This window comes from Pseudarthrobacter kochi, assembly GCF_055412805.1.
This window is the reverse complement of record NZ_JBVAYV010000016.1, coordinates 1-55,904: the sequence shown is the minus strand read 5'-3', so window position 1 is coordinate 55,904 and position 55,904 is coordinate 1. Positions and strand designations below refer to the sequence as shown.

Here is a 55,904-nt window from a genome sequence, read left to right as displayed (position 1 = left end):
CGCCACCGGGCTGCCGTTCTGGGCAAGCTCACTGATCGGCGTCGGCGTCGGGATCGTGTTCGGCGCCGCCGTGGGTGTGATCGTCACCAGGAAGCGCGGCAACCGCTCCCCCGTCGTGGACGGCCCCGACGAGGAACTGGACTTCTGAGGCCGGCGCCCGGCACTTACACGGGCGCCCAGCGGCCGCGGTTGCGGCGGAGCACCAACAGGTTCCCGGTTACCGCAACGCGTTCGACGGCGTCGCGCATCATCGCAGCCGACTCCAGCGCCTGGCGGTTCTCGCCACTATAGGAGGTGGGCTCAACGAGGAAGCGCAGGTTCAGCTGCGGGACCCCGCCGGCCAGGTCCAGCTGGTTCGCTTCGACGTGGTGCCGCGTCTCCAGCGCTTCGACGGCCGCGGCCATCACGGCCTCCGGCGGGTTGCCCGGCTTGAGCCCGGTGATCTTCAGTCTGGTCTGGAACGACGGCATGCCATCACCCTAGCGGGACAGGCCGCCGGACCCCTTCTGGGCCTAGCCGGTGTTGCGCAGGCCCGCCGCGACTCCGTTGACGGTGATGAGCATGGCGCGCTGGAGGCGTTGATCGATCCCGCCGTTGGGCATGCCCTCCCCTGTGGCCTCGGAACGCACCCGGCGCAACAGTTCCACCTGGAGGTAGCTGATCGGGTCGAGGTACTGGTCGCGGATCTCCAGTGAGCGCTTCAGGGTGGGCTGCGCGTCGAGCAGGAGGTCCTCGCCGGTCAGGTTCTGGATCTCGGTGACGGTCAGCTCGTATTCGGCCCGGATGGCATGGAAGAGGTGGTGGAGCTCCTCCGGCACCAGGGTGGAGACGTAGTAGCCGGCGATGTCCATGTCCGTCTTCGCCAGCGTCATTTCGACGTTGGAGAGCACCGAGCGGAAGAAATGCCAGCCGTCCATCATCTCCACCAGCTGGGCGGAGTTGCCGGCCTCGCGGGCGGCCTTGAGCCCGGAGCCGACACCGAACCAGCCGGGGACGATCTGCCGCGACTGGGTCCAGCCGAACACCCACGGGATGGCCCGCAGGCCTTCGAGTCCGGCGCCGGAATCGGGCCGCTTGGACGGGCGGGAGCCGATATTGAGGGACCCCAGCTGTTCCACCGGGGTGGAGGCCATGAAGTAGGCGGGCAGGTCCGGGTCGTCGATCAAGGTCCGGTACCGGGCGAAAGCGGCGTCGGAAATGGTCTCCATAACGTGGCCGTAGCGTTCGCGCTGGTCCTCCGAGGTGCGTGGGGTGCGGTGCAGCGCGGACCCCTGCATGACCGCCGCGAGGGAGAGCTCCAGGTTCTCGCGGGCGAGTTCGGGCAGCGAGTATTTGTCCGAGATGACCTCGCCCTGTTCGGTGAACTTGATCTCGCCTTCGAGCACCCCGTTCGGCTGGGCCATGATGGCGTCGTAGGTCGGCCCGCCGCCGCGGCCCACGGAGCCGCCCCGGCCGTGGAAGAGGCGTACCCGGACGCCGTGTTTCGCTGCGATGTCCCGGAGTTTGCGCTGGGTCTTGTGGATCTCCCACTGGCTGGTCATGACGCCGGATTCCTTGTTGGAGTCCGAGTAGCCGAGCATGATTTCCTGGACGTCGCCGCGCAGCCGGACCAGCTCGCGGTAGGAGGAATCGGAGAGCAGCTGGTCCACGATTTCGGCCGAGGCCCGCAGTTCCTCCACGGTTTCCAGCAGCGGCGCGAAGCCGATCTTGGCATACGGGGCCGCGCCGAAGAGGCTTACCAGCCCGGCTTCGCGGGCCAGCACCGCAGCGGCCAGGACGTCGTCCGCGCCGCGGGTCATCGAGATGATGTACGTCTCGATGACGTCCGGGCCGTAGGTGCGCAGCGCCCGCCGGATTTCGCGGAAGACGTCGTAGGTGCCGTCGGCGACGCCGTCGAGCTTGATCGGGTGGCCTGAGAGCGGGCGCCGGGAGGCGAGTTCGGAGCCCAGGACCTCGAGCCGCTCCGGGCGGCTGAGTTCCGCGTACCGGACGCCGGGGCCGCCGAGACGGTCCATCAGCTGGCCGACGGCGTCGTGGTGGTGGTCGGCGTGCTCGCGGATGTCGAGGGTGGCCAGATGCAGGCCAAAAGAGGCGATGGCGCGGCGGGCCCGGGCAAGGGCGCCGTCGGCGGCGAGAGCGGCGTGGTGGTTGCGGAGCGAGCGCTCCAGCAGGCCCAGCTCGGCGAGGAGCTCCGCGGTAGCGGTGTAGTCACGGCCGTGCTCGTGCGCCGACGCGGCCGAGACGCGCCGGGCGGTGTTGAGCAGTTTGGCCTTGATGCAGGTGAGTTTGAGCCGGTAGGGCTCCTGCGCGTTCAGTTCGAGGACCCGGCGGTCAAGGCCCGGCAGGTTCTGGAGGTCGACGTCGATCGAGTCCAGCAGCTCCTGGTCAGCCCCGGCGAGCGCCGTGGAGTTGGACAGGATGGAGATTAGCCCGTCGATGAGGCCGATGCTGATCCGGACGGCGTGCTGGTTCTGGATCTGCAGGATTTCGCGGGTGACAGCTGCGGTGACGTTGGGGTTGCCGTCCCGGTCGCCACCGATCCAGGAGCCGAAGCGGATGGGAGCCCTCTCCGCGGGGAGCGTGACGCCGTGTTCGCCGAGCAGATCGGAGAGGTCCGAGAGCATCTCCGGCAGGGCATCGCCCAGGATGCCGGTGAGGTAGTAGATCGCGTTCCGGGCCTCGTCCACCGGGGTGGGCCGGACCTGGCGGAGTTCGTCCGTCTGCCACATCTGGTCGATCACTTCGGCGAGGTGGCGGTCCTGGCGGCGGCGGGCGGAGGTGCCCTCCGCTGTGCTCTCGGCGAGGATGTCCGAGAGCCGGCGGACCTTGTCCAGCACGGAGCGGCGGGACGCTTCGGTGGGGTGGGCAGTGAAGATGGGCCGGACGTCGAGTTCATTCACGACTTCCTGCAGGACCGACGGGCCGGCCTGGCCGGCGATGTCGGTGACGGCCTTGGCCAGCCAGCCGTCCTTTTCCTGCCGCGTGCGCAGCCCGCGGACCCGGTGCACCTGCTCGGCGGCGTTCGCCAAGTGGAAGTAGAACGCGAACGCGCGGACCAGGTCGGTCGCCTGGTCCAAGGGCAGGGAGCCGAGCAGCTCGCGGACCTGGGCGACGACGTCGTACGAACTCCACGGACCGGTGGCGTCCGCGCCGCCGCGGGCGGCTTCCTTGGACTCCTTGGTCAGCAGGCGCACCTGCTCGACGAGGTCCAGGAGCTCGGGACCGTGCTGGCGGACCAGGGATTCGCCGAGGAGGGTGGAGACCCGGCGGACGTCGGCGCGCAGTTCGGAGGCGAGGTCGGTGCCGGAATTCGTTGCAGTGTCAGCCATGGAGACAATCTTTCGGGAGGACTTGGTTCGTACACTGCGCTGGATACTGTGAGCCGGGTTACGTTCTTCCTACAGGATGCTACCCGCCGCCGCGGCCGGCGGGGAATCCCTCTCAGATAGTGTCGGCGCCTCCGCCCCCGGCTTGAAGGTCCTGGCGGGCGATCTTGAAATTGAAGTCCGCTGTTCCGAGCGCACCCCAGAGCCGCAGCCAGATCGGCAGGAGCATCTCGGCGCCGCGGGCCGTGGTGATGTCGCCCAGGTCGATGATGTCCCGGTGGCCCAGGCTCGCCAGGAGCGCGGCCACATCCCGCTTGGCGTCGGAATCGTTGCCGGAGACGAAGACCGAGTGGTCCCCGCCGGCCACGCGCGCGGGTTCCACCATGAGGGCAGCGTTCATGGTGTTGAGGGTCTTGACCACGCGGACGTCCGGGAAGGTGCGCTGGATTTTCTCGCCGAGGCTGTCGGTGTTCACCGGGTTCAGCACCGGCGGCATGCCGTGCGAGAAGTCCAGCGGGTTGGCGACGTCCACCAGCACCTTGCCGGCGAGGTTCGCCGCGCCGGCCGCCGTGAGCGCCGCGAGGGAGCCGACGCCGTTGGTCGCGTTGACCACGAGGTCGGCCCGGGCAGCGGCGTCGGCAAAGCGTGCGACGTCGACCTGCCCGTGGGACTGATGCCACTGGGCGAACGACGCGGCTCCCATTACGTCGGGCTCGGTCCGCGCCAGGGTTGCCTGCGGGTCGCGGGTGCCGATGACGACGTCGTGGCCCAGGCCCGCGAGCGCAGCGGCGATCGCGCGGCCTACGGTGCCGGTTCCCAGGACAGCGACCTTCATGGCATCCTCACTCAAAAAAGCGGTGGAGTAGACAGGTTCGTCTACCGGTGCGCACGACGCTATCAGACAGACCTGTCTACTGCAAGGAGGCCACCGTTCACTCGGAGTGGATGCCCGGCTACGGCTTGGGGATCCATCGCTCAAGGGAGCGGTCGCCCACCACCGATATGACCAGGAGCAGCACCGCCGCTACCGCGAGACCAAGCGGCGTCTTGGCGAAGTCCCACTGAACCAGCAGGGGAAAGTGGAACACGTACAGGCCGTAGGAAATCGAGGCGGTAAATGCGGCCGGGACCGCCAAGGGCGCGGCAACCCGGACGAAATATCTCGCCAGCACGGTGGTCGAAGCGGCAACGCAGGCCAGGGCGAACACAAAAAGATTCAGTGAGAGCCTCAGGATCTCCACCATCTCCGGGTGCCGGTTCAGCAGAACCCCGGCACCGGCAACGGCGCACAGCGCCACCAGCCAGCAGCCAACGGGCACGACGGCCCGGAGGCTGAGCCGGTCCGAACCGTAGAGCTCGGCAATCACGGCTCCGGCCCACCACGTGAGCATGTAGGCGAAGACCAGGGAGAAATGGTTGGGTGCCACGACGTAGGTGCCGAAGCCGATCACGGACAAGCTTCCTACGATCCCCAAAGACAGGCCGCCGGAGCGGCGGTGGGCACTCATGATCAGAGGAAAGGCCAGGTAGAAAAGCACTTCATATGACAGGGACCAGAGAGGGCCGTTTCCCAGGAACGGGTAGGCAATAACGCCCGGCTTGAAATCCCCAAGATCCTGGAGGGAAAGCAAGTTCAGCCCCAGCGTCAGGGGTGAGAAATCGCGGACCAGCGTGCCGTCCAGCCAGGCAACCAGTGCTGATACAGCAAACGCGACCAGCAACGGCGGGTAGATGCGGCGCAATCGGCGCAAATAATAGGACGTGACACTCTTCTGCACCCGGGTGCTTTCGTTGGCGAAGATGACGAATCCGCTGAGCAGGAAGAAGACAATAACAGCCTGGGGTCCGTACTTGAAGACCACCTGCGGCAGGCCGGTCATGGTCGAGTTGACCACGACGTGATGGATCACGACGTAGACGGCGGACAGTGCACGGATAACGTCAAGAGCCACCCGGAGGCGCGGACTTGGACGCCGGACGGAAACTGACGGCGTGGCGACGGCAGAAGTCATGCGCCAAACGTATTGGCCAATGGAATTGCCGCCAACAGTACTGACTACTTGGATTTCGCAGAGAACGGGTCCTCCGGAGGAGGCCGTAGACAGACTTGTCTGTGTAGCATGAAACCATGACTCCGACCGCCAACAGGACACCGCAGGCCGTTCGGACGCCCGCCGGGCAGGCGCGGGAAAAGATCCTTGCCACGGCGTTCCGGCTCTTCTACGCCCAGGGGCTCCGCGCCGCCGGCATCGATACGATCATCGCCGAGTCCGGCGTCGCGAAGGCCACATTCTACAAGTACTTTCCGGCCAAGGACGACCTGATCCTGGCCTACCTGGAGAAGGTGGACGGGGTCTGGACCGGGCAGCTCCAGGCCGCGGCGGAAGCCGCCGGGCCTGACGCCGCGGCCCGGCTCGTGGGGTTGTTCGACGCCCTCGCCAGCGCCTGCCGCCGCGACGGCTACCGCGGTTGCGCCTTCATCAACGCCGCGGCCGAGTCCGCCTCCGGAACCCGCGTCCACGAACGGACGGTGGCCCACAAGGAGCACATCAGGGCCTGGATCCGTGACCTCGCCGTCCAGGCCGGCGCCCCGGATCCGGACAAGCTCGCCCGCAGCCTGACCCTGGTGCTCGACGGCGGACTCGCCAGCGGCGTGCTCGACGCCGATCCGGCGGCGGCCACCGCCGCCCGCGACACCGCATCGCAACTTGTCGCCGCCAGCCTCGGGAGGAACCCTTGAACACGACGCATCCCGCCCCTGACGCCCAGCTCGCCCGCTGGCAACGCTTCCGCAACAGCCGCAACGCGGCCCTCGCCAGCGAGTACGGCTGGCTGACACTGACCTCCTTCCAGTGGCTGGAGGACCGGTCTGCCGCCGTCGACCTCGCCCCCGGGCTCTGGTCCACCGACGGCACGACGGCGTTCCTCACCGCCGCCGCGGCCGAGGGCCTCACCGTCGTGGACACCGGCGAACCCGTGGCGGGCACCGTCAGCGCGGCGCTGTCCAATGAGGAGTCCCTGATGTGGGTCCGGTACGGCGGCGCGGACGGCCGGCAGGTGGTGGTCGAACTGGCAATGCGCGCCAACAGGTACGCCGTGCGCACCCGGGATTCCAAGTCCCCGGTGTTGACGGAATTCGACGGCGTGCCGACCTTCGATTTCCGCCCGGACCTCGTGGTCGAGGCCCGGTTTGTCCCGTATCCGGAGCCCGTCGACGTCCCCATCGGCACAGCCAACCCGCTGGTGGACGGGGTCCACCGTTCCGTGGGCGAGCTCGTGTTCCGGCTCCCCGGCAAGGACCACGAGTTCCACCTGCAGGCCGAGGAGGAAAAGCTCGGCGCCCTGACGGTCACGTTCCACGATGAGACCAACGGGGAAAGTACGGATGAGTGGCGCAAGGTGTCCACGGCCCGCCCGCGCGTCGACGCCCTCGGAAACCGCACGGTCAGCCTGGATTTCAACCGGGCCATCAACTACCCCAGCGCCTTCACACCGTACGGCACGTGCCCCATGCCGGTGAAGAACAACAGCTTGGACTACCGGATCGAGGCCGGGGAGAAAGAGCCGGCCCTGCTCTAGACACCAGTTCTAGACGATCGCGGACACTCCGGTCACGGCACGTCCCACGATCAGCGTGTTGATCTCGAACGAGCCCTCGTAGGTGTAGATCGCCTCGGCGTCGGCGAAGATCTTGGCCATCCGGTAGTCGGTCACGATCCCGTTGCCGCCCAGCAGGGACCGGCCCATCGCCACGGTTTCGCGCATCCGGGCGCTCACATAGGATTTCGCCAGCGCCACCTGCGGCATGTCCGCGGCGCCCGCATCCTGCAGCTGGGCAATCCGGACCATCATCCCCATGCTCGCCACGGCGTTGCCAAGCATGGTGACCAGCTGCTGCTGGACCAGCTGGAACTTCGCCAGCGGCCGCCCGAACTGCCGGCGTTCGACGGCGTACTGCCGGGCGACGTCGAATGCGGCCAGCTGCTGGCCAACGCCCTGCCAGGCGACCATGATCCGCGAACCGCGCAGCAGTTCGTTGGTGTCCTCGAAGCTGTTGATCCCGGCGAAGCGGTCCGCCTCGGCCACCTGCACGTCCGTGAAGACGATGTCGGCGTTCTGCACCGTGCGCAGCGCGATCTTGTTCTCGATCCGGCTCCGGCTGACGCCGGGCAGGGTCGCGTCCACGATGAAGCCGCGGATGCCGCTGCCGGCCTCGTCGCGGGCCCACACGAGCATGTAGTCGCAGAACGTGCCGTTGCCGATCCAGCGCTTGGCACCGTTGAGAACCCAGGAGTCGCCGCCGTCAGGCGCCCCGCCGGGAACCCGCCGTGCCCTGGTTTCCATGCCGCCGGCCACATCCGAGCCGTGCTCCGGCTCGGTCAGCGCGAACGCCCCGGTGGTCCGGAGGTTCGCGGCGTCATCGAGCAGCCGCGCCTTCTGCTCCTCGGAGCCGAAGCCGTACAGCGACTCCACGAAGAGGTCATGGTGGACCAGGAAGAAGGTCGCCAGCGAGGTGTCAACCCGCGTCATTTCGGCGATGACCAGCCCGGCAAACAGGTTGCTATAGCCGCGCTGGGCCGGTGCGCTGAGCTCGAGGGCGGCCAGCTTCGGCAGGATCTGCGCGGGGAACTCGGCCTTGTTCCACCATTCACCGGCGAAGGGCGCCACCTCGCGGGCCAGGAACTCCCGCAGTTCGGCCATCTTCGCCTGCTCGGCGGCGTTGAGCATCGACTCGAAGCCGAAGAAGTCGGCGGTCGGCAGCCCCGCGACGGAATCAACGGCCCCGGGCGAAGCGGCGAGTCCGGCCTGCATCATTTCGGCCCCATCCGGATGGCGCCGTCGAGCCGGATGGTTTCGCCGTTGAGCATGGCGTTGTCCACGATGTGCGCGGCAAGGTTCGCGTATTCGGCGGGCCGGCCCAGCCGGGACGGGTGCGGTACCTGCTGCCCGAGGGAGTCCTGCGCTTCCTGCGGCAGCCCGGCCATCATGGGCGTCTCGAAGATGCCCGGTGCGATCGTCACCACCCGGATCAGCGACCGGGCGAGTTCCCGGGCGATCGGCAGCGTCATCGCGTGCACCGCACCCTTGGAGGCGGCGTAGGCAGGCTGGCCGATCTGGCCATCAAATGCGGCGACGGAGGCGGTGTTGATGATGACGCCGCGCTCCGGGCCGCCGAGCACGGTCACGACAGGCTCGGTGGCTGCCATCGCGGCCGCTGCAAGGCGGATGACGTTGAAGGTTCCCACGAGGTTGATCTGGATGACGCGGTTGAAGGTCTCCAGCGACAGCACGCCGTCGCGGCCCAGGACCTTGCCGGGGGTGGCGATCCCGGCGCAGTTGACCACGATGCGCAGCGGGCCGAGGGCAGCGGCGGCGTCGACGGCGGACTGCACCTCGGCTTCGCTGGTGACGTCGGCGGGCACGAAGACTGCCTTGCGGACCGGCTCCAGCGCGGCGCCGGCAGCGGGGGCTCCTGCCTGGACGCTCCCCCCGGCGTTCAACTCGGCGGCGAAGGCGTCGCCGGCGGAGCCTGGCAGGTCCACCAGGACCACCGAGGCGCCGGCGTCGAACAGGCGGCGCGCCGTTGCAGCCCCGAGGCCTGAGGCCCCGCCCGCAACCAGCGCGACTGTACCTTTGATGTCCATGCATCCTCCTTGACGTGGAACCGGAACCCGCCACGACACTGTGTGCAGCGTCACGAACCGACTGGGAACATTAGTTAGTGAATGTTAACTGGAATGCCGGCATTCCGCACCTTCACCCCGCGGGGCCACCCCTGGGGCAGCGCAATCATCCCCGCCGCCGGCCCGAATCGCCTCCCGAATCACCGCCCGAGACGCAGCAACGATCACACCCCGGACGCACTGCCGCTACTAGGCTGGAACCATGACCCCAGCAGACCTTTCCACCGCCCCCAACTGGTCGTTCCGGGCTGACGAGGCGGCCCGATCGGTGACCCGGCTGTTCGGGCAGCGACTCTTCTTCCTGCAGGGGACCCACATCGCCGCAACCGTGCGCCCCTCGGGCCGGCTGAAGAACCTGGCCCGGCCCTGGCACTACTGGTGGCAGGCGCACTACGTGGACTGCCTCGTGGACACCGGGCGGCGCGAACTGGGACCTGAGGGCCGTCCGGAAATGCGGTTCGACGGCGGGAACCGGCCCAGCGCCGGCCGGCTCGCCTCCAGGCTGGTCACCGGGATCCGGCTCCGCAACTTCCTCACCGTCGTCAACAACTACTACGACGACATGGCGTGGCTGGCGCTGTCCACGCTGCGGCTGGAGAACCTGGCCCGGGACAGCCGCAAGGAGGCCGGACGCCGCCGCAACGCCAAGGTCCTGAAAAGCCTCACGCTGCAGTTCGATTCCGCATCCACGGACGACCTCGGCGGCGGCACTTTCTGGAGCAAGAAGCGGGATTTCAAGAACACGCCAGCCACGGCACCGGTGGCGCTTTACTACGCCCGCACCGGGCAGCCGGCCAGGGCGCAGGCCCTGCTGGGCTGGCTGGACGCCCGCCTGTTCGACCCCGAACAGGGCATGTACCGGGACGGCCTCCGGATCGCGCCCGACGGCGACGTGGTGCTGGAAAGCGCCATCTACACCTATAACCAGGGCCCGGTCCTGGGCGCGCTGCTGGAGCTCGGCGGCGAGGCCAACCTGGCCCGGGCAGCCTTACTGGTGGCGTCGGTGGCGCGCAGCCTCACCCTCCCTGCGCCCCTGATGGGGCGCAGCGCCACGGTGCTGCGCTGCGAGGGCACCGGCGATGGCGGGCTGTTCACGGGCATCCTGGTCCGGTACCTGGCCCTCGCCGCCGTCGACGAGCGTCTTCCCGCCGCGACCCGCGCGACGGCCGCGACGCTCGTGAACGACACCGCCGAGGCCTTCTGGGAGGGCCGCCGCGTCTTGTCGGCCCGGGAGCCACTGGCCCGCAAGGGCGGCCGCATTCTGTTCTCCACCCGCCCCGAACTGCCGGCCCGGCGCAGCTACCCGGCGGGCGCCGCCGTCGAACTTTCCACCCAACTGCAGGCCTGGATGGTACTGGAAGCCGCTGCCTCCATCGCCGGACGCGTCGAGCCGGCACCTGTTGAGTCCCCGGCGAAGACCCCCGCCGAATCACCCACCGACAATTAGGTCACGCAATAGTTACGTAATTGATGTGATCCTGGTCACTTAAGAGGCCCTCAGCTTGGTTGCTTAGGTTTGGCTAACCTACAGTTTTTCCTAGTGAGCATGCCCTAACTTCCCCCGCTCACAGGGGGCTAGGGTTCCGAAGACCTTCCCTCCAGAAAGCAGCCCCATGAAGATCCGCAACAACGCGCTGGCAGGTATCGCACTTGCCGCCACCGCCGCGCTCGGCCTGGCCGCCTGTGGCTCCGGCACCTCCACGTCCCCTAGCAGCAGCGCCGCCGCTGACGGCAAGATCTCCGGTGAGATCACGGTCTATAACGCCCAGCATGAGTCCCTGACCAAGGAATGGGTGGACGCGTTCACCGCGGAAACCGGCGTCAAGGTCACCATGCGCCAGGGTTCGGACACCGAGATGTCCAACCAGATCATCCAGGAAGGCCAGGCCTCCCCGGCAGACGTCTTCCTCACCGAAAACTCCCCTGCCATGGCCCAGGTCGAAAACGCCGGCCTCTTCGCCGACGTCGACAAGGCCACCATCGAGCAGGTGCCCGCCGAGTTCCGGCCCTCCACGAACAAATGGACCGGCATCGCGGCCCGCTCCACCGTTCTGGTCTACGACAAGGCCAAGCTGAGCGAAGGCCAGCTTCCCAAGTCCATGCTGGATCTGGCCAAGCCGGAGTGGAAGGGCAAATGGGCGGCGTCCCCGTCCGGCGCCGACTTCCAGGCGATCGTCTCCGCCCTGCTCGAACTCAAGGGCGAAGCCGCCACCGAGGAATGGCTCAAGGGCATGAAGGAAAACTCCAAGGCCTACAAGGGCAACAGCACGGCCATGAAGGCGGTCAACGCCGGTGAAGTCGACGCCGCACTGATCTACCACTACTACTACTACGGCGACCAGGCCAAGACCGGCGAGAACTCCAAGAACGTCTCCCCGTACTACTTCAAGAACCAGGATCCGGGCGCGTTCGTGTCGGTCTCCGGCGGCGGTGTGCTGAAGTCCTCGAAGAATGCCGCGGCGGCCCAGGCCTTCGTCAAGTTCATTACCGGCAAGAAGGGCCAGGAAGTCCTGCAGAAGGGCACCTCGTTCGAGTACGCCATCGCCTCCGATGTCCCGGCCAACGAGAAGCTCGTCCCGCTGCCGGAACTGCAGGCACCGACGGTGGATCCGGCCAAGCTCAACTCCGCCAAGGTCACTGGGCTGATGACCAAGGCAGGACTGCTGTAACCACGTGACAACCAAGCTGGCGGCTCCCGAAACACGGGGGAGCACGACGACGGCGGGTCGGGGCAAGCGCCCCCGCCCGCCTTTCGGCGTTTCTGTAATAGCGGTCCTGGCGGTCCTGATCGCCCTCTTCGCACTGATTCCGCTGGGCTACGTCATTGTCATGACGGTGGCCACCGGCTGGGACACCGCCGTGGAGCTGATCTTCCGGGAACGCGTCGGCATACTGCTGCTGAACACGGTGCTCCTGATGCTGGTCACCGTGCCGCTGTGCCTCATCCTCGGCGTGGGCGGCGCGTGGCTGGTGGAACGCACGCATCTCAAGGGCCACAAGTGGTGGGCAGTGCTGCTCGCGGCCCCCCTGGCCATCCCGGCCTTCGTCAACAGCTACGCGTGGGTCTCCGCGGTGCCGTCGCTCGAGGGCTTGTGGTCCGGCGTGCTGATCGCCACGCTGTCCTATTTCCCGCTCGTCTACATTCCGGCCGCCGCCACGCTCAGCCGGCTGGACCCGGCCATCGAACAGTCCGCCGCGTCCCTGGGCCTCGGCGCCTGGCGCGCCTTCTTCCGCGTGGTGCTGCCGCAGCTGCGGATCGCGATGACCGGCGGCGCGCTGCTCGTGTCCCTGCACCTCCTGGCCGAATACGGCGCCTTCGCGATGATCCGCTTCGACACCTTCACCACCGCGATCATGGTGCAGTACCAGTCCACCTTCAACGGCACCGCCGGGAACATGCTGGCCAGTGTGCTCGTGTTCCTCTGCCTGATCCTGCTGCTGGTTGAAGTGCGCAGCCGCGGCAGTGCCCGGTACGCCAGGGTTGGCTCCGGCGCCCAGGCCCGCGCCCTGCGGCTTCCGCTGCGCGCCTACCAGCTCCCGGCCCAGCTGTTCCTGATCGCGCTGACCGCGCTGGCTTTCGGGCTTCCGCTGACCTTCGTGCTGCGCTGGGTCTTCTCCGGCGGCCCGGAAATTTGGGCGGCGGACGAGTTCCTGCCCGCCCTGCTGCAGACCCTCACGTACGGCCTGGCCGGCGCCCTGGCCACCACCGTGGTCGCGTTTCCGATGGCGTACCTGGCCGTGCGGCACCCCAGCTGGTTCAGCAAGGCCCTGGAGCTGTCCAACTACATCACGAGCTCCATGCCGGGAATCGTGGTGGGCCTGGCGTTCGTGACGGTCAGCATCAAGGCCGCACCCAACCTGTACCAGACCTCGGCACTGCTGATCGCGGCCTACGTGCTGCTGTTCCTGCCGCGCGCGCTGGTGAACATCCGTTCCGGCCTGGCCCAGGCGCCGAAGGAACTCGATGAGGCCGCCCAGGCACTCGGCAAGCCGCCGCTGCTGGCCTTCCTCCGGGTCACGCTGCGGCTCACCGCCCCGGCCGCCGCGGGCGGTGCCGCGCTGGTGTTCCTGGCGATCGTGAACGAACTGACGGCAACACTCCTGCTCTCCCCCAACGGCACCAGGACGCTCGCCACCGAGTTCTGGAGCAAGAGCAGCGAAATCGACTACGCCGGGGCGGCGCCGTACGCCCTGCTGATGATCCTGATTTCGGCACCGATGACCTACCTCCTCTTCCAGCAGTCCAAGAAAGCAGCGGGACAGTGACCGACTACAGCCCCTCCCGGCTCCCGGAACCGCGGATCGCCGCGTCCGTGGCCACCAGCACCAACAGCCACCTGCAGATCGACGCCGTCACGAAGAACTTCGGCTCTCAGGCCGTACTCAAGGGCGTCAACCTCTCGGTGGCGAAGGGCGGCACGACGGCGATCGTGGGACCTTCCGGCTCCGGCAAGACCACGCTGCTGCGGCTGATCGCCGGATTTGAACACCCGGACACGGGCAGCATCTCACTCGACAGCGCCAAGGTGGCCGGCGGAGGCGTCTGGGTCCCGGCGCACAAACGCCACGTCGGCTACGTGGCGCAGGACGGTGCACTCTTCCCGCATCTGAACGTCGGGCAGAACATCTCCTTCGGCCTCGACTCCGCCAAGCTCCCCGGCGGGCACCGCGGTGTGAAGTCCCGGGTGGCCGAACTGCTCGAGATGGTCTCGCTGGATCCTGCCATGGCCAAGCGCCGCCCGCACGAGCTCTCCGGCGGGCAGCAGCAGCGGGTGGCACTGGCCCGCGCCCTCGCCCGCGAACCGGAGCTGATGCTGCTGGACGAACCGTTCTCCGCCCTGGACGCCGGACTGCGCGTGGCCACGCGCCGGGCCGTGGGTAAAGTGCTCCACGACGCCGGTGTCACCACCATCCTGGTCACTCATGACCAGGGCGAGGCGCTGTCGTTCGCGGACCAGGTGGCCGTGATGCGCGGCGGGCGGCTGGCGCAGATCGGCAACCCCTTCATCGTCTACACGCGCCCCGCGGACCGCGCCACCGCCGAATTCCTGGGCGACGCCGTCATCCTCGACGCGTGGATGGAAGGCTCCCTGGCCACCTGTTCCCTGGGCGGCATCCCCGTGCGCCGGCCCCCGGCGCAGGGCCGGGTCCAGCTCATGCTGCGCCCGGAGCAGATCCGGATCGCCGAGGACGGACCCATCCGCGGCGTTGTGGTGGACACCGACTACTTCGGGCCTGAAACCACGGTGCGGCTCAAGCTCGCCGTCCCGTCGGTCCTCGCGGAAGGCGCTGTGGCCGACCACCGCTACCCCGGCGGCGGCGAGATCATCACCATCCGGCACTGGAACGCCTCGATCGCCCGGCCCGGCACCGAACTGTGCCTCCGGGTCGTCGGCGAAGCGGTGGCCTTCCCGATGGAAGACCTGCCGCCGGCGTAGCCAGGGACAGTCCCTCGTCCCTCCTGCTCCATCACGCGGGGCCCCGCGGTGCCCGTTGAGACGGTCCGGCACCCGGCATAGGGTGGGGCGCATGACAGTCCAGCCAGCGCTCCACCGCCAGCACTGCTCCGTTGCCGCCCCCACCCAGTTGTGGCTCGATGCCGAGGGGCGGCTGTCCAGCAGCCCCGGTGCCCCGGACGCGTCCGGCGGCGCGGGCGGCGGCTGGTTCACGGGCCTGCTGCACGGGGACACGCGGATGCTGTGCCGGGCAGAGGTTCGGGTGAACGGCCTCGAGCCGGAGCCCGCCACGGTCGAGGCGGAGCCCGGCGGTGTGCTGCGGGTGCGTGGACTGGTCCGTGGCATCCCGGGGCCCACGGAGGACCCCGCCGTCGAACTTCTCCAGACCTGGACGGTCACGCCCGGCGTCGTCCGGCACTCCCTGCAACTGCGTACCTCCTTGGAAGCCCTCGACGTGGAAATCGACATCCAGCTCGCCGCCGACTTCACCGATCTGGCCGCCATACGCCTCAGCCGCTTCCGGGAGCCCGCCGCACCGTTCTCCGCGGACGATTCCACGCTGCGCTGGCGCGACGGCGGACGGGCCCTGACCGTCGCCGCCCCCGGGAGCGTCGCCGCCGGCGAAAGGCTCCTCTGGCGCGGCACGGCGGGCCGGGGCCGTCCGTTCGAAGCGGAGTGGCAGGCAGTGCTGGCTGACAGCGAGGACGCGGTTGTGGCAGCCCGGCCGCCCGCCTCGCGCCGGGTCCGGGCCGAACCGTCCGGCGCCCTGGGCCTGCTGCTGGACAACGCGCTCGATGAGCTCGCCGGCCTCCGCCTCGCCGCCCGGAAGCTGCCCGACGCGCCGTTCGCCGCCGCCGGGGCGCCCTGGTATTTCACCCTGTTCGGACGCGACTCGCTGTGGGCCGCCCGGCTGCTGCTGCCGCTCGATGCCGGGCTAGCCGCCGGAACGCTGCGCACCCTGGCCGCTTTCCAGGGCACGAAGAATGATCCCGACGCCGCCGAGGAACCCGGCAAGATCCTGCACGAGCTCCGGTCCAAGGAGCTGGTGCTGGAGAGCCAGGGCCTGCGCCTGCCCCCGGTGTACTACGGCGCCGCGGATTCCACCCCGCTGTGGCTGTGCCTGCTGGCCGAACTTGGCCAGGCCGGGCTGGACGACGCCGCGGTCCGCTCACTCCTGCCCCACGCGGCACGGGCGGCCGGCTGGCTGCTGGCCGCACGGGGTGCGCCCGGAAGCGCGAACAGCGGGTTCCTCAGCTATCAGGACACTACCGGCCACGGTCTCAGCAACCAGGGCTGGAAGGATTCCCGGGACGCCATGCAGTTCCGCGACGGCCGCCTGGCCGACGGCCCGATCGCGCTGTCCGAAGTGCAGGGCTACGCCTACCAGGCCGCCGTGGACACGGCCGATCTCTTCGACGCCTACGGCGAACCCGGCGGCCAGGCGCTGCGGGACTTTGCCGAGGCGCTGCAACAAGACTTCCGCGAGCGCTTCTGGGTCGAGGACGACGGCGGCCCCTTCCCCGCCATGGCCCTCGACGGGCACGGCGATCCCCTGGACATCCCGGGCTCCAACATGGGGCATCTGCTCGGCACCGGAATCCTGGACGCGTCCGAAGCCCGGCTCGTGGCGGACCGCCTGCTGGACCCCGAGCTGTTCTCCGGCTACGGCGTCCACACAATCTCCCGGCGCGCCGCCGGATTCTGGCCGTTCAGCTACCACTGCGGCTCGGTCTGGAGCCACGACACCGCGATCGCGGTCCGGGGGCTGCTCGCGGAGGGATTCACCGCCGAAGCCCGGACCATCGCCGAGGGCCTGCTGGCCGCGTCCGGTTCGTTCGGGCACCGCCTGCCGGAACTGTTCGCGGGCATCACCGCGGAGGAGGCGGGGCACGCCGTACCGTACCCGGCGTCGTGCCATCCGCAGGCGTGGTCCTCAGCGTCCGCCGTGGTGATCGCCCAGGCTATGGGCGTCGGGTTCTAGGCTCCGCGGGCAGCGGTCAGGGCGCCGGCGGACGCCTTTTCTGCGGGTAGGGCGTTTCGTGCCGGGCGAGCATCTCGACGAAACCCGCGATCTTCTTCTCCCGGGTGGCAGCCTGTTTGACCCCGTTGGTCCGGTAGATCAGGGCGTACCTGTTCACCGAGGTCAGGACATCGAACATCGCCTGCGCTCGCGGCTCAGCCGCGATGGCTGCGGCGAGGTCCGCCGGCACTTCGGCCGCCGCCGGTCCGGAGTAGGCGGCTTCCCAGCGGCCGTCCGCCTTCGCGCTGTCCACGGCGGCGCGTCCCGCGGGAGTCATCCGGCCCGCGGCCTCGAGGCGGGCGATGCGCTCGACATTCCGGGCGGACCACACACTCTTCGGGCCCCGGCGGGTCATCCGCTGGAACGAGCTCTCCTCATCGCGACGCCGTCCCTGCCCGTCGATCCAGCCAAAACACAGGGCTTCCTGCAGGGCGGCCTCGTAATCCAGCTCCGTCACGGCACCGCCCTTCTTGTGCAGCACCAGCCAGACACCGGGACTCTCCGCGTGGTGTTCCTCCAGCCAGGCGCGCCACTGCGCGGCGTCCTTCACCAGCAGTTCCTCGAGTTCAGCAGCCATGGCACCATTGTGCTCCGCACTGGCCCCTTCCGGCCGCTTTGGTGGGACGATATCCCTGAGAACCAGAATCCGTCACAACCTTGAGGAGCAACGATGCTGCGTGTCCGCCCGATCCGCTTCACCTCCCGTCTTGACGAATGGGAGCGGCTACTCACCGGCCTGGGCCTGGTCAAGACTGTTGACGAGCCCACCTGGCGGGAGTTCGACGCCGGCTCCGGCCGCCTCGCCCTTCACGTCGTCGAACAGGGCTCGGCTGAGGATGGCACCACCTCCTTCGGCGTCGAGGTGGGCGACCTGAAGGAGTTCGCCCGCCGGACCGAGGAGGCCGGGACGGCCGCAGGCACAACGGCGGCCGGGACCTCCGCGGAACTCATCGAGGCGGACCACGGTCCTTCCTGCCGCGTCACCGCCGCGGACGGATTCACTTTCCTCGCCGACCCGGCCGCGCGCGCCGCCGACGGCAGCTGGGTGGGGTCGGCGGAAGCGGACCCGGGCATCGCCGTCGTCGAAGTCTGGTTCTCCGAAGACGCCGTGGCGGCGGCCCAAACCCTGCGCGATATCGGTGCCCGGCCCCGTCCGGTCGCGGATAGTGGCGCGGGCGCCGCCGACACTGTCGAAGCGGAAACGTTCACGGCGAAAAACGGCGGGGTCCTCATGGTCGGCGCAGGCACCGGTGCCGGGCGTGCCGGCCTGGGTTTCGAATACGACGGCGACTTTGACGCCCTCCGCGAACGCCTGATCGAGGCGGGGCACGAGGCGGCGGTCATCGAGGAAGCCGCCATCCCCACCCTGCATGTGGCCAACCCCGACGCGGACGGCATGGCCTCCCAGCCGCCGCTCTGGATCTCCGCGGCACCGGCTGCCGGGGGAGCGTGACCACGTCCTAACGGCGGGGATGGGGTAGAACTTAACCATGAACGTTCGCACTCCTGACCCGAACCCCGGCTGGCTCTCCGACGATGATTTGTTCGAGGCGCGCGGCCGGTTGCCCATGGTCTACGTCGAGGCCGTCCCGGTCCGGCTGGATCCGCTCGGGTTTGTGAACGAGGTCGGCACGCTGCTGCAGGCCGACGAGGACGGCAACATGATCCGTTCGCTGGTTTCCGGCCGGGTGCTGTACCGCGAGACCATCCGGGCGGCCCTGCTGCGCCACATGGAGAAGGACCTCGGCCCGCTGGCCTTTCCGCAGCTGCCCATCAGCCCGGTGCCGTTCACCGTGGCCGAATACTTCCCGTCCCCTTCCCACACGGGCTTCACCGATGACCGCCAGCACGCCGTCGCGCTGGCCTACATAATCCCGGTCACCGGCGAATGCTCCCCTCGGCAGGACGCGTTGGAACTGACGTGGATGACGCCGCAGGAAGTCATGAGTTCCGATGTCCAGCTGGAATTCAGTGGCGGCCGCGGTGCCCTGATCCGGCAGGCCCTGGCCTTCGCCGGCGTCGGGAACTGACCGCAGCCGGCTGCCCGCGCCGCCCGTCTTTGTAGACTGTTGGGCGGACCGCAAAAGAATTTAAGGACTCCAGATGACCCACCCCCCGGCCGCCCCGAACTACATCGAACAGCAGGCTGGATCTCTGCAGAGCGGCGATCATCTGCTTCTGCCCGACGGCAACCGCTCCGCCGAAATTCAGCGCGTGGACGTCGAAACCGACGATTTCGGTACCCCCGCCATGGTCCTGGCCACCCTCACCGGCGGCGGCGGACTCCGGATTGCGGCAGCCTCGACGGTCCTGATCCTGGAGGCTGCCGCCGAGGCCGGGGAAGCCCCGGCCGAGGACGCCGGCTCACCTCTGCAACTCGTCGAACCGGACACGGATGAGGGCGGCGGGCAGGGCGGCGGAAGCAGGCAGGACCGGGACGGGGAGGACGACGGCGCCGCTCCCGCCGTCGTCGTCCCTCCCCTTCCGTCCGTTCCGCCCGTGGTGAGCGGCCCCAGCGACGAGGACCTGGCGCTGATCCCGGCCCTCGAGGGCACGCCCGAGTCCGTCGTGGAGGCTGTGGCCGAGGCGCACCCGAGCTCGGTGGGAGTGCTGCTGCTCAGCGAACGCCTCGCCAAGGGGATCAACACGAAGTCCGGGAGTTGCCTCAAGGACCTCAGCGACCTCGCCCAGGAACTCTTCATTGTCCTCAAGGACGCCGAAAACGCCCTTGCCGTTGCCGACCTGCTCAACGTGTTGCCCTTCGACGGAAACCGCGGCCGCTGGACGTCGGTGGAGGCCTCGCTGGCCCTGTCCAGCTACATCTGCCGCCAGCTGGGACAGGAGGATCGCGCCGCGGTCTACGAGAAGTTCCTCCGCGCCCCCGATTCCATGGAGACGGATCAGTTCAAGGCGCGGATCAATGCCAAGGTCCGGCAGCGCTCGCTCAACGAACCGAACCTGTATGACAAGGAAATCTTCCGCGCGATGGACAACTCGAACCCGGATGCGGAACGCGAGTGGCGGCTCCTGCGGCTCGAGGCGCTGCTCTTCCTGCGCGCCCACGGCGGATCGGAAACCATCGGCGCCCCGGAGCTGGACCGCCGGATCGGCAACGAACTCGAGTCCGTCCGGTCCTGAGGCGTTTGGCCCCTACCCCCTTCCGGCCGGGCGTTGTAAATTCAGCCCATGACGAACAATCTGAGCGTTGTGATCAACTCCGACGCGCAGCAGGTTTGGACGATGCTGCGCGAACCCGCCAAGGTTGCCCAGTGGCACGGCTGGGAAGCCGATGACCAGGCGGCCGAGATCAATGAAATCTACTTCAGCCCCAATGTGATCGAAGGCGCCGACCACACCTCGCTCGTGGTCGATGGCGGGGACGTGTTCACCTTGAAACCGGTCCCGTCCGGCACGGAGGTCAGCGTCACGCGGGCCGCGGTGGACCACAATTCCGAATGGGCCGCCTGGGACGAGGACATTACGCAGGGCTGGCTGACCTTTATCCAGCAGCTCCGCTTCGCCCTCGAACGGCATCCGCACGGCAAGCGCCGAACCTTCTTCTTCTCCGTTCCCGGGAACGAGGGGTCCGCCATTGAAAAGCTGGGCCTGTCGGACGTCCCCAAGCCCGGCGAGCCGTACTCGCTCACCCTGGCCACGGGCGAGGAAGTCTCCGGAAAGGTCTGGTTCCGCAGCAACCACCAGGTGGGCCTCACCGTCCACCATTACGCGGAGCACGGGGAGGGCCTGGTGATCGTGGCGGACCAGCCGGCCATCAAGGACATCCGGCCTGAAGGCGGATCCCTGGTCATCGTCTCCACCTACGGCCTCGGGGCGCACCAGCTGGAGTCCATCCGCAAGTACTGGGACGAGTGGCGGGCTGAGAACTACCCCACATCCGATCCGCTGCACTAAGGGTTGGACGCTGTTAGCTGGCACACTTGAACGGTGCCAGCCATTCCTGAATCACCTGTGTCATCACTCCTGCCGGCCCGGCAGTCCGAGTTTTCCTTCCGAGTGGGCAAACGCCTGAGCGAAAGCTGTTCACCGTCGGAGGCCCAGGTCAGCGCCAACGGCGGGGAGTTCCTCGGCCGCACCGGCACCATCACCACTCCGCACGGCGAGATCCAGACCCCTGCGTTCATCGCCGTCGGCACCAAGGCCACGGTCAAATCGGTGCTGCCGGAATCCGTCGCCGAGCTGGGCGCACAGGCCGTACTGGCCAACGCCTACCACCTGTACCTGCAGCCCGGCGCGGACATCCTGGACGAGGCCGGCGGGCTGGGCGCCTTCATGAACTGGCGCGGCCCCACGTTCACCGACTCCGGCGGGTTCCAGGTGATGAGCCTGGGCTCCGGGTTCAAGAAGGTCATCGACATGAAATCGGTCGACCATTCGGGACCCGACGACGCCGTCGCCCCCGGCAAGGAACGCCTGGCCCACGTGGACGAGGAAGGCGTGTGGTTCAAGAGCCACCTCAACGGCGACCGGCACCGCTTCAGCCCGGAGATCTCCATGAACGTCCAGCACCAGATCGGCGCGGACATCATGTTCGCCTTCGACGAGCTCACTACGCTGCAGAACTCCCGCGGCTACCAGGAGGAGTCACTGGAGCGCACCCGCCGCTGGGCCGAGCGCTGCATCGCTGAGCACTTCCGGCTCACGGACGAGCGTGCCGGGAAACCGTATCAGGCGCTCTTCGGCGTGATCCAGGGTGCCCAGTACGAGGACCTGCGCCGCAAGGCCTGCCGGGATCTCGGCGCCATGAACTTCGACGGCTTCGGCATCGGCGGGGCGCTGGAGAAGGAGAACCTGGGCACGATCGTGAGGTGGTGCAACGAGGAACTGCCGGAGAACAAGCCCCGGCACCTGCTCGGCATCTCCGAACCGGACGACATCTTCACGGCGATCGAGAACGGCGCGGACACCTTCGACTGTGTCTCCCCCACCCGGGTGGCCCGCAACTCGGCGTTCTACCACCCCACCGGCCGGTACAACCTCTCCGGCGCCATGTACAAGCGCGACTTCGGCCCGCTGCAGGACGGCTGCGACTGCTACGCCTGCCTGAACTACTCGCGGGCCTACATCCACCACCTGTTTAAGGCCAAGGAAATGGTCTCGGCCACCCTGATCTCGATCCACAACGAGCGCTTCGTGGTGAAGATGGTCGACGACGCCCGGCTGGCCATCGAGGCCGGCACCTTCTTCGAGTTCAAGGCCGAGACCGTGGGCCGGTACTACTCCTAGTCCCCGTAGCTCGGTTCGCGCTTCTTGATCCAGCCGATCGCGGCCGCGGTGACCGGGACAAAGAGGAATTCCACGAGGGTCTTGTAGAGGAAGCCCACGGCGACGTAGTTGACGAACATCGCGGCGTCGGTAATCCCGATCACGGAAGCCGCGATGCTGCAGAAGATCAGGGTGTCCACAAACTCGCCGGCCACGGAGGACCCCATGATGCGCGCCCAGAGTGACTTTTCTCCCGTGCGTGCCTTCATCTTCACCAGGATCCAGGCATTGATGGTCTGCCCGGCAAGGAACGCCAGCAGTGAGGCGAGCACTATCTGCGGCACCGGGCCCAGTGCGCCTTCCAGCGCGCTCTGCTTGGAAACGCCGAACTCGTCGTCAAAACCGGGCAAGGCGATGATGATCCAGTAGCAGAGGGACGCGAAGACCGAGAGCGCGAAGGTGGTGATGATGGCCTTGCGCGCCACCTTGAATCCGTAGACCTCGCTGATGACGTCACCCAGGATGTAGGCCAGGGGGAAGAGGAAGAAGCCGCCGTCGGTGATGACCGGGCCGATCGCCACCCCCTTCGATGCCCCGATGTTGGACAGGATCAGCACCACGGCCATGACGGCCAGCAGGATGCCGAAGTAGGGGGAACCGATCGAGGCGAACTTTGGCGGCGCTGCGGCCGGGAGTGTCTTGGCGGAAGTCATGGGTGTTCCATTCATAGTGGTTCGCATGGCTCCCGGATCCTCCGGGGAGGTCGTCTCGGCAGCCGGCTGTATTAGCACTGGATGGCTCCTGACGGGCTGACCGCCGGAACCGCCCTCCATTCTCTCACCCCGTACCGGCAGCGGACCGCGGTGCCACCGGGTCCCGCAACCGGGCACTCCTGCACTGTGTCCGCTCCGGGCGTGGTGGCAGGACGGGGGCCATGGAGGACGAAAGTGCCTGACACCGCGGTTTCCACCCGCGCACTCACCAAGCGGTACGGTGACGTCACCGCGGTGGACTCGCTCGACCTCGACGTCCGCCGGGGCGAGATCTACGGGTTCCTCGGCAGGAACGGGGCGGGTAAAACGACGGCCATCCGCATGCTGCTGGGCCTCGTCCGCCCGAGCGGCGGGGAGGTGACAGTCCTTGGCCGGCGCATCGTGCCCGGCGAGACGAGCGTGTTTTCACGCATCGGCTTCCTCGTCGAAACGGCCACCGCCTACCCCAACCTCACAGTGCGCGAGAATCTCGACATCCAGCGCCGCCTGACTGGTTCGCCGCCGCGAACGGTCGCTGACTCGATCGGGCTGCTGCGCCTCGATCCGTACGCCGACCGGCGTGCCGGGACGCTCTCGCTCGGCAACAAGCAGCGCCTCGCGCTCGCCCGCGCCCTGCTGCACTCCCCCGAACTGCTCGTGCTCGACGAGCCCGCCAACGGGCTGGATCCGGCCGGAATCGTAGAGATCCGCGAACTGCTCCGTTCGCTCGCAGACGAGCGCGGAGTCACCGTGTTCATGTCGAGCCACATCCTCGCCGAAGTTGCCCACCTGGCAGACCGTATCGGCATCGTCCACCACGACCGCCTCGTCGAGGAATCATCGCGCGACGAACTAGCCGCGGAGGCACGCGCCTTCGCGGCTGGCGCCTACACGCAGGAAGAGCGTGAGCAGGCGCTGCAGGCGCTGCAGGCGCTGGATCTGGAGCGCTACTTCCTCGCGCGCACGGACGATGAATCCAACGACGGCGGCGCCTGATGTTCGGCCAGGTTCTCGCCACCGAGTTCATGAAGCACCGCCGCGCCAAAGTCACGTGGGGCACGCTGGCGGTGCTGGCGATGATGCCGCCCGGCATCGCTTTGTTTATGTGGATCGTGCGCGAACCGGAGCGGGCGGCCCAGTTGGGGCTTCTGGGCACCAAAGCCAGCCTGGTTGGGCTCGAGGCGACGTGGCCCGAATACTTCTACATGCTGACGCTGGTCTTCGGCGTCGGCGGGATGCTGCTGCTGGCGTTCATCGTCGCCTACCTGTTTGGCCGGGAGTACCGTGATGCCACCGCGAAGAACCTGCTCGCGCTGCCCGTGGCGCGTCACTGGTTCGCCGTCGCCAAGCTGGGGGTCGCAGCAGTGTGGTGGATGGCGCTGATCGTCGTCGTCCTCGCTGAGGCTATGGTGATCGGACTGGCGATGGGGCTGCCGGGGTTCTCGGCGGAGCTGGCCGCGAGGGGAGTCGCGAACGTGCTGCTCGCTTCTGCGATCTCGTTCCTGCTCGCGCCCGTGGTCGCCTGGATCGCCGTGTGGAGCCGTGGCGAGGTGGGCCCCATCGCCTTCGCGCTTGTGATGCTGGCCCTGGGCAATCTGTTCGGCAGGACCGGCTGGGCGGAGTGGTTCCCCTACTCGATCGTCCCGCTGCTGGTCGGCGTGGTGGCAGACCCGGTGGGCTCGCTTCCGGCGGGCAGCTACGTGGTGCTCGCGGGGACGTTCATGGCCGGTGTGGCCGCCACGATCCTGCAACTGCGGTTCGCTGACAATGCCCAGTAGCCAGGGCCGATCGGTCGCCGCTGGGCGTTCCGCTCCGCTGGCCCGCGGCTGACGGCCGCGAAGTTAATAACGACGACGGCGGGCCGCCGGCTTCCGGAACGCACGTTCCGTAGCCGGCGGCCCGCCGTCGTTCTTCCCTTCCGCGGTCTTCACCGCGGGGTGGCCCTAGCGGCGCTCAGCGTCGACCAGGTCCTTGTCATCATCCTTGCGGGCCTCGCCCGGCACGGCCGTGCTGGCAGCAGGCTCCCAGGCGTGGCCCTGCTCGTGGTCCAGGTGGGTGGACTTCTTGTTCTTCAGGGCGAAGATGTAGACCACCAGCGAGATGGCGATGGCTACGGTGACGTAGGTGAAGAACAGGTCCACGCGCTCGGCCTTCTGGAATGCGGCGCCGATCAGCGGGACCGTTCCGCCGAAGAGCGAGTTGGCGATCGCGTAGCCCAGGCCCACACCGAGGGCGCGGATGGACGCCGGGAAGAGCTCGGCCTTCACAAGGGCGTTGATGGACGTGTAGCCGCCGACGATCAGCAGGCCACCCATCATCAGCAGGAACGCGGTGAAGGGGTCCTTGGTGCCGGCCAGGGTGGAGAGCAAGGGCCAGGTGAAGAGGACACCGGTGATGCCGAACCAGAGCAGCAGCGGCTTGCGGCCGACCTTGTCCGAGATGATGCCGTAGACCGGCTGCAGCAGCATGAAGATGAACAGCGCCCAGAAGTTGATCACCGAGGTGTCGGTCTTGGCGATGCCGGAGGTATCGTTCATGAACTTCAGAAGGAAGTTGGTGTACGTGTAAAACGCAACGGTGCCGCCGAGGGTGACGCCGATGCAGATGAGCAGCGGCTTCCAGTACTGGGTGAACAGCAGCTTCATGGTGCCCGGCTGGGCAACGCCTGCCACGGCGGGAGCCTTTGCGGCCTCGACCTGCTCGGCCGAGACGGTCTCCTCCATTGAGCGCCGCAGCCACAGGACCACGAGCGCCGCGGCGCCGCCGATCGCGAACGGGATGCGCCAGCCCCACTCGGTCAGCTCCCCCTTGGGCATGGCGTTCTGCAGGATGACGAGGACCAGCAAGGCCAGCATCTGGCCGCCGATCAGCGTGACGTACTGGAAGCTTGAGAAGAAGCCCCGGCGCTTGGAGGTGGCGGCCTCGGACATGTAGGTGGCACTGGTGCCGTATTCGCCGCCCACGGAGAAGCCCTGGATCAACCGCACCAGGACCAGCAGGATCATGGCCCAGACGCCGATCTGCTGCTGCGTGGGCAGGATGGCGATGGCAAAGGAACCCGCGGACATCATTGTCACGCTGAGCGTCAGCGCCGCCTTGCGGCCCTTGCGGTCGGCGTAGCGGCCGAAGAACCAAGCGCCGACCGGCCGCATGAGGAACGAGGTCGAGAAGACGGCCATCGCCTCGAGACCGGCCTGAAGATCGTCAGTGGCGTTGAAGAAGTGCGACTGGAAATATGCCGCAAACGCGGTGTAGACGTAGACGTCGTACCACTCCACAAGGTTGCCGGCAGATCCTTTGAGGATGTTGCTTACGGCTTTTCTCGTCTGTGCCGATTCGGACAGCTGGGTGCTCATCAATGAACCTTCCTGGATCCGGCGCCGCAAGAAAGCAACACCGTCCGCCACGGTAGTCCTGGTGATCCGGAACACCCGGGTTTTGTTCATATTGGTCATACGCACAATGCGGGCGGATTCCGGCGGGTGGCAGGATGGGACTATGACTTCCACCGCCTTTGACTCCGCCGCCCGGGCGGCTTCCGTCGCCGCCATTCCCGCCGTCACCCTGACCATCGCCGGCTCCGAAGCAACCGGCGGCGCCGGTGCGCAGGCTGACCTGAAGACCTTCCAGGAACTGGGCGTCTTCGGCATCGCGAACCTGACCTGCATCGTTTCCTTCGACCCGAAGGACAACTGGAACCACCGCTTCGTCCCGGTCGACCAGCAGGCCATCGCCGACCAGCTCGAGGCGACGACGGCGGCGTACGGCGCCGCGTCCGGCGCGCCCTCCGTGCTGGACACCGTCAAGATCGGGATGCTGGGCAGCCCGGCGACGATTTCAACCGTCGCCACGGCGCTGGCCGCTGCCGCCTTCACCAACGTGGTGCTGGATCCCGTGCTGATCTGCAAGGGCCAGGAACCGGGACACGCGCTGGACACCGACCAGGCGCTCAAGGCGCAGATCCTGCCGTTGGCCACGTTCGTCACGCCGAACCACTTCGAGGCCGAATCACTCTCGGGTCTTAGGATCACCGACCTCGAATCGCTCAAGGCCGCCGCCGTCCGCATCCACGAACTCAGCGGCGCCGCGGTGCTCGCCAAGGGCGGAGTGCGCCTGGCCGGGCCCGACGCCGTCGACGTCTACTACGACGGCGGGACGCTGGAGGTCCTGTCCGCCCCGAAGGTGGGCGAAGTGGCTGTCTCCGGCGCCGGCTGCTCGCTGGCCGCCGCCGTGACAGCGGAACTGGCCAAGGGCGCGACGCCGCTGGCGGCCGCCCGCACCGCCAAGGCGTTTGTGACCGCCGGTATCCGCAACCGGGTGGCCTCGGGCGCGCCGTTCGATGCGCTCTGGCAGGGCGGCCCGCGCTAGGGCCCTTTCACCCAGGAGGGCCGTCAGCGCCGCGGGATGTTCCGGAGGTTGCTCCTGGCCATGCTCACGGCCTCGCCGGCGCCCCGGTTGAGCACCACCTTGGACATCGCCGTGGCGAACCCGAGGATCTGGGCGCCCTTGATCTTCGGCGGGAGGGAGAGCGCCTTGGGATCGGTGATCAGTTCCACCAGGGAGGGCCCCGGATGGGCAAACGCTTCCCGGTAGGCGGTCTCGATGCGGGACGGGTCGGTAACGCGGACGGCGTGGAATCCCAGGGCCCGGGCCACCGCGGCATAGTTGGCATCGGGCACGTCGACGCCGAAGTCCGGGAGTCCGTCCACCAGCATCTCCAGCTTGACCATGCCCAGGGTGGAGTTGTTGAACACCACCACGTTGACCGGGAGCCGGTGCGCGGCCACGGTAATCAGCTCACCCAGCAGCATCGACAGGCCGCCGTCGCCCGAGACGGACACCACCTGGCGCCCGGGGTAGGCCAGCTGGGCGCCAATCGCATGCGGAAGCGCGTTCGCCATGGAACCGTGCAGATAGGAGCCAATCAGGCGGCGCGTACCGAGCGGGTTGATGTAGCGTGCGGTCCAGACATTGCACATGCCGGTATCGGCGGTGAAGATCGCGTCCTTCGCCGCCACCTGGTCCAGCACCGATGCCGCGTACTCAGGGTGGATTGGTTCGGTCTTCTCGACCTTCCGCGTGTAGGCGCCGACGGCTTTGTTCATGAGCCGGTCGTGCTTCTTGAGCATCGCATCGAGGAAGCGGCGGCTCTTCTTCGGCGTCAGCAGCGGCATCAGCGCCGCCAGGGTGGGCAGCACGTCGCCGTGGACCGCGACGTCGACGTCGGTCCGCCGGCCCAGTTTCTGTGCCGCCCGGTCCACCTGCGCTGTGCGGGTTCCGGGGAGGAACTGGTCGTAGGGGAAGTCGGTGCCGAGCAGGATCAGCAGGTCGGCGTCCTCGATCCCTTCGGCGGCAGCGCCGTAGCCCAGCAGCCCTGTCATGCCGATGTCGTACGGGTTGTCGTACTGCATGAAGTCCTTGCCGCGCAGCGAATGCCCGATCGGGGCGTTGACGGCTTCCGCGAGGGCAATGACCTCGTCGTGGGCGCCCTGGACGCCGGCACCCGCAAAGATCGCCACTTTGTCCGCGGCGTTGATCGCCTCGGCCAGCTCCCGGATACTCTCCGCTGCCGGCACCAGGCTGGCCGGCACAAACGTCGCAGGCAACGGAGCATCGGCGGTTGCCTCCAGCCCGGCGATGTCCCCGGGCAGGGTGACGACGGCGACCCCCTGGAGCGCGACGGCGTGCTGGATGGCGCTGTGCATGACCCTGGGCGCCTGTTCGGCGGTGCTGATCAGCTCCGAATACACCGAGCATTCGTTGAACAGCCGGTCCGGGTGGGTTTCCTGGAAGAAGCTGCTGCCGATTTGCTTGCTGGGAATGTGAGAGGCGATGGCCAGCACCGGCGCCCCGGAACGGTTGGCGTCATACAGTCCGTTGATCAGGTGCAGGTTTCCCGGCCCGCACGAGCCCGCACAGACCGCGAGACGGCCAGTCAGCTGTGCCTCTGCCGCAGCCGCGAACGCGGCAGCCTCCTCGTGCCGGACGTGGATCCAGTCAATCCCGCCTTTGGCCGCGCCGCCGGTCTTGCGGACCGCGTCGACAATCGGGTTGAGGCTGTCGCCGACAATCCCGTAGATGCGCTGCACGCCGGCGGCCTGCAGTTGTTCGATGAGCTGGGTGGCAAGTTCCTTGGCCATGGCTGGGTGCTCCCGCGGGTGGGTCGATGAGCTGACACTGGCCAATATAGTCCGTGGAGCTTCGAGCCTCCTCCAGGGGACGCTCCCTCAGCTTCCGCACCAAAACCCCGGACGCTCCCGCAGCTGATGCGCAGATGCGTCACACTGAAAACCGCCGGAACTGCGGGAGCGTCAGCTGCCGGAGTGCGCCTGCAGGAATGAGTAAACCTCGGTCTCGTCCACGCCGGGGAACGCCCCCGGCGGCATGGCGGCCAGCAGGTGCGAGTGGGCGCGCGCCGAGGGCCACGCGTTGCCGGCCCACTCCGACGTCAGGGCCGCGGGCGGACGTCGGCAGCAGCTTTCGTCCGGGCACGTCGACTTGGACCGCTCGGTGGTGTCGCGGCCCCGGAACCACTTCACCTGCGCATACGGGACCCCCACGGACAGGGAGAATTCGCCGTTGGCGGAGCGTTCCGTCCGGGCCGTGCACCAGAAGGTCCCGGCCGGGGTGTCGGTGTACTGGTTGTAGGCGCTGAACTTGTCCGGCACGTCGAAGACCACCCGGGAGGTCCAGTTCTTGCAGGACGGCTGGCCTTCGATGGCGCCGGTGTGGTCCTGCGGGAACGTCACGCCGTCGTTCTCGTAGGCCTTGTAGATGATCCCGCTCTTGTGTGTCTTCTGAAAGTGCGTCCGCAGGTCCAGGTGCTGGGTGGCGAGGTTGGTGAAGCGGTGCGCGGCGGTCTCGTAGGACACGGCGAAAGCGTCCCGGATGTCCTCCACCGCAATTTCCTTGGCCTGTTTGGCTTTCTGCAGGAACTCCACGGTGGCCTGTTCCGGCAGCAGGAGCGCGGCGGCAAAGTAGTTTGTGGCCACCCGTTGCATCAGGAAGTCCCCGTAGTTCGTAGGGGTCTGGTGCCCCAGGACATAGTGGCCCAGCGCCTGCAGCAGCACCGAACGCGGGTCGTGATCGCTGCGCGCATTCTGCGTGAGGTAAATCCTGCGGTTTTTAAGATCGGTCACCGAACGGGTGGAATGCGGCAGGTCGCCCACATGGTGCAGGCTGAACCCGAGATGCCCGGCGATGTCCGCGATGACGTGATGGGACAGCGGGCCGCTGGTGTGCCCCACCGAGGCGAGGACCTTTTGCGCTTCGGCCTCGTACTCCGGGAAGTAGTTGTTCCGCTCACGCATCATGGCGCGCAGTTCACCGTTCGCGCGGCGGGCCTCCTCCGGCGTCGCGACCTGTTCATTGAGCCGGCGCTCCAGCTCGTGCTGCAGCCCCACCATGGACTCCAGCACGTCCATCGGGAGCCGCGAACTGATGCGGATCTTGGGCAGCTTGAGGGACTCGTAGATCGGGCTCCGCTGGTAACGCTCCAGCTCAATCTCCAGGGCGGCGCGGCGGTTGGGCGGCTCCGCGCCGAGCAGCTCGTCGATGCTGACGCCGAGGGCCGCGGCGAGCTGCTGGAGCAGGCCAAGTTTGGGCTCGCGCTTGCCGTTCTCGATCAGGCTCAGCTGGCTGGGGGCCGTTCCCACCGTGGCGCTCAGGTCATCGAGCGTGAGCCCGGCGGCCTTGCGGAGGTGACGGACGCGGCGGCCCATGCTGATGACGTCCACCTCCGGGACGGCAGGCGAGGCGGCGGATGCGGGGCGGTTCCAACTGGCGGGGTGCATTTCTTGAGAATACGCGAAGAAGTGCATTTCTTTCCACCTTCTTGGTCTAGAAAGCCGCTTGAAAGTACAGAAAAGTAGGTCTTACGGAAAAGTTACACCGCACCGGATCATCCAGTCGCACTGCGAGGAAGCAGTAACACCGGCCCGGGCCCCACTAAGGAGACAAAGATGACTGCAGCATTTGAGCCCACCCAGACGCCCGAAGAGCAGGCCGCCGCGCTGGAGCTCGAGTGGGCCGCCAGCCCGCGCTGGGAAGGTGTCACCCGGGACTACAAGGCCTCCGACGTCGTCCGCCTCCGCGGCCGCGTCTCCGAAGAACACACCCTGGCCCGCCGCGGTTCCGAGAAGCTGTGGAAGCAGCTCACCACGGAACACCAGGAAGGCAAGTACACCAACGCCCTCGGCGCCCTGACCGGCAACCAGGCCGTGCAGCAGGTCAAGGCCGGACTCCGCGCCATCTACCTTTCCGGCTGGCAGGTTGCCGCCGACGCCAACAACTCCGGACACACCTACCCGGACCAGTCCCTGTACCCGGCCAACTCGGTGCCCACCGTGGTCCGCCGCATCAACAACGCCCTGCTCCGCGCCGACCAGATCGAGTTCTCCGAGGGCATCCAGACCGTCGAGGACTGGATGGTCCCGATCGTCGCCGACGCCGAGGCCGGCTTCGGCGGCCCGCTCAACGCCTACGAGCTGATGAAGTCCATGATCCAGGCCGGCGCCTCGGGCGTGCACTGGGAAGACCAGCTCGCCTCGGAAAAGAAGTGCGGCCACCTCGGCGGCAAGGTCCTGATCCCCAGCCAGCAGCACGTCCGCACCCTGAACGCGGCCCGCCTGGCAGCCGACGTTGCGGGCACCCCGTCCGTCATCATTGCCCGCACCGACGCCGAGGCCGCTACCCTGATCACCTCCGACGTCGACGACCGCGACAAGGAATTTGTCACCGGCGAGCGCACCGCAGAGGGCTTCTACAAGGTCCGCAACGGCATCGAACCCTGCATCGCCCGCGCCAAAGCCTACGCCCCGTACTCCGACCTCATCTGGATGGAAACGGGCACCCCGGACCTGGAGCTGGCCCGCAAGTTCGCCGAAGCCGTCAAGGCCGACTTCCCGGACCAGATGCTCTCCTACAACTGCTCGCCGTCGTTCAACTGGAAGAAGCACCTCGACGACGCCACGATCGCCAAGTTCCAGCGCGAACTCGGCGCGATGGGCTTCACCTTCCAGTTCATCACCCTGGCCGGCTTCCACGCCCTGAACTACTCGATGTTCGACCTCGCCCACGGTTACGCCCGTGAAGGCATGAGCGCCTACGTCGAGCTGCAGGAGAAGGAATTCGCCTCCGAATCCCGCGGCTACACCGCGACCAAGCACCAGCGCGAAGTCGGCACCGGCTACTTCGACGACATCGCTACCGCGCTCAACCCGAACGCATCCACCCTGGCCCTGGTGGGATCCACCGAAGAAGGCCAGTTCCACTAACACTTCCGACGGCGGCAACTCCGCCAGCGGACCGCACACTCCTCCGCGTGCTATTCCCCATTGCCGCCTTCGCCACTACCCACTTTGGCGGGGCGGCAATGGGGCCCCTTTTACGCACGCTTCCGGAGCATCCGGCCCGCCGTCTCCAGCGCACGTCACCACCGCCGTCGAACATTTGCTTCTCCGAGGAGAGATTGAGATGAACAGCTTCACTGACAACTTCACCATCAACGGGGTTACGTTGACCGCACAGCCGATTTGCCGGCAGAGCGAGGTCCTGACGCCGGACGCGCTGGCCTTTGTTGCCAAGCTGCACAAGGCGACTGCGGGTCGGCGGCTGGAGCTGTTGCAGGCCCGCCGCGACCGCCGCCAGCAGATCGGCAAGGGCCAGGACCCGCGGTTCCTCCGCGAGACCGAATCCGTCCGCAATGACCCGAACTGGCGCGTTGCTCCCCCGGCCCCGGGCCTGGAGGACCGCCGCGTCGAGATCACCGGCCCGGTGGACAAGAAGATGACCATCAACGCGCTGAACTCCGGTGCCAAGGTGTGGCTCGCGGACATGGAGGACTCCTCCACCCCGTCGTGGCGCAACGTCATCCAGGGCCAGCTCAACCTCACCGACGCGCTGGAGCGCCGGATCGACTTCACCTCCCCCGAGGGCAAGGAGTACAAGCTCCGCGCCGCCGAGGACCTGCCCACCATCGTGGTCCGGCCCCGCGGCTGGCACCTGCCGGAAAAGCACATGCTCATAGACGGCACCCCGATCGCCGGCGGCATCGTGGACTTCGGCCTGTACTTCTTCCACAACGCCCGCCGCCTGATCGCCCAGGGCAAGGGCCCGTACTTCTACCTGCCGAAGATCGAGAACCACCTCGAGGCCCGGCTGTGGAACGACATCTTCGTCCTCGCCCAGGACCTGCTCGGCATCCCGCAGGGCACCATCCGCGCCACCGTGCTGATCGAAACCATCACGGCCGCGTTCGAAATGGAGGAGATCCTTTTCGAGCTCAAGGACCACGCCGCAGGCCTGAACGCCGGCCGCTGGGACTACATCTTCTCGCTGATCAAGAACTTCCGCACCCGCGGCCCCCGCTTCGTCCTGCCGGACCGCAGCCAGGTGACCATGACCCAGCCGTTCATGCGCGCCTACACCGAACAGCTGGTCCGGGCCTGCCACAAGCGCGGCGCCATGGCCATCGGCGGCATGGCCGCGGCCGTCCCCAACCGCAAGGACGCCGAAGCCAACGCGATCGCCATCGAAAAGGTCCGCGCCGACAAGACCCGTGAGGCGGGCGACGGCTTCGACGGCTCCTGGGTGGCCCACCCGGACCTCGTTCCGGTGTGCCGCGAAGTATTCGACGGCGTCCTCGGCGGCCGCCCGAACCAGCTGGACCGCCTCCGTGAGGACGTCACCCCGGACGACCGCGCTTTGCTCGACATCGCCTCCACCGCCGGCACCATCACCGAGCAGGGCATCCGGAACAACATCGAGGTCGGCATCCGCTATATCGAGTCCTGGCTCCGCGGCAATGGCGCCGTCGCCATCCACAACCTGATGGAGGACGCCGCCACCGCGGAGATCTCCCGCTCGCAGCTGTGGCAGTGGATCTTCTCCCGCGCCATCACGGACCAGGGCGACGTCATCACCCGCGAATGGGTCGAGGACATGCTGGATGAGGAGTTCGCCAAGCTCGAACGCTTCGAAGGCGACCGCTTCGCCGATGCACGGGACATCTTCGAGGAAGTCACGCTGACCCCGTCGTTCCCGGCCTTCCTGACGCTTCCGGCGTACGACCGGTTCCTGCATGAAGCGCGCGACGGCGGCGACCTCCCCACCGAGGATCCCGCGCTCGTCCCCGCCTAGGGCCTGCTCAAGGCCTCAGTAAGGTGCAGATTTCCGTCTGCTGGGCTGCCATGCCCTTCGCAACAGGCACCCCCGAGATCCGGGGCGGCGGCCCAGCGACGGAAGACCCCCTCAGGGGCTCGACAATGACGTCGAGGTGACAGTTAAGGCCCATGTTCCCCGTGAACATGGGCCTTAATTCTGACCTCGGCGGGCCGTGGGCCAGGCCGCGACCTGCTGGTGAAGTGGCCCTCCTTGGTGGCAATACCTGCCAGTTGGCGCGGACTACTTGACTTCACTGTGACTACTGTTGCGCCAAGGTGCCCACGGTTACGATGTGACAACGTGAATGCACCAGCCCGCTCGGCAGGCTCTCGGCACCTCAACGGAGGCAAGCAATGGAATTCAGGTCCGACCCAGTGGCGAAAATACCAGTCAGAGCCTGCATCACGCTCGGAGCAAGAGGTACTGATGCTGCTGCGTGATTTGGGCACAGGTTTGCTGCGACGCTGGTACTTTGTCGTGGTTGGCGTCTTGCTGACCGCTTGCGCCGCACTGTTGTTGACCTCTGTTGTACCGCCAACTTACAAAGGGACCGCGCGAGTCGTGCTCATTCCGCCAGCGTCCCTGGTCACTCCGGGAGGAAATCCGTACCTGTTCCTGGGCGGTCTGGATCAAGCGCTCAGCGTGCTCAGCGTGAGGCTGGCCTCAGGTTCCGTTCAGGAAGAGATCGTGAAAGGCCACGCCGGAACTGGCTACATTGCAGAGAAGGACCTGGCGTCCTCCGGGCCAATCATGCTCATCACATCGGAAAGCGAGAGTCCGGAAAGCAGCCTTCAGGTGCTCGACGACGTGCTGAAAGTGGTACCGCAGAACCTTGTGATCATGCAGGACCAATTGAATGTTCCCTCCTCATCCCGCATCACGGCAATGACGATTGTCCGGGAGAGCGAGGCCCTCATTGACCGGAAGAGCCAGCTCCGGGCCGTGTTGGCCGTCGTAGCTCTGGGTGCTTGCATCACTGTGCTGGTGACCGGACTGCTCGACCGCCTCATCACTTCCCGGAAAGGGACCAAGCGGCGGCGACGCCAGGACATGGGGGTGCAAGATCAGCCCCTTGAGGACTATCCCCCGACGGCGCAACAAGACGGGAGCTCCAGGTCCGGGTTCCGAATCGGGCGGCCAGTCCCGGCCGAGCACGGGGCGTCCGAAGGTCCGGCCGCACTCCCGCAGGTTGAAAAGAAAGAAGAATTCCCGACCATGGCATCGAACAAATAGACGTGGCTGCCATGGCCACGCCAACGCGGGGGCGTCATGAGTTGGTCATAGCCAAATTCCGGAATCTCAACGGCCCGGACGCGGTCACCGTCATCACATGGTTTGCCATTTTCCTGTTCGTGGTTCCCACCGACCGGGGAATCCAAGCGCTTGGCAGTGCGGGTTCACCGGCCTATCTCCTGGCAATTGTGGCCTTGTTATGGTGGGCCTGGCATCGTATCCAGCGGCCCGCACTGGCCGGGCCGCAAAGCATTCAGTGGGTTCGCGCCGCGGCCTTCATCTTCGTCGGCGCGTGCGTGGCAAGCTACTCGAAATCTGCCCTGGTGGCCTTGCCGTCGTCGGAGATCAGCATCGCTGACATGGGGCTTATCAAGGTCGGAGCGCTGGTTGGCATCTTGCTCGTCGCACATGACGGGATCACGCGTGAGGACCGATTAATGGTCCTCGTGAGAAGACTCACCCTGTTCGCCGGCCTCTACGCCGGGTTAGGCCTTGCACAGTTCTTTACTGGATTGAGCTTTGTGGACACGTGGCAGATTCCTGGTCTGTCGGCGGCCGGGAATGTCGGGATTGGGGACAGAGGCGGGTTCGTGCGAGCGGCTGCGACGGCCACCCACCCCTTGGAATACGCTGTCGTGCTATCGATGATGTTGCCGTTTTGCCTGACCGCCGCAATTTACGATCGATCCCGGTCTGCTTTCCTGCGCTGGTTTCCGGTCGCCGCAATAACCCTTTCCGCGGTGTTGTCGGTCAGCAGGTCAGCTTTCATTTCCTTGGCCGCCGTTCTTCTGTTCCTGATTCCGTCGTGGACGCCCGCAGTAAGGCGGGCTGCCGGCTTCGTGATGGCAGTGGGTGCCGTCGCAGTGTATGTGGCCGTTCCCGGGATGGCCGGCACCGTTGTCGGAATGTTCTCCGCCAGTGACTCGAGCGTCGCCTCCCGGACCGACAGCTATGACGACGCAATATCCTTCCTGCTTGTCAGTCCTTGGTTCGGGCGCGGGTTCGGGACGTTCCTGCCCACCTATCGGATCCTGGACAACCAGTATTTGGCGAGCAGCATTGAAATCGGACTCGTCGGCCTCGTCAGTTTGTTGGCCATCATCGTGTCAGCCGTGGCTGTGGCCATTTCCGCCCGTCGTCATGGCAAAGGACAGCCGATGCATGCCATGGGACTGACCCTGGCCGCCTCAATGGTGGCGGGTAGCTTGAGTTTCGCCTTCTTCGACGCCTTTAGCTTTCCGCAGGCTTGCGGCACGCTCTTTTTGGTCGCCGGCCTGTGCGGCGCCTATGCAAATATCCGGCGAACGGCTGCCGCGTTGACAGACGGGCAACCATGAGACTTCGCGATCACCTACGGCACCGCGTGGCGCGTGGTCGAACCACGATTTTCCGCCGTTGGTACTTGGCCCTTGGCATAGTGGTCCTCATGTTGCCGGTCCTGATCGCTGCCCACGCGGGAACGGGCGTTTACTACTCCAAAACGGATGTGCGCTTTCTGCCGCCATTGCCGATCGAAGGCAACGTCTTTCAGGCGGACCCGCTTCAAGTTGTCCCCTTTGCGTCGATCGTGGTCCATCGCTTCAATGCAGATGACCGTGACGAAAGTCCGCGGAGTACTTCGGCCCCGCTCTACAGTTCGGGCGTCCGTACGGGCCACCTCGTCTACCTCCCCAATTCAGGAAGTCAATGGCAGGTGAGCTACAGCCGCGCTGTGATAACGGTCGAGGTTGTCGGCGAGTCCGCCGAAGACGTGGCCGTTGAGCGCGACCGCATAGTGAAGCAAATTTCGGAGCTTGCCGAGGCGACGCAGCAGGAACGGGACATCGGTCCGCAGCTCCGGATAACCACAGAGCTGGACCGAACCACGGCCTTGATAACATATGTCGGGGTACGGAATACTAGAGCAGAATTGGCGCTCACTTTTCTGACAGTCGGCTTGGCCGTGGGAATACCGCTCGCGGCGGACCCGGTCATCGTGCGCCTGCAAAAAGTGACTGGCTCGCGGACCAGGACGTACGGCGGCACTCAGCGCCGGATGCCCGCGTCCGTGTCCGGCGCCCAGGGGGAAGGCGGGACGTCGCCCCCGGTGACGTAGCTCAGTGCGCCTTGGGGACGTGCCGGAGCGAAAGCGCGGTGCCGAGGATGAACATCGCCACTGAGCCGAGCACCATCAGCAGCGGGCCGGTCCAGGTTCCCGCGACGCCGTTCACGTAGCCCAGGAGGGTCGGTGCCAGAGCACCGAAGGAGTAGCCAACCCCCTGCACGACGGCGGACATCCGGCCGGCCGAGGCCTGGTCCCGGGCCAGCCGGATGATGGCGATGAAAATCAGCGTGATACCGCCCCCCTGGGCAATACCGCCGAACGAAGACCACAGCCACCACAGCCCGGGCGCCAGCAGCAGGCCCACCGGGACGGTCAGCCACAACAGCCCCAAGGTGAGTCCGACCGCCGTCGTACTGGCGAAACGGGCCGCTAGCGGAACGCCCAGGCCGCCCACGATGGCGAGGATCTGGAACAGCGAGGAGCCTGCGCCGGCCCCCGCGGCCGTCATGCCCAGCTCATCCGCGAGGATGCTGGGCAGCCAGGCGGTCACTCCGTAGTAGGAGAATGCCTGCCCGGCGAAACCCGCGGTCAGTCCGACGGTGATCCAGCGCGATGCCGGCTTGATCCCGGCGCGTGCGGGGTCCGGGGCGGCGACGGGTTCGGGGCGGAAGGCCCGGCTGCCAAAGGCGAGCACCCACGCAGCCAACGCCGCGACAGCGAAGAGTCCGCAGGCGGCCAGGGCCAGCCTCCACCCCAGCAGCCCGGCCAACGGCGCCATCACCATGGCGGTGATGAAGGAGCCGATGTTCAGGGCGGCGGTGTAGATGCCCATGGCCGTGGCCTGCCGGGCCGGGGCGAAGTCGCGCCGGATGATCAGCGGAACGGCGATGTTGCCGATCGTGATGGCAATACCGAGAATCACGGTGCCGAGCATGACCGTGGCGCCGTTGCCCGCCGAGCGCACCATGACGCCCAGCAGCACGCCCAGCAGGGTGAGGGTGATGGCGACTTCCGCGCCGAGTTTGCGTCCGGTCAGCGAGGCCAGCGGCGAAGCAAGGGCGAAGCACAGCACCGGGATGCCGGTCAGGAGGCCCAGTTCCACCGGGGAGAAGCCGAGTTCCTGCTGCATCGGGCCGACCACCGGCGCCACGGCCACAAACGGACCGCGCATGTTCAGGGCGATGAGCCCGATGGCGGACAGCAACATCCAGCTGCGTGGCACCCTGGCGAGGACGTTGGAGCTCATGGGTGCCACGGTCCGGCCGGCGGGCAGAAATATGCTTTCATCAGTCCCATTGCTATCACGGGCCCGGACCGGACCCTGCGATTGTGACACCCTCGCACCTTCCCGGCGTCAGCCGGCGGCCTGCAAGGTTGCCTCGATCACGGCGGGCGAGAGCACGTACTGCGTGACCATCTGGCTGGCGCCCAGGATGGCGGCCTGGTCCCCGGCCATCGACAGACCGATCCGCAGGTGGGTCGTGGCCAGCGGCAGCGACCGCCGGTAGACCACCTCGCGGACCCCCGCCATGAGGTGTTCGCCGGCCTGGCCCAGACTTCCGCCGATCACGATGACGGACGGGTTGAGCAGGTTCACGACGGTGGCCAGCACGTCGCCCAGGTCCCGGCCCGCCTGGCGGAGCGCCTGGATCGCCTGCAGGTTTCCCTCGGCCACGAGCCGCAGCACGCCGCCGCCGGTATCCGCCTGCAGGCCCTGGAGAGTGAGTCCGTGCGCGACGGCTGGGCCGGAGGCGAGCGCCTCAAGGCAGCCGTAGTTGCCGCAGCGGCAAAGCACTTCGTCGCCGCGGGGCACCCGGACGTGGCCGAGGTCGCCGGCGGTGCCGTTGGCGCCGCGCTGGAGCTGGCCGCTGCTGATGATGCCTGCCCCGATGCCGGTGGCAACCTTGATGAAGAGGAAGTTCTCGTGTTCCGGCCAGTAAGCGGTCCGCTCCCCCAGGGCCATGATGTTGACGTCGTTGTCCACCAGCACGGGGACCGGCAGCGAGCGCTGGACGTGACGGACGACGTCGAACCCGTCCCAGCCGGGCATGATCGGCGGCTTCACCGGCATCCCGGTGGCGTGCTCCACCGGCCCCGGAAGGCCGATGCCGATGCCGGCGAGGTCTTTCCTGCCGCGGCCGGCCTGGCCGAGCAGGTTGGCACCTTCCGCCACGAGCCGGTCCAGCACGGCCTCGGGGCCGTCGGCGACGTCCTGGGTCAGCCGTTGCTCCGCCAGCACCGCTCCGCCCAGGTCCGTGACGGCAATGATCATGTGGGTGGCTCCGACGTCGACCGCCAGCACAACGCGGGCGGCGGGGTTGAAGGCAAAGCGCGACGGCGGCCTGCCGCCGCTGGAGCTGGCCTCGCCCGCCGGTCCGACCAGTCCGGAGTGCATCAGCGCGTCGATGCGGGACGCGACGGTGGACCGGGCCAGGCCCGTGGTGAGGGCCAGTTCGGCCCGGGTGCGGGCCTTGCCGTCGCGCAGCAGCTGGAACAGGTCCCCGGCACGGGACAGACTTCCGGCGGCCTCGGTGGCGGCGGGTTCGGTGCCGGTGGTCGTACGCATGGATAAGTGATAGCACGAAGTTCTTATGCCTGTCACGCTTCCGAAAGATCGAAACAAAGTTTGCAACTTTTGCTTGACCATCGGCAAAAGTAGTTCTAGCTTGGGGTGTGGGGCCGCTCACTCACCCCGCGTGCACCGGTTGGCACGGCGTCAGGCGGGGCGGCTGCAGCTCATCCCCCAACGACGAGGAGAGACAGTGTCATACTCGATCCAGCTCTACACGGTCCGCAAGGCCCTTGAAGAGGATCTCGCAGGAACCATCCAGCGCCTGGCCGAAATCGGCTTCACCATGGTTGAGCCCTACCGTTTCGTCGCCAAAGCCGCTGAACTGAAGCAGGCCATGGCCGAAAACAACCTCACGGCCCCGTCCGGCCACGCTCCCCTGCTCAGCGATGACCAGGACGCCATCTTTGCGGCCGCCCAGCAGCTGGGCATCGGCACGGTGATCGATCCCCACGTTCCGATCGAGCGCTGGAACACGATCGAGGACATCACGGAAACGGCCGCCCAGCTCAACGCCGCCGCCGCCAAGGGAGCCGGCTGCGGCGTGCGCGTCGGCTACCACAACCACTGGTGGGAAGTTGAGTCCGTGATCGACGGCAAAACCGCGTTGGAACACCTCGCTGACCATTTGGACCCGGAGGTCGTCCTCGAGCTGGACACCTACTGGGCTGCCGTGGGCGGCCAGAATCCGGCCGAACTCCTCGCCCGGCTGGGCGACCGGGTGAAGTTCATCCACATCAAGGACGGCCCTGTCACCCCGGACCCGTCGAGCCAGCTCGCCGTAGGCGACGGCAAGATGCCCGTCTGGGATGTGCTCGCGGCAGCAGGATCCCTCGAGGCCGGCGTGATCGAACTCGACGATTTCCAGGGCGATATGTTCGACGCCGTCCGGGACAGCTACAACTACCTCAGCGCCGGGCAGGTCTCCGCATGAGCCACGCAGCGGGAACAGCCTTCGGCCCCCTCGGATCAGGCCCCGTCGGCGTCGGCATCATCGGCGCCGGGGTCATCAGCAAGCAGTACCTGGACAACCTCACGAGCTTCCCGGACGTCAGGGTCGTCGCAATCGGGGACCTCTTCGAGGACGCCGCCGCCGCCCGCGCCGCCGAGTACGGGATCGAGAACCACGGCGGGGTTGACGCCGTCCTCGGCAACCCCGACGTCGAGATCGTCATCAACCTGACCATCCCGGCAGCCCACGTCGAGGTGGCCACCCAGGCCGTCAACGCCGGCAAACATGTCTGGAGCGAGAAGCCCTTCTCGCTGGACCGGGAAAGCGGCCGCGGGCTGCTCAAGGCGGCCGACGCCGCCGGCGTCCGCCTCGGCTGCGCCCCGGACACCTTCCTCGGCGCCGGACTGCAGACGGCGCGCCGCATGATCGAACGCGGCGACATCGGCACGCCGCTGACAGCCCTGACCCTGATGCAGTCCCCCGGCCCGGAATCCTGGCACCCGAACCCCGCGTTCCTGTTCCAGGACGGCGCCGGCCCGCTGTTCGACATTGGCCCGTACTACCTCACCACCCTGGTCCAGACCTTCGGGAGCGTCCGCCGGGTGGCCGCATTCGGCTCCAAATCCCGCGCAACCCGTGTCATTGGCTCCGGGCCCAAGGCCGGCGAGGAATTCGCCGTCACCGTCCCGACCCACGTCAGCTCCATCCTGGAGTTCGAAGGCGGAGAGTCAGGCCAGAGCATCTTCAGCTTCGATTCACCGTTCAAGCGCGCCGGCTTCGTGGAAATCACCGGTTCTGACGCCACCATCGCCTTGCCGGACCCGAACAACTTCGACGGCGACATCCGGATCTGCGCGCTCGGCGCCGACGACTGGACCACTGTCCCGTCCATCGGCTCCACCGCCAGCCGCGGCGCCGGGGTGCTGGAAATGGCCCGCGCCATCCGCGAGGGCCGGCCGCACCGGGCCCAGGGTGAGCTGGCATTCCACATCCTCGACACCATGGCCTCCATCTCCGAGTCGATCGACACCCGCGCCTTCGTGGAGGTCGAAAGTTCGGCCGCCAAGGTCCCGGCCCTGCCCGAGGACTGGGATCCCACCGCGGCAACCCTCTCCGCGTAGCAGTCCAGCCCGACCCCCACCCCAGCCCCAGCTCCACGACGAAAAACCCGGAGCAACCATAAAGAACCCCATCAAAGTCCTGTCGGCCCTGGCCGCCACGGCAACCCTGGCATTCGGCATGACCGCCTGCGGCCAAGCTCAAGCCCAGCCTGGACCGCTTCACCGAGTAGACCGGCGTGAAGGTCAAGCTTGAGGTGATCGGCTGGAACGATCTGTACAACCGCATCCTGACGGCCGTGACGAGCGGCGACGGCCCCGACGTCCTGAACATCGGCAACACCTGGGCCGTCACGCTGCAGGAAACCGGCGCGTTTGAGCCGGTGGAAGGCGCCCTCCTGGACGCGGTCGGCGGCAAGGACCGCTTCCTGAAGACCAGCTGGTCCACCGGCGGCGCCGAGGGCAAGACCCCGACGTCGGTCCCGTTCTACGGCCTCGCGTACAACATGTACTACAACCCGAAGATGTTCAAGGAAGCCGGCATCGAGACGCCGCCGGCCACCTGGGATGAGTTCGTCGCCGGACGCCAAGAAGCTGACCAAGGACACCAACGGCGACGGCAAGCCGGACCAGTGGGGCTTCACGGCCGCCGGCGCCTCGGTCTCCGCCAGCTCCCACCAGGCCTTCGCCCGCGGGCTGCAGAACGGCGGCACCCTGTTCGACAAGGACGGCAAGCCGACCTTCGACAGCGCCGCCCAGGTCGCTGGAGTCAAGCAGTGGATTGACCTGATGGCCACCGACAAGGTGATGTCGCCGTCGGACGCGGAGATCTCGGACGGCGCCAAGAAAGTCGACAACCTGATCAACGGCAAGGCAGCCATGCTGTTCGACCAGAGCCCGGTCAAGAACTTCGAGGCCCGCGGCTTCACGGACTGAGCCGTTGCCCCCGTTCCCATGATGAAGGCCGGTGCCAGCGGCCCCGAAGGCACGCAGAGCCACGTCGCCGGTATCAACCTGAGCGTGTTCAAGAACTCCAAGAACAAGGAGAACGCGATCAAGCTGACCGGCTGGCTCACCAACGACGCCGAGCAGGTCGCGCTGAACAAGGCCTTCCGCTCCCTGCCCGTGGTTACCGGCGCTGCCTCGGACGCCGCCTTCCAGACTGCCGAGGTCAAGGTTCCGGCCCCGCCCGCGGCAGGGACCGCCCCGCCGGTCCGCAGGAAGAAAAAGTCCTTCCTCCCCTGCGGCCTCGTCCTGCCGGCGGCCCTGCTCGAACTGCTCATCCACATCGGGCCGATGATTCTGGGGGTGTGGATTGCTTTCATCTCGCTCACCCAGCTCAACCTCACCAACTGGCTCAACGCCCCGTTCGTCGGCCTGCAGAACTTCGTCAACGGCCTCAACCCGGAAAGCACCATCGGCCAGGCATTCTTCAGCACCGTCGGCCGGACCATGCTTTAGACCGTCACGGTGGTTGGCTTCTCCTGGGTCCTCGGCATGGCCGGCGCGGTGTTCCTCTCCTCCAACTTCAAGGGCCGCGCCATCCTCCGGACCTTTTTCCCGGTTCCCTACGCCCTGCGCGCCTACGTGGGCACCATCGCCTGGGCCTTTATGTTCAACCAGCGCGACGGCGCCGTGAACCAGATCGTCGTCGACACCCTGCACCTTTTCGGCGACGACCGCCCCTTCTGGCTCCTGGGCCAGAACTCCTTCGGGGCCATGATCGTGGTGAACGTCTGGCAGCTGTGGCCCTTCGCGTTCCTGATGCTGATGGCCTCCCTGCAGACCGTCCCCGCCGACGTCTACGAGGCCGCCTCGATCGACGGTGCCTCGCTGTGGCAGCAGTTCCGCACCATCACCTTGCCGATGGTCCGCCCCGCGAACGGCGTGCTGCTGCTGGTGATGTCGCTCTGGACCTTCAACCAGTTCAATATCCCGTTCGTGCTCTTCGGCGCGGCATCCCCGAAGGAAGCCACCCTGGTCTCGCCGCTGATCTACCAGAATTCCTTCGGCAGCTGGAACTTCGGCCTCGGCGGCGCCATGAGCGTCCTGCTCCTGATCGCCCTGTTCATCGCGTCCTTCTTCTACATCCGCATGGTGCTGCCCAAGGGGGCCGACAATGATTGAGACCCGCAACTTCCGCATCCTGCGGAACATCGTCCTGACCATCCTGTCCCTCTGGGTCGCCATCCCGCTGTACGTCGTGGTGTCCAGCTCGCTCAAGCCCCTCAAGGACGTTTCCGGGCTGTTCCAGTGGATCCCGGACGAGCTCACGGCCGCACCGTACTTCGACATCTGGACCACGGTGCCGCTGGCCAAGTACTTCCAGAACAGCCTCATCATCACCGTCGCCGCCACCGTGTGCTCGGTGACCGTCGCCGTCCTGGCCGCGTACGCCGTCGCCCGTCTGCAGTTCCGCGGCCGCCGCGCCTTCAGCCTGACCGTGCTGTCCACCCAGATGTTCCCGGGCATCCTGTTCCTGCTGCCGCTGTACCTGATCTTCACGCAGATCCGGAACATCACCGGGCTGCAGCTCCAGGGCTCGTACCTGGGCCTGATCATCACCTACATGACCTTCACCCTGCCGTTCGCCATCTGGATGCTGACCGGGTATTTCGCCGCTATCCCCAAGGAACTTGAAGAAGCCTCGATGATCGGCGGCACCGGCCGGATGGGCGCCCTGTTCCGGGTGATCCTGCCGGTGGCCAAGCCGGGCATCATCGCCGTGGCGGTGTACTCTTTCATATCCGCCTGGGGGGGAAGTCCTGTTCGCCTCGGTCCTGACCAACGAGGCGGCCAAGAGCTCCATCATCCAACTGGCCGGCAACCCCGCCGCCGCCCCTGCACCGACCGCCTGCCCCGAAGGAGCCTGACATGGCCCGCCCGTACACCCTGTTCACCGGCCAGTGGGCCGACCTGCCCTTCGAGGAAGTCGCGCGCCTGGCGTCCGGCTGGGGTTACGACGGCCTGGAGATCGCCGTCTCCGGAGACCACCTGGACGCCTGGCGCTGGGACGAGCCCGGCTACGTCGAGTCCAAACTCGCGGTGCTTCAGAAGTACAACCTCAAGGTCTGGGCCATCTCCAACCACCTCAAAGGCCAGGCCGTCTGCGATGATCCGATCGACTTCCGGCACGAGGCCATCGTCGGGGCCAAGGTCTGGGGCGACGGCGACCCGGAAGGCGTCCGCCGTCGAGCCGCCGAGGAAATGAAGCACACCGCCCGCCTTGCCCAGGCGCTGGGCGTCAATACCGTCGTCGGATTCACGGGCTCCTCGATCTGGCAGTACGTCGCGATGTTCCCGCCCGTCCCGGCGTCCGTGATCGAGGCGGGGTACCAGGACTTCGCCGACCGCTGGAACCCCATCCTGGACGTCTTCGACGAATGCGGCGTCCGCTTCGCCCACGAAGTCCACCCGTCCGAGATCGCCTACGACTACTGGACCACCGTCCGCACCCTCGAAGCCATCGGCCATCGGGAAGCCTTCGGTCTGAACTGGGACCCCTCCCACTTCATGTGGCAGGGCATCGACCCCGTCTCGTTCATGTGGGACTTCAAGGACCGGATCTACCACGTCGACTGCAAGGACACGAAGCTGCGCCCCACCGGCCGGAACACCGTCCTGGGATCACACCTGCCCTGGGGCGACCCGCGCCGGGGCTGGGACTTCGTCTCGGCCGGCCGCGGCGACGTGCCCTGGGAATCGTCCTTCCGCGCACTGACCGCGATCGGCTACGACGGCCCCATCTCGATCGAATGGGAGGACGCCGGCATGGACCGCCTCCACGGCGCCCCGGAGGCCCTCGCCGCGCTGAAAAGGTTCGACTTCCCGGCGTCGAACACCTCCTTCGACGCCGCGTTCAAACAGCAGTAAATTAGACTGCCTTCATGACCCACACCATCCGTAAGGCAACAGCGGACGACGCCGGACCACTGGCTGCGCTTGCGGCGGTCACCTTCCCGCTGGCATGCCCACCGTCGTCGTCACCGGAGGATATCGCCGCGCACGTGGCCAACACTCTCAGTGAGATTCACTTCCGGAACTATCTGGCGGACCCTGAGGTGACCATCCTCGTGATCGACGACACCGGCGCGTTGCGCGGCTACAGCCTTCTGGAAAACCGGCCCGCGCAGGACCCGGACGTTGCATCGGCCCTGACACTGCTCCCCTCCATCGAACTCAGCAAATGCTACGTCCATCCTGACTATCACGGGCTCGGCGCGGCCACGGAACTCATGCGCGCCTCCATACAGGCCGGAACAGAAACGGGCGCGGCCGGGATTTGGCTGGGAGTCAACAGCCAGAATGCCCGGGCAATCCGCTTCTACGAGAAATCCGGTTTCAGTAAGGCGGGCAGCAGATCGTTTCGGCTAGGGACGACCATCGAGCACGATTTTGTCCTGGAAAGGGCTATCCCGCAGTCCCTCCAGCCCTTCAGCCGCGGGTAGGCCGGGGCGCCACGTTCCGCGCACGAGACCGACGTCCGGCGTGAAGCCCCTCCATAGGTAAGGTATCTTCTCGTGATCCCCGGTGGCGATCAGGTCATCCACGGGCTGTCGCTCCCGGATGAGGAATGTCAGGACCCTAAACCGTCGGGTTGTTTTCCGTCCTTGCGAGCAAGCGGCGTCCTCAGGCGACATGCGGAAGGCCGCTGCCAACCGGTGGTTCCCATCCAGCACCAGCCGTTTTGTCTTGCCGGTCCCCTCATCAAGGCAGAGTTCGTAGGCGAGAACGCAGACTGTGGGCGACGATTGCGACTCGAGCACGTGGCTCAGGTTGGCGATGCCCTTGGTGCGCATCCCATGCGGCAGGTTGCCGTGTTCGAGCGCGTTCGGCCACAGCGGGGTTGATGCATTGACTTGCAGCTTGTCGTACTGAGCCCTCTCATTGAGGCCGCCACCCAGTACATTGGCAGGTGCCGGCTGGCCATCGGCCATCTGCCGGACGTACCAGGGGGCCAGCCACTCATGGGCCGCTGCGATATCGGCGAGCTCGACCTCGCAAGAGAGGTTCTCGGCATTTTTACGAAGGACCTCCCAATCGTGCAGCACAGTGAGCTCGTCCCGGTAGAGCATCTGCAAACGATCGAGGCGCCGGATGGTCTCTTCCTTCTCCGGACGGCTAATGTTGGGCCGCCGGGAGTGCCTCAACTTCGTGACGTCCCACACCGCTGAAAGAGGACGGCTTTCATGGATCGACAGATCCGGCCCGGCGTTCTCCCGCAGGTCGCGGCCAAGCAGCTCAATGAAGCCAACGTGGTCCGCGACGGGCACCAAATCGGGATCTCGCAGACGACCCGCCCGGGTGAAGGCGAGCTTGTCTGTCTCGGCCACGACGCTGGCCGTTCCCTCTAATACCCGCGCCCAAACTGAGCGTGCCAGGCTATCGGAGTGCAAGAAGGTCGAGAAAGCGAGGTTGTTATAGGCGTCGCTGACTGACTTCGCGAGCTCCTTCTGCACCGTCGCTTCCGCGTACGGGTAGTGCTGCAACGCCGCCCGCGCGTCTGCCGCTACTCGCAGCGATGCTGCCTCCGACCCCGCGAGGCTGCGTGCGCTGCTCATAGCCAGCCGTCCGGCGGACGTGATGAGGTCGGCATTGGCCAACGCCTCAGCACGCTTCTGCGCGTTGCTGTTAACCTGCTGGGCCAGAAAGAAAAAATAGATGCCAAGCAGGAGCGAAATCGTGAGGTTGAACCAGTCTGCAATGGTCCAATTGTCGGAATCCACGGCCTTTACGACGGCGGCGGCGACGACGATTACGCTGATGAGCAGCAAACCAATCACGAGGTAAGCAACGCGCCGCCCAAAGTGTTGTCCCGCGCCACGCATGGTGTCCCCGTTCGTCCGCCCGCAAATGCCCCGTATGTTAGGGAGATCTTAGTTGGACAACGGGGCATACACGTGAACGAACCAGGTAAAGGACTCATTGCTGCAATTGAGGAGCAGCGTCAAGTCGTTGCGGTGCACGCATCGGAAGACATGCCGGAATTCGAACGAGCTGTAGAAGTCCTGCCAAAGTTGCAGATGCAGCTGGGTCTTGGCCGGTTTCTGGGCGCGCTGGCCGTCGATCACAAGCCCAGGCTGCTCTACCGCTTCCTCCTCACGAAGTGCTCGCCCGTCGCAGTGCTCGGACCCCAGGTGGTTCTCAAGGTCTATGGGGACCGCCCCCGGGGCGAAGGGCCGCTCCAGCAGGCCTGGCGGGCCAGGGGCCTGGATGTTCCGAGGCTGGTGTGCGGCGAGGCCGGCGATTGCAGCTGGTTGTTGATGGAGCATCTGGAACTGCGTCCGGCCGCGACCGTCCTTACCGATCAGTTGGCGCTCGTGGACCAACTGGCAAACTTGGGCAGGACCATGCACCGTCCGATCCGCGATGTGGAGTCGCTGCTCCGACCTCTCGAAGAGGTGATGGTCCCGCGCTGGAAAGAAGCGGTGGCCTCACTCCTTGGATCAGGGCAGAACGTTCCCTCCTCGTGGCTGGCCAGGGCCGCTGCCGCATACGCAAGCGGGAGAGCAGTTCCCCTGCACGGCGATATGGCGCCGGCCAACCTGGGCAAAAGTAGGAGCGGGCGCTTGATCGTCTTCGACGCGTCAGCGCTTCAGGGCGCCGCCTCCTTCGACGCGGCGCGATGGTCTGCGCGGGCAGGCCCGGGGGGAGTTGGACCCGAAGCTCTACTCAGGCGTTGGATATCTGTCGAGAATCTGCCGTCGGATCGGGAGCCGTGGGACCTGCTTGCGGCCGAGTGCGTGTTGGAAGCCGGCTCACGCGAGATCGTTCGGTCGCGCGGCTCGCAGGGGAGCCTTCGGATGCCCCAAGGAGCTGCTGCGGCCGGTGTATCGGAGCTGCTCACCGTTGCCTCCAAACACTGGTTTTGAGTCACAGTGTGTTGTGCGGTGGACTCGATTGGACCCGGATTCCCGGCAATTTGCGCAGGGTTGGTTTAGTCGCAGGTCCCTTTGTGGGGTATCTAACACAGCCCGCCGGGGAATGGAGCCGGACCCCTGGGGGTTGTGGCGATCATGAAGATTGAAATCTGGTCCGACGTCGCGTGCCCCTGGTGCTACATCGGCAAACGCCGCTTTGAAACAGCCCTCGCGGCCTTCCCGCACCGCGAGTCTGTGGAGGTGAAGTGGCGCAGCTACCAGCTGGATCCGTCCCTGCCGGACCACTACGACGGCACCGAACTGGACTACCTGAGCACCCGCAAGGGCATGGCCCCGGCTGAGGTCGCAGGCATGTTCGCGCACGTGGCAGCGCAGGCCAAGGGCGAGGGCCTCAACTACCGCTTCGACGACGTCGTAGTCGCCAACAGCTTCACCGCCCACCGGCTGATCCACTTGGCCGCCACGCACGGGCAGCAGGACACCGCGAAGGAACGCCTGCTCAGCGACCACTTCGAGCGGGGCCTGGACATCGGCAGCCGGGACTACCTGACCTCATTGGGGCTGGATCTGGGGATCGGCGCCGCCGAACTGGACGAACTGTTCACCACCGACAAATACGCCGACGACGTCCGGCTGGACTTCGAGGAAGGCCGCGCGCTGGGCGTCACCGGCGTCCCGTTCTTTGTGATCGACCGCAAGTTCGGGCTCTCCGGCGCCCAGCCCGCCGAGACGTTCACCACCGCCCTTGAACAGGCCTGGCAGGACAGCCGCCCGCTCGAGATGGTCAGCTCAGCCGGCAGCAGCGACCCCACCGGAACCGCAGCGGCCTGCGGCCCGGAGGGCTGCGCCACCTAAAGATTGCAGCAGCCCGGCGACAAACCGCATTTTGCTGACAGATCGCGCTAAAGTGTCCGTATGCCCAGGATTTCGGCCGCGAGCAACGCCGCCCAACGCGCCGAGACCCAACGCCGTATCCTGACTGCGTTCGGCGAGCTCCTCTTCACGCACGGCCTGCCGGGGCTGACCATGACCGACGTCGCACGGCACGCCCGGATCGGCCGCACCGCCGTGTACAACTACTACGCGGACATCGAAGAGCTGCTCATCGCCTATGCGCTGGACGAGACCGAGCGTTTCCTGGTTGACCTGAGGGAGTGCCTGGATTCGCTGGAAAACCCGGTGGATCGCCTGGCCCTGTATGTGCGCGCCCAGGTCGAGGACCTCAGCCGGCGCCACCTGCCGCCCGGCCCCGCGATGGGCGCAGTGCTCTCCCCGGCGTCGTTCGCGAAACTTGCCGACCACGTCGGGGAACTCAGCGTGCTCCTGCAGGGCATCCTGCGGGACGGAGTCGCCCAGGGATACCTTCCGGAGGCGGACATCACCCAGCTCGCGCAGCTCATCCACGGCACGCTATCCTCCAGCGCTGCACGGGGCGACGGCGCTGGCGAGGACTCCGGGGCGGAGGCCCGGCTGGCCCGCACTGTGCGCTTCGTCCAGCTCGGCGCCGGCGCACGGTTCGACGACGACGGCCGCCCCCTCCGCCTGCATTCCTGACGCCCGGGGACCGGCCGCTCCGGCGGACGTGGCTAACTGCCGGGGGCGGGTGACGCCGTCGGCGTCACGGTCCCCGGCTCGTCCACTATCCGCCGGTCCTCGCGCGGGCAGCTGAGCTGGCCGGGCGTCTGGTCGACCAGTTCCGGCTTCGCGAGTTCCTTGAAGTCTCCGGTGAGGATGACGTCCACGCTGGGGTCCGTCCGGGCGTCCTGGAAATAGTCCGAGCCCGGCAGGTTGCGCTGCACACTGAACGCCGCCGACTGTCCGGCAGCGCCGGACACGACCAGCGCCACCCCGCGGTAGCCCGACGTCGTGTTGGCGACGGCGCCGACCACGAACTTGCGGGCCGCGAACTCGTCGGCCACCGTGCGGGCCAGACCCGGACGGGACGTGGAGTTGAAGACATTGAGGTTGATCTTCTCCGGCGGCGTGTAGTCAAAGCGCGCCTCCGGGCAGACGGAGGCCGCCGCCGCCTGGCTGCGCTCCGCCGTCGGAACCTTGATCTGGCCGTTCATGATCGCGAGTGCGACCACAATCGCGGCGGCAACCAGACCGACGAGGAGCACCAGGACGACGCCGTGCAGGATGCGTCGCCGCATCCTGACGGGATTGTCGTGCAGTTCGTCATCCTCCACGAAGGTGGCCCGCAAGTCCGAGCCGGTAATGACCTGGTGCCCGTGCAGGACGGTGACGTCCTTCGGCTTTCTAGCCATTTATCACCAGCACGCGCGCGTGGATCGCCGTGCGCTGGTGCAGTGCGGTCCGGACGGCGCGGTGCAGGCCGTCCTCGAGGTAGAGGACGCCGCGGTATTCGACGACGTGCGGGAACAGATCCCCGAAGAACGTGGAGTCTTCTGCCAGCAGTGCCTCGAGGTCGAGCGTGCGCTTGGTGGTCACCAGATCGTCCAGCCGGACCGGTCGCGGCGGCAGTGCCGCCCAGTCCTTGGGCGTGCTGTAACCATGGTCGGGGTACGGGCGGCCCTCGCCCACGGCTTTGAATATCACCATGCAAGCCTAAGGAACTTGGAGGGCCAAAGGAATCCACGACTCCCGCTGCCGGGAGGTTGTAGCCAAACGGTAACCATTTGTCACACCATCTTGTCCTTACTGTCACAGCCAAGACCTTGCCGGCGGCGGAGTCCACACCACATGCAAAGATGCCTGCAGGCTGGGAGAATGGGGACATGACAACTCCCGAGACCTCAGCTTCCCTCTCGCCGTCGGCTCCTCCGCTGGCGCTGTTGCTCGACGTCGACGGTCCTGTGGCAAGTCCCGTCACCCGCACGGTGCAGCCGGCGATCATCGCGGACCTGCTGGCGCTGGCCGCGGCGGGAATCCCGGTGATCTTCAATACGGGCCGCTCGGCTGCCTTCATCCGCGAACAGGTGATGGAGCCGATGATCGCGGCGGGGATGCCGGCCGGCACCCTGATCCACGCCGTGTGCGAGAAAGGTGCTGTCTGGTTCAGCTACACCGCCACGGGCCCCGGGGCAGTCCATGTCGATCACGAACTGGCCATCCCGCGAGCGTTCGGGGACGACGTGCGCCGGCTTGTGGCCGAGGATTACGCCAGCCACATGTTCTTCGACGAAACCAAGCAGGCCATGGTCTCGGTCGAGCAGCACATCGCCGTCGAGAACTCCGACTACCGGGCCGAGCAGCAGCTCTTCGACGCAGATGCCATGGAACTGATGGCACGGCATGGCCTCGGAGTGGTGCGCCTGGACCACCATGCCCCGGACTCCGATGACCGGATCGATTACCGCGTGGATCCGACCATCATCTCCACCGATATCGAGTCGGTCCGGCTCGGCAAGGACCTCGGCGCGAGCCGGGCCGTCGAGCTGCTGGCGGCGCAGGGCGTCACCCCGCAGGCCTGGCGCACGGTGGGCGATTCCCGGACCGACTACGCCATGGCCGACTGGCTGCACCACAACGACCACCCGGTGAAACATGTCGATGTCCGGCCCGCCGACGGCGTCCCGGTGAAACCGTACGAGGTACTCACGGCGGCGGATCTGGGGCTGGGCGAGGACGTCATCCACGACGACGCCGGGGCCGCTTTCCTGCGCAGCTGGCGGCTGGCCCTCCTGGGCTGACCCAGCGGGCTGAACCCTCGCGGAACCACGCGTTCCGGGGTGGACGACGGGCTCTGGCGGCCCACACTGGCGGCGTTTCAGCCGCGGATAATCCAGGCGATTTTGGGGCGGACGTTATCATGCAAGTAGGGACACATTCACGCAAAGAATCACGGAGAATCGAAATTACAGACGCATTGGTCCAGGACGAGATCTACTACGGCAGCCGGGCATCCGTTGATGCCCACGATGAGGTTACGTCCGCGGCTGCCGTGGCGAGATTCCGGACCCGCCAGGACGTTGTGCGCCGGCGGGGCCGGTATGGCCTGATCAACGGGAACCGCACGCCGTACCAGGCCATGGTCGAGGATTTGATGTTCATCCGGTCAGTGCTTGACGCCGCCGGCCTCGACTATCTCCTGGTCCGCGGCAACAACGACAGGCCTGTCATCGCCGTGGACTGGAAGGACCGCAAGGAACTCCGCGGCGCGCTCGTGGAGGCCTGCCACGACGAGCCCTTCTACTCGATGAGCGTCGACGCCAAGAAGAAGTCCTCGGTGCTGGTGGCCGACGGCGAACTCTCCCCCAACCGGCAGTCCCGGATTTTCCGGCTGTACCGTCCCCGGGTCGAGCCGGAGGGCGGCTTTGAGTTCGGCGCGTCGGCCGGCGTGCAGCTGGAACTGTGGAGTTTCGAAGGTGACCAGCTGATCCTCCCGATCGAGAACTCGCTGACCCGCCGGACGCTGCTGGCCCAGGACGCGGTCCGCGGCACGGTGGAGCGTTACGGCCACACGTGGCCCACGATCGAGAACATGTTCGCGGACCACGCCAGTGACATCAGCTTCGACATCGATCTCGTCTTCTCCTGGGTGGACGGCAGCTCCCCGGAGTACATCGCAGCGCGGCGCGCACGGATGGCCGGCGTCGTGGTGGGCGAAGGTGACGACCACGAGGCCCGCTTCCGCCAGATCGACGAACTCAAGTACGCGCTGCGCTCGGTGTACATGTTCGCGCCCTGGATCCGCCGGATCTTCATCGCCACGGACTCCCCCACTCCCGCGTGGCTGGCCGACCACCCGGGAGTGACGATCGTCCGCAGCGAGGAGTTCTTCGCCGACCCGTCCGTGCTGCCCACCCACAACTCGCAAGCGGTGGAGTGCCAGCTCCACCACATCGAAGGGCTGTCCGAGCACTTCCTGTACTCGAACGATGACATGTTCTTCGGCCGCGCCGTCGGGCCGGACATGTTCTTCACGCCCGGCGGCATCACGAAGTTCATCGAAGCGGAGACCCGGATCGGGCTTGGGGACAACGACGCCGAGCGCAGCGGCTTCGAGAACGCCGCCCGGGTGAACCGCAAGCTGCTCTGGGACCGGTTCGGCCGGATCACCACCCGACACCTGGAGCACACGGCTGCGCCGCTGCGGCGCAGCGTCGTGGCCCGGATGGAGCAGGAGTTTCCGGCCGAATTCGCCAAGACGGCGGCCAGCACCTTCCGCGCGGCCGACAACATCTCGGTGACCAACTCGTTCTACCACTACTACGCGTTGCTGACCGGCCGGGCCGTCACCCAGACGGCGGCAAAGGTGCGCTACGTGGACACGACGGCCAGGGCCGGACTGAACTACCTGCCCAAGCTGCTCGCCAAGCGGAACATGGACTTCTTCTGCCTTAATGACGGAAGCTTCCCCGAGGTTGCGGCCGAGGAACGGGCCGAGCTCGTGACGGACTTCCTGGAGAAGTATTACCCGATCAAGGCGCCCTGGGAAAAGTAGCCAGGCGGGCGGCGGGAGCGGCCACGAGCCGGCCCGCCGTCGCCCCGGTGCGGGTCCCGCTAGTTGCGGGCGGTCAGCCGCCGGCTATCAGAGGTCCGGGCCGGTTCCTCGAGCTTCGCCTTGCTCGGGATGCGGATCCCTGCCGCCGCAATCCGTCGCTGCGTTTCCTCGGCGGAGACGAGCTCGCCGACGGCGGGGGTGTCCCCGAGCAGAACCACGGAGTGCACGATCGTGTGTTCATAGACGTGGACGAGGTTGAACGCCTGGCCGCCGTTGCGCCCGCGGGTTCCGCCAACCGGAACGTTGAGGTCCTGCGTGTAGCAGGTGGCCGAGGCCACCGAGACAGGAATCCCGGCGAACGTCGCCGTCGTCGAATAGTGCAGGTGGCCGCCCAGAATGGCACGGACATCGGAGTTCCGCAGGACCCCGGCCAGTGCCGTCTGGTTCCGCAACTCCACGAGGACCGCGAGATCCAGGACCGAAGGCACGGGCGGGTGGTGCAGGGCAAGGATGGTCCCGTCCGGGGCGGGTGTGGCGAGTTCGGCCGCGAGCCACTCCAGCTGCTCCGGGCTCAGCTCACCGTGGTGGAAGCCCGGGACTGACGTGTCGAGGGTGATGATCCGCAGCCCGTTGATGAAGTACGTGTGGTCCACGGGGGCGTCGTCGGCAGGCAGGTCCAGCAGGCCGGTGCGGAAGTTGGCGCGGTTGTCGTGGTTTCCCATCGCCCAGATGACTTTCGCACCCAGGGCCTTGCAGGCGGGCTCGACGATCGCCCGGAGCTTCGCGTACGCCTCGGGTTCGCCGCGGTCAGCGAGGTCGCCGGTGAAAATCACGGCCTCGGGACGCGCGCCGGACGCCCGCACTTCGTCAAAGAGTTGTTGGAGCAGGGCGTCGCTGTCGACCACACCATGCAACGGTGCCGGACCGCCCAGCAGGTGGGGGTCACTCAGATGGAGTAGAAAATGACGTGGCCGGGGGTGTTCGGCCTCGATGAGCTCCATGGCTACCTTCCTGGTTGGGTGGAGGCTGTAGCCCCCAACTTCCCTCTCAGTAATGTCTATCCAACCAGACATTCGGCCAACAATGCGCAAACTCCAGTAGGCATGTTTGAAAAAATGACAACAACGAGTAATCCGCCGGACACATACCTGCTCCGGTATGTGTCCGACGGAATGTGCTTACTCAGGTACTCGGCGGCTAGCTCAGGTAGCCGTTCGGGTTCAGCACGTACTTCGTGGCGGCACCGGCGTCGAACTCCGCGTAACCCTTCGGCGCCTCCTCCAGCGTGATCGCCTTCGCGTTGACGTTCTTGGCGATATGGACCTTGTCGTGAAGGATCGCCATCATGAGCTGGCGGTTGTACTTCATCACCGGACACTGGCCGGTGGTGAAGCTCAACGATTTGGCCCAGCCGGTGCCGAGGCTGATCGAGAGCGCCCCCTTCTTGGCAGCCTCGTCGATGCCGCCCGGATCCCCGGTGACGTAGAGGCCGGGAATGCCCAGGGCGCCGCCGGCGGCGGTGATTTCCATCAGCGAGTTGAGCACCGTTGCCGGCGCTTCCTTGGCGTCGTGGCCGTGGCCCTTCGCTTCGAAGCCGACGGCGTCGACGCCGCAGTCGACCTCCGGGACCCCCAGCAGCTGTTCGATCTGCTCGGCCGGCCCGCCCTGGGACAGGTCCACGGTTTCACAGCCGAAGCTGCGTGCCTGCTTCAACCGGTCCGCGTTCATGTCCCCGACAATGACCACCGCGGCACCCAGCAGCTGGGCACTCGTGGCCGCCGCGAGGCCGACCGGCCCGGCACCGGCGATGTAGACCGTGGAACCGACACCGACGCCTGCACTGACGGCTCCGTGGAAGCCTGTCGGGAAAATGTCCGAGAGCATGGCCAGATCCAGGATCTTTTCGAGTGCCTGATCCTTGTCCGGGAACTTCAGCAGGTTCCAGTCCGCATACGGGACGAGGACGTAGTTGGCCTGTCCGCCGACCCAGCCGCCCATGTCCACGTATCCGTAGGCGGCACCCGGACTGAGGTGTACTACTGATGTGAGACAGTCTTTGAAAGGATTGTTCCCATGTCTTCCCGTCCCACGTTTTCTGATGAGTTCAAGGCTGATGCTGTTGATCTCGTGATTACT

50 protein-coding genes and 3 pseudogenes (1 of these 53 running past the window's edge) are annotated in these 55,904 nt (G+C 66.8%); 35 read left to right on the top strand and 18 right to left on the bottom strand.

What is annotated here, in order from left to right; genetic code table 11:
* On the top strand, positions 1 to 148 hold the 3' portion of the coding sequence (locus ACZY0Y_RS10070; RefSeq protein WP_463885152.1) for a DedA family protein. Its footprint begins 479 nt before the window's first position; only the last 148 of its 627 coding nucleotides appear in the window; its start codon lies off the left edge, out of view; its stop codon occupies positions 146 to 148.
* 16 nt (positions 149 to 164) lie between these two features.
* Here ACZY0Y_RS10070 and ACZY0Y_RS10065 read toward each other — a convergent pair whose 3' ends face one another.
* From ACZY0Y_RS10065 to ACZY0Y_RS10050, 4 genes are all read right to left on the bottom strand, one after another.
* On the bottom strand, positions 165 to 470 hold the full coding sequence (locus tag ACZY0Y_RS10065; RefSeq protein ID WP_160667988.1) for a hypothetical protein: 306 nt from the start codon (positions 468 to 470) through the stop codon (positions 165 to 167).
* A gap of 42 nt (positions 471 to 512) precedes the next feature.
* A complete protein-coding gene (ppc, locus tag ACZY0Y_RS10060; protein ID WP_463957757.1) occupies positions 513 to 3,329 on the bottom strand; it encodes a phosphoenolpyruvate carboxylase in 2,817 nt (938 codons plus the stop codon).
* A 112-nt stretch (positions 3,330 to 3,441) separates the two neighbouring features.
* Positions 3,442 to 4,161, bottom strand: a complete 720-nt coding sequence (locus ACZY0Y_RS10055; RefSeq protein WP_463957755.1) for an NADPH-dependent F420 reductase — start codon at positions 4,159 to 4,161, stop codon at positions 3,442 to 3,444.
* A 118-nt stretch (positions 4,162 to 4,279) separates the two neighbouring features.
* A complete protein-coding gene (locus ACZY0Y_RS10050) occupies positions 4,280 to 5,338 on the bottom strand; it encodes an acyltransferase family protein (protein WP_463957753.1) in 1,059 nt (352 codons plus the stop codon).
* Positions 5,339 to 5,454: 116 nt separating this feature from the next.
* Between ACZY0Y_RS10050 and ACZY0Y_RS10045 the strand changes: the two genes are divergently transcribed.
* Positions 5,455 to 6,066: a TetR/AcrR family transcriptional regulator gene (locus tag ACZY0Y_RS10045; RefSeq protein WP_463883990.1), complete on the top strand. Its 612-nt coding sequence runs from the start codon at positions 5,455 to 5,457 to the stop codon at positions 6,064 to 6,066.
* Positions 6,063 to 6,905, top strand: a complete 843-nt coding sequence (locus ACZY0Y_RS10040) for a DUF1684 domain-containing protein (RefSeq protein WP_463957751.1) — start codon at positions 6,063 to 6,065, stop codon at positions 6,903 to 6,905. The genes ACZY0Y_RS10045 and ACZY0Y_RS10040 overlap by 4 nt, the downstream gene beginning before the upstream one ends.
* Before the next feature lie 9 nt (positions 6,906 to 6,914).
* Here ACZY0Y_RS10040 and ACZY0Y_RS10035 read toward each other — a convergent pair whose 3' ends face one another.
* Together ACZY0Y_RS10035 and ACZY0Y_RS10030 are read right to left on the bottom strand one after the other, a co-directional pair.
* Positions 6,915 to 8,141 (bottom strand): acyl-CoA dehydrogenase family protein, encoded by a 1,227-nt coding sequence (locus ACZY0Y_RS10035; protein ID WP_463957750.1) that lies wholly within the window; start codon positions 8,139 to 8,141, stop codon positions 6,915 to 6,917.
* Positions 8,138 to 8,971, bottom strand: coding sequence for an SDR family NAD(P)-dependent oxidoreductase (locus ACZY0Y_RS10030; RefSeq protein WP_463957748.1), 834 nt, complete (start codon positions 8,969 to 8,971; stop codon positions 8,138 to 8,140). The genes ACZY0Y_RS10035 and ACZY0Y_RS10030 overlap by 4 nt, the downstream gene beginning before the upstream one ends.
* Before the next feature lie 241 nt (positions 8,972 to 9,212).
* Here ACZY0Y_RS10030 and ACZY0Y_RS10025 point away from each other — a divergent pair, with 241 nt between their 5' ends.
* The 5 genes from ACZY0Y_RS10025 (at position 9,213) to ACZY0Y_RS10005 (ending at position 16,447) form a co-directional block, all read left to right on the top strand.
* Entirely contained in the window at positions 9,213 to 10,457 is a 1,245-nt protein-coding gene (locus ACZY0Y_RS10025; RefSeq protein WP_463957746.1) for a glycoside hydrolase family 76 protein, read from the top strand.
* Positions 10,458 to 10,623: 166 nt separating this feature from the next.
* Positions 10,624 to 11,679, top strand: a complete 1,056-nt coding sequence (locus ACZY0Y_RS10020; RefSeq protein WP_463884000.1) for an iron ABC transporter substrate-binding protein — start codon at positions 10,624 to 10,626, stop codon at positions 11,677 to 11,679.
* Positions 11,680 to 11,683: 4 nt separating this feature from the next.
* Entirely contained in the window at positions 11,684 to 13,276 is a 1,593-nt protein-coding gene (locus tag ACZY0Y_RS10015; protein ID WP_463957744.1) for an ABC transporter permease, read from the top strand.
* The gene (locus ACZY0Y_RS10010) at positions 13,273 to 14,448 is read left to right on the top strand and encodes an ABC transporter ATP-binding protein (protein ID WP_463884004.1); all 1,176 of its coding nucleotides are present in this window, start codon (positions 13,273 to 13,275) and stop codon (positions 14,446 to 14,448) included. Before ACZY0Y_RS10015 ends, ACZY0Y_RS10010 begins: the two co-directional genes overlap by 4 nt.
* Positions 14,449 to 14,539: 91 nt before the next feature.
* Positions 14,540 to 16,447, top strand: a complete 1,908-nt coding sequence (locus ACZY0Y_RS10005) for a glycogen debranching N-terminal domain-containing protein (RefSeq protein WP_463957743.1) — start codon at positions 14,540 to 14,542, stop codon at positions 16,445 to 16,447.
* A 16-nt stretch (positions 16,448 to 16,463) separates the two neighbouring features.
* On the opposite strand, the gene ACZY0Y_RS10000 is transcribed toward ACZY0Y_RS10005, so the two are convergent.
* Positions 16,464 to 17,063, bottom strand: a complete 600-nt coding sequence (locus ACZY0Y_RS10000) for a YdeI/OmpD-associated family protein (RefSeq protein ID WP_463957741.1) — start codon at positions 17,061 to 17,063, stop codon at positions 16,464 to 16,466.
* Positions 17,064 to 17,156: 93 nt separating this feature from the next.
* Here ACZY0Y_RS10000 and ACZY0Y_RS09995 point away from each other — a divergent pair, with 93 nt between their 5' ends.
* From ACZY0Y_RS09995 to tgt, 5 genes are all read left to right on the top strand, one after another.
* Positions 17,157 to 17,939: a VOC family protein gene (locus ACZY0Y_RS09995; protein WP_463957739.1), complete on the top strand. Its 783-nt coding sequence runs from the start codon at positions 17,157 to 17,159 to the stop codon at positions 17,937 to 17,939.
* Positions 17,940 to 17,976: 37 nt separating this feature from the next.
* A complete protein-coding gene (locus ACZY0Y_RS09990; protein WP_056427539.1) occupies positions 17,977 to 18,516 on the top strand; it encodes an NUDIX hydrolase family protein in 540 nt (179 codons plus the stop codon).
* A 73-nt stretch (positions 18,517 to 18,589) separates the two neighbouring features.
* Complete coding sequence (locus ACZY0Y_RS09985) at positions 18,590 to 19,624, top strand: DUF6707 family protein (RefSeq protein WP_463884026.1); 1,035 nt, start codon at positions 18,590 to 18,592, stop codon at positions 19,622 to 19,624.
* A 48-nt stretch (positions 19,625 to 19,672) separates the two neighbouring features.
* Complete coding sequence (locus ACZY0Y_RS09980) at positions 19,673 to 20,398, top strand: SRPBCC family protein (RefSeq protein WP_463884028.1); 726 nt, start codon at positions 19,673 to 19,675, stop codon at positions 20,396 to 20,398.
* Positions 20,399 to 20,455: 57 nt separating this feature from the next.
* Positions 20,456 to 21,730 (top strand): tRNA guanosine(34) transglycosylase Tgt, encoded by a 1,275-nt coding sequence (gene tgt, locus ACZY0Y_RS09975; RefSeq protein WP_463957737.1) that lies wholly within the window; start codon positions 20,456 to 20,458, stop codon positions 21,728 to 21,730.
* On the opposite strand, the gene ACZY0Y_RS09970 is transcribed toward tgt, so the two are convergent.
* Positions 21,727 to 22,422, bottom strand: a complete 696-nt coding sequence (locus ACZY0Y_RS09970) for a queuosine precursor transporter (protein ID WP_463884031.1) — start codon at positions 22,420 to 22,422, stop codon at positions 21,727 to 21,729. The two genes, tgt and ACZY0Y_RS09970, sit on opposite strands and share 4 nt — an antisense overlap.
* 81 nt (positions 22,423 to 22,503) lie before the next feature.
* Here ACZY0Y_RS09970 and ACZY0Y_RS09965 point away from each other — a divergent pair, with 81 nt between their 5' ends.
* Together ACZY0Y_RS09965 and ACZY0Y_RS09960 are read left to right on the top strand one after the other, a co-directional pair.
* Entirely contained in the window at positions 22,504 to 23,457 is a 954-nt protein-coding gene (locus tag ACZY0Y_RS09965; protein WP_463957735.1) for an ABC transporter ATP-binding protein, read from the top strand.
* A complete protein-coding gene (locus ACZY0Y_RS09960) occupies positions 23,457 to 24,239 on the top strand; it encodes an ABC transporter permease (RefSeq protein WP_463957733.1) in 783 nt (260 codons plus the stop codon). The genes ACZY0Y_RS09965 and ACZY0Y_RS09960 overlap by 1 nt, the downstream gene beginning before the upstream one ends.
* 165 nt (positions 24,240 to 24,404) lie before the next feature.
* Here the strand turns inward: ACZY0Y_RS09960 and ACZY0Y_RS09955 are convergent, their stop codons facing one another.
* Positions 24,405 to 25,817 (bottom strand): MFS transporter, encoded by a 1,413-nt coding sequence (locus ACZY0Y_RS09955; RefSeq protein ID WP_463884037.1) that lies wholly within the window; start codon positions 25,815 to 25,817, stop codon positions 24,405 to 24,407.
* 142 nt (positions 25,818 to 25,959) lie between these two features.
* Here ACZY0Y_RS09955 and ACZY0Y_RS09950 point away from each other — a divergent pair, with 142 nt between their 5' ends.
* Positions 25,960 to 26,829, top strand: coding sequence for a hydroxymethylpyrimidine/phosphomethylpyrimidine kinase (locus tag ACZY0Y_RS09950; protein WP_463884039.1), 870 nt, complete (start codon positions 25,960 to 25,962; stop codon positions 26,827 to 26,829).
* Positions 26,830 to 26,852: 23 nt separating this feature from the next.
* Here ACZY0Y_RS09950 and ACZY0Y_RS09945 read toward each other — a convergent pair whose 3' ends face one another.
* Positions 26,853 to 28,601 carry a pyruvate dehydrogenase gene (locus ACZY0Y_RS09945; RefSeq protein WP_463957731.1) on the bottom strand — a complete coding sequence of 583 codons (1,749 nt, stop codon included), beginning with the start codon at positions 28,599 to 28,601 and terminating at the stop codon, positions 26,853 to 26,855.
* 171 nt (positions 28,602 to 28,772) lie between these two features.
* On the bottom strand, positions 28,773 to 30,281 hold the full coding sequence (locus ACZY0Y_RS09940; RefSeq protein WP_463884043.1) for a helix-turn-helix domain-containing protein: 1,509 nt from the start codon (positions 30,279 to 30,281) through the stop codon (positions 28,773 to 28,775).
* Between the two features lie 141 nt (positions 30,282 to 30,422).
* Between ACZY0Y_RS09940 and aceA the strand changes: the two genes are divergently transcribed.
* The 5 genes from aceA (at position 30,423) to ACZY0Y_RS09915 (ending at position 36,952) form a co-directional block, all read left to right on the top strand.
* Complete coding sequence (gene aceA, locus ACZY0Y_RS09935; protein ID WP_463884045.1) at positions 30,423 to 31,736, top strand: isocitrate lyase; 1,314 nt, start codon at positions 30,423 to 30,425, stop codon at positions 31,734 to 31,736.
* A 199-nt stretch (positions 31,737 to 31,935) separates the two neighbouring features.
* The gene (gene aceB, locus ACZY0Y_RS09930) at positions 31,936 to 33,600 is read left to right on the top strand and encodes a malate synthase A (protein ID WP_463957729.1); all 1,665 of its coding nucleotides are present in this window, start codon (positions 31,936 to 31,938) and stop codon (positions 33,598 to 33,600) included.
* Between the two features lie 450 nt (positions 33,601 to 34,050).
* Positions 34,051 to 34,857 carry a hypothetical protein gene (locus ACZY0Y_RS09925; RefSeq protein WP_463884048.1) on the top strand — a complete coding sequence of 269 codons (807 nt, stop codon included), beginning with the start codon at positions 34,051 to 34,053 and terminating at the stop codon, positions 34,855 to 34,857.
* Positions 34,858 to 34,868: 11 nt separating this feature from the next.
* Positions 34,869 to 36,194, top strand: coding sequence for an O-antigen ligase family protein (locus ACZY0Y_RS09920; protein WP_463957727.1), 1,326 nt, complete (start codon positions 34,869 to 34,871; stop codon positions 36,192 to 36,194).
* 89 nt (positions 36,195 to 36,283) lie between these two features.
* Complete coding sequence (locus ACZY0Y_RS09915; protein WP_463884052.1) at positions 36,284 to 36,952, top strand: hypothetical protein; 669 nt, start codon at positions 36,284 to 36,286, stop codon at positions 36,950 to 36,952.
* A gap of 1 nt (position 36,953) precedes the next feature.
* On the opposite strand, the gene ACZY0Y_RS09910 is transcribed toward ACZY0Y_RS09915, so the two are convergent.
* Positions 36,954 to 38,147, bottom strand: coding sequence for an MFS transporter (locus ACZY0Y_RS09910; RefSeq protein WP_463884054.1), 1,194 nt, complete (start codon positions 38,145 to 38,147; stop codon positions 36,954 to 36,956).
* Between the two features lie 108 nt (positions 38,148 to 38,255).
* Positions 38,256 to 39,467, bottom strand: coding sequence for an ROK family protein (locus ACZY0Y_RS09905; RefSeq protein ID WP_463957726.1), 1,212 nt, complete (start codon positions 39,465 to 39,467; stop codon positions 38,256 to 38,258).
* 196 nt (positions 39,468 to 39,663) lie between these two features.
* On the opposite strand from ACZY0Y_RS09905, the gene ACZY0Y_RS09900 reads away from it, so the two are divergent.
* From ACZY0Y_RS09900 to ACZY0Y_RS09860, 9 genes and pseudogenes are all read left to right on the top strand, one after another.
* Positions 39,664 to 40,404, top strand: coding sequence for a sugar phosphate isomerase/epimerase family protein (locus ACZY0Y_RS09900; RefSeq protein ID WP_463957724.1), 741 nt, complete (start codon positions 39,664 to 39,666; stop codon positions 40,402 to 40,404).
* Complete coding sequence (locus tag ACZY0Y_RS09895; RefSeq protein WP_463957722.1) at positions 40,401 to 41,543, top strand: Gfo/Idh/MocA family protein; 1,143 nt, start codon at positions 40,401 to 40,403, stop codon at positions 41,541 to 41,543. The genes ACZY0Y_RS09900 and ACZY0Y_RS09895 overlap by 4 nt, the downstream gene beginning before the upstream one ends.
* Positions 41,544 to 41,719: 176 nt before the next feature.
* Positions 41,720 to 42,004 (top strand): annotated as a pseudogene (locus tag ACZY0Y_RS09890) (extracellular solute-binding protein); the annotation flags it as partial.
* A gap of 43 nt (positions 42,005 to 42,047) precedes the next feature.
* Positions 42,048 to 42,416 carry a type 2 periplasmic-binding domain-containing protein gene (locus ACZY0Y_RS09885; RefSeq protein WP_463957788.1) on the top strand — a complete coding sequence of 123 codons (369 nt, stop codon included), beginning with the start codon at positions 42,048 to 42,050 and terminating at the stop codon, positions 42,414 to 42,416.
* 18 nt (positions 42,417 to 42,434) lie between these two features.
* Positions 42,435 to 42,941 (top strand): hypothetical protein, encoded by a 507-nt coding sequence (locus ACZY0Y_RS09880; RefSeq protein ID WP_463957720.1) that lies wholly within the window; start codon positions 42,435 to 42,437, stop codon positions 42,939 to 42,941.
* Positions 42,942 to 42,950: 9 nt separating this feature from the next.
* Positions 42,951 to 43,607, top strand: a complete 657-nt coding sequence (locus ACZY0Y_RS09875; protein WP_463957718.1) for a carbohydrate ABC transporter permease — start codon at positions 42,951 to 42,953, stop codon at positions 43,605 to 43,607.
* Positions 43,600 to 44,184, top strand: a pseudogene (locus ACZY0Y_RS09870) (carbohydrate ABC transporter permease); the annotation flags it as partial. The gene ACZY0Y_RS09875 and the pseudogene ACZY0Y_RS09870, both read left to right, overlap by 8 nt.
* Before the next feature lie 170 nt (positions 44,185 to 44,354).
* Positions 44,355 to 45,353 (top strand): sugar phosphate isomerase/epimerase family protein, encoded by a 999-nt coding sequence (locus ACZY0Y_RS09865; protein WP_463957716.1) that lies wholly within the window; start codon positions 44,355 to 44,357, stop codon positions 45,351 to 45,353.
* A gap of 14 nt (positions 45,354 to 45,367) precedes the next feature.
* The gene (locus tag ACZY0Y_RS09860) at positions 45,368 to 45,928 is read left to right on the top strand and encodes a GNAT family N-acetyltransferase (protein ID WP_463957714.1); all 561 of its coding nucleotides are present in this window, start codon (positions 45,368 to 45,370) and stop codon (positions 45,926 to 45,928) included.
* On the opposite strand, the gene ACZY0Y_RS09855 is transcribed toward ACZY0Y_RS09860, so the two are convergent.
* On the bottom strand, positions 45,851 to 47,263 hold the full coding sequence (locus ACZY0Y_RS09855) for a hypothetical protein (RefSeq protein ID WP_463957712.1): 1,413 nt from the start codon (positions 47,261 to 47,263) through the stop codon (positions 45,851 to 45,853). The two genes, ACZY0Y_RS09860 and ACZY0Y_RS09855, sit on opposite strands and share 78 nt — an antisense overlap.
* A gap of 117 nt (positions 47,264 to 47,380) precedes the next feature.
* On the opposite strand from ACZY0Y_RS09855, the gene ACZY0Y_RS09850 reads away from it, so the two are divergent.
* From ACZY0Y_RS09850 to ACZY0Y_RS09840, 3 genes are all read left to right on the top strand, one after another.
* On the top strand, positions 47,381 to 48,352 hold the full coding sequence (locus ACZY0Y_RS09850; RefSeq protein ID WP_463957710.1) for a protein kinase family protein: 972 nt from the start codon (positions 47,381 to 47,383) through the stop codon (positions 48,350 to 48,352).
* Between the two features lie 144 nt (positions 48,353 to 48,496).
* The gene (locus tag ACZY0Y_RS09845) at positions 48,497 to 49,216 is read left to right on the top strand and encodes a DsbA family oxidoreductase (RefSeq protein ID WP_463886155.1); all 720 of its coding nucleotides are present in this window, start codon (positions 48,497 to 48,499) and stop codon (positions 49,214 to 49,216) included.
* A gap of 60 nt (positions 49,217 to 49,276) precedes the next feature.
* Positions 49,277 to 49,915 carry a TetR/AcrR family transcriptional regulator gene (locus ACZY0Y_RS09840; RefSeq protein WP_463886153.1) on the top strand — a complete coding sequence of 213 codons (639 nt, stop codon included), beginning with the start codon at positions 49,277 to 49,279 and terminating at the stop codon, positions 49,913 to 49,915.
* A 32-nt stretch (positions 49,916 to 49,947) separates the two neighbouring features.
* Here the strand turns inward: ACZY0Y_RS09840 and ACZY0Y_RS09835 are convergent, their stop codons facing one another.
* Positions 49,948 to 50,628 carry a LytR C-terminal domain-containing protein gene (locus ACZY0Y_RS09835; RefSeq protein ID WP_463886151.1) on the bottom strand — a complete coding sequence of 227 codons (681 nt, stop codon included), beginning with the start codon at positions 50,626 to 50,628 and terminating at the stop codon, positions 49,948 to 49,950.
* On the bottom strand, positions 50,621 to 50,920 hold the full coding sequence (locus ACZY0Y_RS09830; protein ID WP_024367337.1) for a type II toxin-antitoxin system VapB family antitoxin: 300 nt from the start codon (positions 50,918 to 50,920) through the stop codon (positions 50,621 to 50,623). Before ACZY0Y_RS09830 ends, ACZY0Y_RS09835 begins: the two co-directional genes overlap by 8 nt.
* Before the next feature lie 179 nt (positions 50,921 to 51,099).
* Between ACZY0Y_RS09830 and ACZY0Y_RS09825 the strand changes: the two genes are divergently transcribed.
* Complete coding sequence (locus ACZY0Y_RS09825) at positions 51,100 to 52,014, top strand: hypothetical protein (protein WP_463957708.1); 915 nt, start codon at positions 51,100 to 51,102, stop codon at positions 52,012 to 52,014.
* Positions 52,015 to 52,133: 119 nt separating this feature from the next.
* On the top strand, positions 52,134 to 53,768 hold the full coding sequence (locus ACZY0Y_RS09820; protein WP_463957707.1) for a stealth family protein: 1,635 nt from the start codon (positions 52,134 to 52,136) through the stop codon (positions 53,766 to 53,768).
* A gap of 59 nt (positions 53,769 to 53,827) precedes the next feature.
* Here ACZY0Y_RS09820 and ACZY0Y_RS09815 read toward each other — a convergent pair whose 3' ends face one another.
* Both ACZY0Y_RS09815 and ACZY0Y_RS09810 read right to left on the bottom strand, forming a co-directional pair.
* Positions 53,828 to 54,769 (bottom strand): phosphodiesterase, encoded by a 942-nt coding sequence (locus tag ACZY0Y_RS09815; RefSeq protein ID WP_463886145.1) that lies wholly within the window; start codon positions 54,767 to 54,769, stop codon positions 53,828 to 53,830.
* A 196-nt stretch (positions 54,770 to 54,965) separates the two neighbouring features.
* A pseudogene (locus tag ACZY0Y_RS09810) lies at positions 54,966 to 55,793 on the bottom strand (formaldehyde dehydrogenase, glutathione-independent); the annotation flags it as partial.
* Between the last annotated feature and the right edge of the window lie 111 nt (positions 55,794 to 55,904).

Bases quoted from the DNA above. Each gene is read 5' to 3' on its own strand.
- ACZY0Y_RS10065 (WP_160667988.1), bottom strand. From the start codon at position 470: ATGCCGTCGTTCCAGACCAGACTGAAGATCACCGGGCTCAAGCCGGGC.
- ppc (WP_463957757.1), bottom strand. From the start codon at position 3,329: ATGGCTGACACTGCAACGAATTCCGGCACCGACCTCGCCTCCGAACTG.
- ACZY0Y_RS10055 (WP_463957755.1), bottom strand. From the start codon at position 4,161: ATGAAGGTCGCTGTCCTGGGAACCGGCACCGTAGGCCGCGCGATCGCC.
- ACZY0Y_RS10050 (WP_463957753.1), bottom strand. From the start codon at position 5,338: ATGACTTCTGCCGTCGCCACGCCGTCAGTTTCCGTCCGGCGTCCAAGT.
- ACZY0Y_RS10045 (WP_463883990.1), top strand. From the start codon at position 5,455: ATGACTCCGACCGCCAACAGGACACCGCAGGCCGTTCGGACGCCCGCC.
- ACZY0Y_RS10035 (WP_463957750.1), bottom strand. From the start codon at position 8,141: ATGATGCAGGCCGGACTCGCCGCTTCGCCCGGGGCCGTTGATTCCGTC.
- ACZY0Y_RS10030 (WP_463957748.1), bottom strand. From the start codon at position 8,971: ATGGACATCAAAGGTACAGTCGCGCTGGTTGCGGGCGGGGCCTCAGGC.
- ACZY0Y_RS10025 (WP_463957746.1), top strand. From the start codon at position 9,213: ATGACCCCAGCAGACCTTTCCACCGCCCCCAACTGGTCGTTCCGGGCT.
- ACZY0Y_RS10020 (WP_463884000.1), top strand. From the start codon at position 10,624: ATGAAGATCCGCAACAACGCGCTGGCAGGTATCGCACTTGCCGCCACC.
- ACZY0Y_RS10005 (WP_463957743.1), top strand. From the start codon at position 14,540: ATGACAGTCCAGCCAGCGCTCCACCGCCAGCACTGCTCCGTTGCCGCC.
- ACZY0Y_RS10000 (WP_463957741.1), bottom strand. From the start codon at position 17,063: ATGGCTGCTGAACTCGAGGAACTGCTGGTGAAGGACGCCGCGCAGTGG.
- ACZY0Y_RS09995 (WP_463957739.1), top strand. From the start codon at position 17,157: ATGCTGCGTGTCCGCCCGATCCGCTTCACCTCCCGTCTTGACGAATGG.
- ACZY0Y_RS09990 (WP_056427539.1), top strand. From the start codon at position 17,977: ATGAACGTTCGCACTCCTGACCCGAACCCCGGCTGGCTCTCCGACGAT.
- ACZY0Y_RS09985 (WP_463884026.1), top strand. From the start codon at position 18,590: ATGACCCACCCCCCGGCCGCCCCGAACTACATCGAACAGCAGGCTGGA.
- ACZY0Y_RS09980 (WP_463884028.1), top strand. From the start codon at position 19,673: ATGACGAACAATCTGAGCGTTGTGATCAACTCCGACGCGCAGCAGGTT.
- ACZY0Y_RS09970 (WP_463884031.1), bottom strand. From the start codon at position 22,422: ATGACTTCCGCCAAGACACTCCCGGCCGCAGCGCCGCCAAAGTTCGCC.
- ACZY0Y_RS09965 (WP_463957735.1), top strand. From the start codon at position 22,504: ATGGCTCCTGACGGGCTGACCGCCGGAACCGCCCTCCATTCTCTCACC.
- ACZY0Y_RS09960 (WP_463957733.1), top strand. From the start codon at position 23,457: ATGTTCGGCCAGGTTCTCGCCACCGAGTTCATGAAGCACCGCCGCGCC.
- ACZY0Y_RS09955 (WP_463884037.1), bottom strand. From the start codon at position 25,817: ATGAGCACCCAGCTGTCCGAATCGGCACAGACGAGAAAAGCCGTAAGC.
- ACZY0Y_RS09950 (WP_463884039.1), top strand. From the start codon at position 25,960: ATGACTTCCACCGCCTTTGACTCCGCCGCCCGGGCGGCTTCCGTCGCC.
- ACZY0Y_RS09945 (WP_463957731.1), bottom strand. From the start codon at position 28,601: ATGGCCAAGGAACTTGCCACCCAGCTCATCGAACAACTGCAGGCCGCC.
- ACZY0Y_RS09940 (WP_463884043.1), bottom strand. From the start codon at position 30,281: ATGCACTTCTTCGCGTATTCTCAAGAAATGCACCCCGCCAGTTGGAAC.
- aceA (WP_463884045.1), top strand. From the start codon at position 30,423: ATGACTGCAGCATTTGAGCCCACCCAGACGCCCGAAGAGCAGGCCGCC.
- aceB (WP_463957729.1), top strand. From the start codon at position 31,936: ATGAACAGCTTCACTGACAACTTCACCATCAACGGGGTTACGTTGACC.
- ACZY0Y_RS09925 (WP_463884048.1), top strand. From the start codon at position 34,051: ATGCTGCTGCGTGATTTGGGCACAGGTTTGCTGCGACGCTGGTACTTT.
- ACZY0Y_RS09920 (WP_463957727.1), top strand. From the start codon at position 34,869: ATGGCCACGCCAACGCGGGGGCGTCATGAGTTGGTCATAGCCAAATTC.
- ACZY0Y_RS09915 (WP_463884052.1), top strand. From the start codon at position 36,284: ATGTTGCCGGTCCTGATCGCTGCCCACGCGGGAACGGGCGTTTACTAC.
- ACZY0Y_RS09910 (WP_463884054.1), bottom strand. From the start codon at position 38,147: ATGAGCTCCAACGTCCTCGCCAGGGTGCCACGCAGCTGGATGTTGCTG.
- ACZY0Y_RS09905 (WP_463957726.1), bottom strand. From the start codon at position 39,467: ATGCGTACGACCACCGGCACCGAACCCGCCGCCACCGAGGCCGCCGGA.
- ACZY0Y_RS09895 (WP_463957722.1), top strand. From the start codon at position 40,401: ATGAGCCACGCAGCGGGAACAGCCTTCGGCCCCCTCGGATCAGGCCCC.
- ACZY0Y_RS09885 (WP_463957788.1), top strand. From the start codon at position 42,048: ATGAGTTCGTCGCCGGACGCCAAGAAGCTGACCAAGGACACCAACGGC.
- ACZY0Y_RS09880 (WP_463957720.1), top strand. From the start codon at position 42,435: ATGATGAAGGCCGGTGCCAGCGGCCCCGAAGGCACGCAGAGCCACGTC.
- ACZY0Y_RS09865 (WP_463957716.1), top strand. From the start codon at position 44,355: ATGGCCCGCCCGTACACCCTGTTCACCGGCCAGTGGGCCGACCTGCCC.
- ACZY0Y_RS09860 (WP_463957714.1), top strand. From the start codon at position 45,368: ATGACCCACACCATCCGTAAGGCAACAGCGGACGACGCCGGACCACTG.
- ACZY0Y_RS09845 (WP_463886155.1), top strand. From the start codon at position 48,497: ATGAAGATTGAAATCTGGTCCGACGTCGCGTGCCCCTGGTGCTACATC.
- ACZY0Y_RS09840 (WP_463886153.1), top strand. From the start codon at position 49,277: ATGCCCAGGATTTCGGCCGCGAGCAACGCCGCCCAACGCGCCGAGACC.
- ACZY0Y_RS09835 (WP_463886151.1), bottom strand. From the start codon at position 50,628: ATGGCTAGAAAGCCGAAGGACGTCACCGTCCTGCACGGGCACCAGGTC.
- ACZY0Y_RS09825 (WP_463957708.1), top strand. From the start codon at position 51,100: ATGACAACTCCCGAGACCTCAGCTTCCCTCTCGCCGTCGGCTCCTCCG.
- ACZY0Y_RS09820 (WP_463957707.1), top strand. From the start codon at position 52,134: ATGCAAGTAGGGACACATTCACGCAAAGAATCACGGAGAATCGAAATT.
- ACZY0Y_RS09815 (WP_463886145.1), bottom strand. From the start codon at position 54,769: ATGGAGCTCATCGAGGCCGAACACCCCCGGCCACGTCATTTTCTACTC.